Origin of the sequence: Candidatus Thiothrix phosphatis, assembly GCF_035668035.1 — a bacterium.
Classification (GTDB): Bacteria; Pseudomonadota; Gammaproteobacteria; order Thiotrichales; family Thiotrichaceae; genus Thiothrix; species Thiothrix phosphatis.
On the sequence record NZ_JAYMYJ010000115.1, the window covers coordinates 3,005 to 59,017 of the forward strand.

General features: G+C 55.2%; 51 protein-coding genes. 25 read left to right on the forward strand and 26 right to left on the reverse strand.

Features of this window, described 5'->3' with window-relative positions:
* Positions 1-93: 93 nt before the first annotated feature.
* A complete protein-coding gene (locus VSS37_RS12995; RefSeq protein WP_324695877.1) occupies positions 94-546 on the reverse strand; it encodes a type II toxin-antitoxin system VapC family toxin in 453 nt (150 codons plus the stop codon).
* A gap of 515 nt (positions 547-1,061) precedes the next feature.
* Between VSS37_RS12995 and VSS37_RS13000 the strand changes: the two genes are divergently transcribed.
* The 3 genes from VSS37_RS13000 to VSS37_RS13010 all read left to right on the forward strand — a co-directional run bounded on the left by VSS37_RS13000 (position 1,062) and on the right by VSS37_RS13010 (position 4,809).
* Positions 1,062-2,294: a DUF3322 domain-containing protein gene (locus VSS37_RS13000; protein ID WP_324695879.1), complete on the forward strand. Its 1,233-nt coding sequence runs from the start codon at positions 1,062-1,064 to the stop codon at positions 2,292-2,294.
* 34 nt (positions 2,295-2,328) lie between these two features.
* Positions 2,329-3,552 (forward strand): flavodoxin-dependent (E)-4-hydroxy-3-methylbut-2-enyl-diphosphate synthase, encoded by a 1,224-nt coding sequence (gene ispG, locus VSS37_RS13005; protein ID WP_324695953.1) that lies wholly within the window; start codon positions 2,329-2,331, stop codon positions 3,550-3,552.
* A gap of 477 nt (positions 3,553-4,029) precedes the next feature.
* Complete coding sequence (locus tag VSS37_RS13010; protein ID WP_324695881.1) at positions 4,030-4,809, forward strand: dienelactone hydrolase family protein; 780 nt, start codon at positions 4,030-4,032, stop codon at positions 4,807-4,809.
* A 33-nt stretch (positions 4,810-4,842) separates the two neighbouring features.
* Here the strand turns inward: VSS37_RS13010 and pbpC are convergent, their stop codons facing one another.
* Both pbpC and VSS37_RS13020 read right to left on the reverse strand, forming a co-directional pair.
* Positions 4,843-7,170: a penicillin-binding protein 1C gene (gene pbpC, locus VSS37_RS13015; RefSeq protein ID WP_324695883.1), complete on the reverse strand. Its 2,328-nt coding sequence runs from the start codon at positions 7,168-7,170 to the stop codon at positions 4,843-4,845.
* 8 nt (positions 7,171-7,178) lie between these two features.
* Positions 7,179-13,001 carry an alpha-2-macroglobulin family protein gene (locus VSS37_RS13020; RefSeq protein WP_324695884.1) on the reverse strand — a complete coding sequence of 1,941 codons (5,823 nt, stop codon included), beginning with the start codon at positions 12,999-13,001 and terminating at the stop codon, positions 7,179-7,181.
* A 109-nt stretch (positions 13,002-13,110) separates the two neighbouring features.
* On the opposite strand from VSS37_RS13020, the gene VSS37_RS13025 reads away from it, so the two are divergent.
* Positions 13,111-13,788 (forward strand): phosphoribosylanthranilate isomerase, encoded by a 678-nt coding sequence (locus tag VSS37_RS13025; protein WP_375339146.1) that lies wholly within the window; start codon positions 13,111-13,113, stop codon positions 13,786-13,788.
* 3 nt (positions 13,789-13,791) lie between these two features.
* Here the strand turns inward: VSS37_RS13025 and VSS37_RS13030 are convergent, their stop codons facing one another.
* Positions 13,792-14,793 carry an SH3 domain-containing protein gene (locus VSS37_RS13030; RefSeq protein WP_324695885.1) on the reverse strand — a complete coding sequence of 334 codons (1,002 nt, stop codon included), beginning with the start codon at positions 14,791-14,793 and terminating at the stop codon, positions 13,792-13,794.
* Positions 14,794-15,023: 230 nt separating this feature from the next.
* Here VSS37_RS13030 and VSS37_RS13035 point away from each other — a divergent pair, with 230 nt between their 5' ends.
* Positions 15,024-15,263, forward strand: coding sequence for an antitoxin (locus VSS37_RS13035; protein ID WP_324695887.1), 240 nt, complete (start codon positions 15,024-15,026; stop codon positions 15,261-15,263).
* A 2-nt stretch (positions 15,264-15,265) separates the two neighbouring features.
* Positions 15,266-15,670, forward strand: a complete 405-nt coding sequence (locus tag VSS37_RS13040; RefSeq protein ID WP_324695889.1) for a type II toxin-antitoxin system VapC family toxin — start codon at positions 15,266-15,268, stop codon at positions 15,668-15,670.
* Between the two features lie 73 nt (positions 15,671-15,743).
* Here the strand turns inward: VSS37_RS13040 and VSS37_RS13045 are convergent, their stop codons facing one another.
* The gene (locus VSS37_RS13045) at positions 15,744-15,998 is read right to left on the reverse strand and encodes a hypothetical protein (protein ID WP_324695891.1); all 255 of its coding nucleotides are present in this window, start codon (positions 15,996-15,998) and stop codon (positions 15,744-15,746) included.
* A gap of 121 nt (positions 15,999-16,119) precedes the next feature.
* The gene (locus VSS37_RS13050; RefSeq protein ID WP_324695892.1) at positions 16,120-16,389 is read right to left on the reverse strand and encodes a hypothetical protein; all 270 of its coding nucleotides are present in this window, start codon (positions 16,387-16,389) and stop codon (positions 16,120-16,122) included.
* A gap of 85 nt (positions 16,390-16,474) precedes the next feature.
* Between VSS37_RS13050 and trpB the strand changes: the two genes are divergently transcribed.
* The 9 genes from trpB (at position 16,475) to VSS37_RS13095 (ending at position 25,806) form a co-directional block, all read left to right on the forward strand.
* On the forward strand, positions 16,475-17,707 hold the full coding sequence (gene trpB / locus VSS37_RS13055; protein ID WP_324695957.1) for a tryptophan synthase subunit beta: 1,233 nt from the start codon (positions 16,475-16,477) through the stop codon (positions 17,705-17,707).
* Positions 17,704-18,507, forward strand: coding sequence for a tryptophan synthase subunit alpha (trpA, locus tag VSS37_RS13060; RefSeq protein ID WP_324695894.1), 804 nt, complete (start codon positions 17,704-17,706; stop codon positions 18,505-18,507). The genes trpB and trpA overlap by 4 nt, the downstream gene beginning before the upstream one ends.
* Before the next feature lie 19 nt (positions 18,508-18,526).
* The gene (gene accD / locus VSS37_RS13065) at positions 18,527-19,420 is read left to right on the forward strand and encodes an acetyl-CoA carboxylase, carboxyltransferase subunit beta (protein ID WP_324695896.1); all 894 of its coding nucleotides are present in this window, start codon (positions 18,527-18,529) and stop codon (positions 19,418-19,420) included.
* Positions 19,417-20,655 (forward strand): bifunctional tetrahydrofolate synthase/dihydrofolate synthase, encoded by a 1,239-nt coding sequence (folC, locus tag VSS37_RS13070; protein ID WP_324695897.1) that lies wholly within the window; start codon positions 19,417-19,419, stop codon positions 20,653-20,655. The genes accD and folC overlap by 4 nt, the downstream gene beginning before the upstream one ends.
* A 59-nt stretch (positions 20,656-20,714) precedes the next feature.
* On the forward strand, positions 20,715-21,818 hold the full coding sequence (locus VSS37_RS13075) for an SPOR domain-containing protein (RefSeq protein ID WP_324695899.1): 1,104 nt from the start codon (positions 20,715-20,717) through the stop codon (positions 21,816-21,818).
* A 3-nt stretch (positions 21,819-21,821) separates the two neighbouring features.
* The gene (locus VSS37_RS13080) at positions 21,822-22,337 is read left to right on the forward strand and encodes a CvpA family protein (RefSeq protein WP_324695900.1); all 516 of its coding nucleotides are present in this window, start codon (positions 21,822-21,824) and stop codon (positions 22,335-22,337) included.
* A 115-nt stretch (positions 22,338-22,452) separates the two neighbouring features.
* Positions 22,453-23,958, forward strand: coding sequence for an amidophosphoribosyltransferase (gene purF / locus VSS37_RS13085; protein ID WP_324695902.1), 1,506 nt, complete (start codon positions 22,453-22,455; stop codon positions 23,956-23,958).
* A 43-nt stretch (positions 23,959-24,001) separates the two neighbouring features.
* Positions 24,002-24,613, forward strand: coding sequence for a L,D-transpeptidase family protein (locus VSS37_RS13090; protein ID WP_324695904.1), 612 nt, complete (start codon positions 24,002-24,004; stop codon positions 24,611-24,613).
* Positions 24,614-24,624: 11 nt separating this feature from the next.
* A complete protein-coding gene (locus VSS37_RS13095; RefSeq protein WP_324695906.1) occupies positions 24,625-25,806 on the forward strand; it encodes an O-succinylhomoserine sulfhydrylase in 1,182 nt (393 codons plus the stop codon).
* Here the strand turns inward: VSS37_RS13095 and VSS37_RS13100 are convergent.
* From VSS37_RS13100 to VSS37_RS13135, 8 genes are all read right to left on the reverse strand, one after another.
* On the reverse strand, positions 25,770-26,054 hold the full coding sequence (locus VSS37_RS13100) for a hypothetical protein (protein ID WP_324695907.1): 285 nt from the start codon (positions 26,052-26,054) through the stop codon (positions 25,770-25,772). The two genes, VSS37_RS13095 and VSS37_RS13100, sit on opposite strands and share 37 nt — an antisense overlap.
* 179 nt (positions 26,055-26,233) lie before the next feature.
* The gene (locus tag VSS37_RS13105) at positions 26,234-26,644 is read right to left on the reverse strand and encodes a DsrE family protein (RefSeq protein WP_324695909.1); all 411 of its coding nucleotides are present in this window, start codon (positions 26,642-26,644) and stop codon (positions 26,234-26,236) included.
* A 106-nt stretch (positions 26,645-26,750) separates the two neighbouring features.
* Entirely contained in the window at positions 26,751-28,070 is a 1,320-nt protein-coding gene (locus tag VSS37_RS13110) for a phage exclusion protein Lit family protein (protein WP_324695910.1), read from the reverse strand.
* 38 nt (positions 28,071-28,108) lie between these two features.
* Positions 28,109-28,738: a hypothetical protein gene (locus tag VSS37_RS13115; RefSeq protein WP_324695911.1), complete on the reverse strand. Its 630-nt coding sequence runs from the start codon at positions 28,736-28,738 to the stop codon at positions 28,109-28,111.
* 54 nt (positions 28,739-28,792) lie between these two features.
* Positions 28,793-28,993 (reverse strand): hypothetical protein, encoded by a 201-nt coding sequence (locus tag VSS37_RS13120; protein WP_324695912.1) that lies wholly within the window; start codon positions 28,991-28,993, stop codon positions 28,793-28,795.
* A gap of 183 nt (positions 28,994-29,176) precedes the next feature.
* Positions 29,177-29,872, reverse strand: coding sequence for a hypothetical protein (locus VSS37_RS13125; RefSeq protein WP_324695914.1), 696 nt, complete (start codon positions 29,870-29,872; stop codon positions 29,177-29,179).
* 202 nt (positions 29,873-30,074) lie between these two features.
* Complete coding sequence (locus VSS37_RS13130) at positions 30,075-30,815, reverse strand: hypothetical protein (RefSeq protein ID WP_324695915.1); 741 nt, start codon at positions 30,813-30,815, stop codon at positions 30,075-30,077.
* A 162-nt stretch (positions 30,816-30,977) separates the two neighbouring features.
* Positions 30,978-31,598 (reverse strand): hypothetical protein, encoded by a 621-nt coding sequence (locus tag VSS37_RS13135; RefSeq protein ID WP_324695917.1) that lies wholly within the window; start codon positions 31,596-31,598, stop codon positions 30,978-30,980.
* Positions 31,599-31,617: 19 nt separating this feature from the next.
* Here VSS37_RS13135 and VSS37_RS13140 point away from each other — a divergent pair, with 19 nt between their 5' ends.
* From VSS37_RS13140 to VSS37_RS13160, 5 genes are all read left to right on the forward strand, one after another.
* Entirely contained in the window at positions 31,618-33,369 is a 1,752-nt protein-coding gene (locus VSS37_RS13140; protein ID WP_324695919.1) for an ATP-binding response regulator, read from the forward strand.
* Between the two features lie 130 nt (positions 33,370-33,499).
* On the forward strand, positions 33,500-34,183 hold the full coding sequence (locus tag VSS37_RS13145) for a response regulator (protein ID WP_324695921.1): 684 nt from the start codon (positions 33,500-33,502) through the stop codon (positions 34,181-34,183).
* A 1,028-nt stretch (positions 34,184-35,211) separates the two neighbouring features.
* Positions 35,212-36,363, forward strand: a complete 1,152-nt coding sequence (locus tag VSS37_RS13150) for a sensor histidine kinase (RefSeq protein ID WP_324695922.1) — start codon at positions 35,212-35,214, stop codon at positions 36,361-36,363.
* On the forward strand, positions 36,360-38,435 hold the full coding sequence (locus tag VSS37_RS13155; protein ID WP_324695924.1) for a sensor histidine kinase: 2,076 nt from the start codon (positions 36,360-36,362) through the stop codon (positions 38,433-38,435). Before VSS37_RS13150 ends, VSS37_RS13155 begins: the two co-directional genes overlap by 4 nt.
* A 95-nt stretch (positions 38,436-38,530) precedes the next feature.
* Complete coding sequence (locus tag VSS37_RS13160) at positions 38,531-39,166, forward strand: response regulator (protein ID WP_324695926.1); 636 nt, start codon at positions 38,531-38,533, stop codon at positions 39,164-39,166.
* 1 nt (position 39,167) lies between these two features.
* On the opposite strand, the gene hemE is transcribed toward VSS37_RS13160, so the two are convergent.
* The 4 genes from hemE to fur form a co-directional block, all read right to left on the reverse strand.
* Entirely contained in the window at positions 39,168-40,238 is a 1,071-nt protein-coding gene (gene hemE / locus VSS37_RS13165; protein ID WP_324695927.1) for a uroporphyrinogen decarboxylase, read from the reverse strand.
* A 34-nt stretch (positions 40,239-40,272) separates the two neighbouring features.
* Positions 40,273-40,719 carry a GatB/YqeY domain-containing protein gene (locus VSS37_RS13170; protein ID WP_324695928.1) on the reverse strand — a complete coding sequence of 149 codons (447 nt, stop codon included), beginning with the start codon at positions 40,717-40,719 and terminating at the stop codon, positions 40,273-40,275.
* A gap of 27 nt (positions 40,720-40,746) precedes the next feature.
* Positions 40,747-40,962 (reverse strand): 30S ribosomal protein S21, encoded by a 216-nt coding sequence (rpsU, locus tag VSS37_RS13175; RefSeq protein WP_324695930.1) that lies wholly within the window; start codon positions 40,960-40,962, stop codon positions 40,747-40,749.
* A gap of 75 nt (positions 40,963-41,037) precedes the next feature.
* Positions 41,038-41,457 (reverse strand): ferric iron uptake transcriptional regulator, encoded by a 420-nt coding sequence (gene fur, locus VSS37_RS13180; protein ID WP_324695932.1) that lies wholly within the window; start codon positions 41,455-41,457, stop codon positions 41,038-41,040.
* A gap of 67 nt (positions 41,458-41,524) precedes the next feature.
* Here fur and VSS37_RS13185 point away from each other — a divergent pair, with 67 nt between their 5' ends.
* Complete coding sequence (locus tag VSS37_RS13185) at positions 41,525-41,848, forward strand: outer membrane protein assembly factor BamE (RefSeq protein WP_324695933.1); 324 nt, start codon at positions 41,525-41,527, stop codon at positions 41,846-41,848.
* A gap of 7 nt (positions 41,849-41,855) precedes the next feature.
* Here the strand turns inward: VSS37_RS13185 and VSS37_RS13190 are convergent, their stop codons facing one another.
* The 5 genes from VSS37_RS13190 to VSS37_RS13210 form a co-directional block, all read right to left on the reverse strand.
* Positions 41,856-42,104, reverse strand: a complete 249-nt coding sequence (locus tag VSS37_RS13190; protein ID WP_324695934.1) for a hypothetical protein — start codon at positions 42,102-42,104, stop codon at positions 41,856-41,858.
* The gene (locus tag VSS37_RS13195; RefSeq protein WP_324695935.1) at positions 42,104-42,439 is read right to left on the reverse strand and encodes an RnfH family protein; all 336 of its coding nucleotides are present in this window, start codon (positions 42,437-42,439) and stop codon (positions 42,104-42,106) included. Before VSS37_RS13195 ends, VSS37_RS13190 begins: the two co-directional genes overlap by 1 nt.
* Positions 42,426-42,863, reverse strand: coding sequence for a type II toxin-antitoxin system RatA family toxin (locus tag VSS37_RS13200; protein ID WP_324695936.1), 438 nt, complete (start codon positions 42,861-42,863; stop codon positions 42,426-42,428). Before VSS37_RS13200 ends, VSS37_RS13195 begins: the two co-directional genes overlap by 14 nt.
* Before the next feature lie 7 nt (positions 42,864-42,870).
* Complete coding sequence (locus tag VSS37_RS13205) at positions 42,871-43,776, reverse strand: hypothetical protein (protein WP_324695937.1); 906 nt, start codon at positions 43,774-43,776, stop codon at positions 42,871-42,873.
* 110 nt (positions 43,777-43,886) lie between these two features.
* Positions 43,887-45,425 carry a bifunctional aminoglycoside phosphotransferase/ATP-binding protein gene (locus VSS37_RS13210; RefSeq protein WP_324695938.1) on the reverse strand — a complete coding sequence of 513 codons (1,539 nt, stop codon included), beginning with the start codon at positions 45,423-45,425 and terminating at the stop codon, positions 43,887-43,889.
* Positions 45,426-45,511: 86 nt separating this feature from the next.
* Here VSS37_RS13210 and mrcB point away from each other — a divergent pair, with 86 nt between their 5' ends.
* The 4 genes from mrcB to tsaB are packed head-to-tail and all read left to right on the forward strand — an operon-like array spanning position 45,512 to position 51,119.
* Complete coding sequence (gene mrcB / locus VSS37_RS13215; RefSeq protein ID WP_324695940.1) at positions 45,512-47,947, forward strand: penicillin-binding protein 1B; 2,436 nt, start codon at positions 45,512-45,514, stop codon at positions 47,945-47,947.
* Between the two features lie 8 nt (positions 47,948-47,955).
* Complete coding sequence (locus VSS37_RS13220; protein WP_324695942.1) at positions 47,956-48,489, forward strand: tetratricopeptide repeat protein; 534 nt, start codon at positions 47,956-47,958, stop codon at positions 48,487-48,489.
* The gene (gene yoaA, locus VSS37_RS13225) at positions 48,431-50,440 is read left to right on the forward strand and encodes a DNA repair helicase YoaA (protein ID WP_324695943.1); all 2,010 of its coding nucleotides are present in this window, start codon (positions 48,431-48,433) and stop codon (positions 50,438-50,440) included. Before VSS37_RS13220 ends, yoaA begins: the two co-directional genes overlap by 59 nt.
* A complete protein-coding gene (gene tsaB, locus VSS37_RS13230; protein WP_324695944.1) occupies positions 50,421-51,119 on the forward strand; it encodes a tRNA (adenosine(37)-N6)-threonylcarbamoyltransferase complex dimerization subunit type 1 TsaB in 699 nt (232 codons plus the stop codon). Before yoaA ends, tsaB begins: the two co-directional genes overlap by 20 nt.
* 78 nt (positions 51,120-51,197) lie before the next feature.
* Here tsaB and VSS37_RS13235 read toward each other — a convergent pair whose 3' ends face one another.
* From VSS37_RS13235 to VSS37_RS13245, 3 genes are all read right to left on the reverse strand, one after another.
* A complete protein-coding gene (locus VSS37_RS13235; RefSeq protein WP_324695947.1) occupies positions 51,198-52,973 on the reverse strand; it encodes an N-acetylglutaminylglutamine amidotransferase in 1,776 nt (591 codons plus the stop codon).
* Between the two features lie 50 nt (positions 52,974-53,023).
* Entirely contained in the window at positions 53,024-55,417 is a 2,394-nt protein-coding gene (locus VSS37_RS13240; RefSeq protein WP_324695949.1) for a hypothetical protein, read from the reverse strand.
* Positions 55,418-55,638: 221 nt separating this feature from the next.
* Positions 55,639-55,959 carry a hypothetical protein gene (locus VSS37_RS13245; protein WP_324695951.1) on the reverse strand — a complete coding sequence of 107 codons (321 nt, stop codon included), beginning with the start codon at positions 55,957-55,959 and terminating at the stop codon, positions 55,639-55,641.
* Between the last annotated feature and the right edge of the window lie 54 nt (positions 55,960-56,013).

The following is a 56,013-nucleotide window of genomic DNA, read 5'->3' on the forward strand; positions in this document are numbered from 1 at the left end:
CAACTTCTCGGCCAGTGAACGCTGGCGGGAAGGCGATGAGGAACGCGAATTCTACTCGTCGATTTTGCTCTTGGGAAATTCTGGTTCGGTGAATCAGGTGTTTGGCAATAACAGGTTTTCAAACGGCTCGCGGTTCTTCCAGCGGTAGCTGTTGAAGTCACGTTCGTCAGTGGACAGGATGCGTCCATGTCCCAGCTCTTCTGCCAGAATGACCAGCGAGGCATCCGCCAGATCCATCGGCAGGTCGCGGTATTTGAGCATCAGCTCCCTGACCCGGCTCAGATGGTGTGCTTCGTCAAGGTGAAAAATGTCTGCGCCGCCTTGTTCGATATTGTGCCAAAACAGCAGTTGCGCCTGAAAATCGACACGGTTGTACAGCAGGTGACTGGCTTCGGCAATGACTGGCCAGGTAACAACGAATGCCGAGTTTTCAAAGGTATCCAGCGCGGTAATCGCGGCTTCATGGTAACGGTCTTTTTTATTGCCGAGCGCCACCCAAAAGCCGCCGTCAGCGATCAGGCTATTTCTGGGGAGGGTATTTTTCATCAAGACGTTGCGCCAGATACTGTTTGTAATGGGTGGATAAATCTTCAGGGCCGGAGGAGCTGCCGATAAAACCGCTTTCCCGCCAGATTTGTTTCTGCCGTTTGGTTTTTGCCCGGTCACGCAGTTCTTGCGCAGCCCGTTGCAGGGCCTATTTCAGGGCGTCAGTTACGGACGTGTCACCCAGTTCCTGACGCAGGAATTGCAGGTCGTAAGCTGTCTGCTCATCCAGTCGGGCATTAATTCGCATATCGCTCATGGTGTATTACCTTTTGCAAGACTCTTGTCATACAAACATACCATAGCACACATTTCCTGTTATCCTTCACTCAATCCTTCAGTATTGCAAAGGTTGGGCTGATGACGGTGGAAGATGACTTCAAGGGCGAACAGCAGGCTGACTTTTCCAGCCGATACAAACGGCCATGTTCCCGGTTGGTATCAAATTCAACTGGACGTTTGACCATGGCAGCGGTCTACATGCACGCCACATTGTCACCGACTATACGTATTGACGAATGATCACCCCCGCCGACATCCGTCAGAAAGCCCAGAAATTGTGGGACAGCGGCAAACTCCTGCAAGCTTCCCTGTGCGGCGAAAACCTGTTCCCCTGGATGATTAGCTTCCGCCCGCCCAATGCGCGCGAGCAACTGGAAGATTTCGCCGCCATCCGCGTCTGGGTGGAAAAGCTGAAGGCGCAGAGCAAGGAAGTTACCGCTGAAGGCTATACCGTCGAATACAAAACCGTCACTCATCGCCAGTTAGGGGAACAGCGCCTGCCGGAGCGTATTGTGTTCCAGACGCAGGATGATCTGCTGCGTTTCCTGCACAAATTGCGTGAATTCGGGCAACTCCACACGCTGGCGACGGAAAGCCTCGTCCAATATCCCGCCTTGCAGGGTTGGGTCAGCAGCAAGTCGCGCCAGTTCATGCAATCTGCTGGAATCTGGCGGCAATTACTGGCCGTATGTGCTTATTTCCTCGCTCATCCGCGCCCGGATTGTTATCTGCGCGAGCTGGATATTGCCGGTGTGGACAGTAAGTTCATCGAGCAGCACAAAGGGATTCTGGCGGAACTGCTGGATATTTTGCTGCCTGCTGACGCGATTGATGGCAGTGCGTCAGGCACTAGGCAGTACGGTTTTGAACGGCGTTATGGCCTGAAATGCCCCGAGCCGCTGATTCGCCTGCGCCTGCTGGATAGCGGGCTGTATCCGTTGCCCGGCGTCAGCGACCTGAGCTTGCCGGTGTCGCAACTGGCACAATGGAAAATTCCCTGCCAACAGGTGTTCATCACCGAGAACAAGATCAACGGCCTGAGTTTTCCCGACCTGCATGGCAGTCTGGTGATTTTCGGCCTGGGTTACGGCGTTGATAGCTTGGCGGAAATCGGCTGGCTACGGGGTAAGAAGCTGTATTACTGGGGCGATATTGATACGCATGGCTTTTCGATCCTGTCGCGTTTGCGCAGTTATTTTCCAGCGGCGCAAAGCCTGCTGATGGATACGGCGACGCTGGAGCAGTTTGCAGATTTGTGTGTGACCGAACCGGAAACGTCCCGTTGCAGTGATAGGCTGGCGCATTTGCAAGCGGATGAAGCGCAGCTTTACCAGCAGTTGCAGCACACCCACCAGCGGCTGGAGCAGGAACGTTTGCCGATGGGGCATGTGTTGCAGGCTATCGCGCAGTTCGGCCTTGCGGATTCGGGATTCGCCCCGACTCCCTTGAGGGGAAATGTTCGGGCATAATATCCGTTATTTGCAGCAACAGTCTGAAAACTACATGTCAAACAGCCACCCTATCCAGCGTCACCGCACCGTCCCTGTCAAAGTGGGCAACATCACCGTTGGCGGCGATGCCCCCGTTGTCGTCCAGTCCATGACCAACACCGATACGGCGGACGCCATCCGCACCGCCGCGCAGTGCTTTGAGCTGGCTCGCGCCGGTTCAGAACTGGTGCGGATTACGGTCAATACGCGGGAGGCTGCGCAAGCCGTACCTGACATCCGCGCCCGCCTCGACAAAATGGGCTGTGATGTCCCCCTGATCGGCGACTTCCATTTCAACGGCCACAAGCTGCTGACAGCGGTGCCGGAATGCGCGCAGGCGCTTGCCAAGTACCGCATCAACCCCGGCAACGTAGGCCGTGGCAAAAAGCGTGATGAGCAATTCGCGCAAATGATCGAGTTCGCCTGCCGCTACGGCAAGCCGGTGCGCATCGGCGTCAACTGGGGTTCGTTGGATCAGGAGTTGCTGGCGAGAAAACTTGATGAAAACCACCAGCTTGCCCAGCCGCTGGAACTGTATGACGTGATGCACGAAGCGCTGATCGAATCTGCCCTGACCAGCGCCGCCAAGGCCGAAGAATACGGCCTGCCGCACGACCATATCATCCTTTCCTGCAAACTCAGCGAAGTGCAGGGTCTGGTGCGCGCTTACCGTGACATGGCCAGCCGCTGTGATTACCCGTTGCACCTCGGCTTGACCGAAGCCGGTATGGGCAGCAAGGGCATTGTCTATTCCACCGCCGCGCTTTCGATCCTGTTGCAGGAAGGCATCGGCGACACCATCCGCATTTCCCTCACGCCCGAGCCGCACGCCAAGCGGGAAAAGGAAGTCATCGTCGGGCAGGAAATCTTGCAGGCGCTGGGCTTGCGTTCCTTCACCCCACAAGTGGTGGCCTGCCCTGGCTGCGGGCGCACCTCCAGCGACTACTTCCAACGTCTGGCCGAACAGATACAAGGCTGGCTGCGTGAACAGATGCCGGTGTGGAAAGGCCAGTATCCGGGTGTGGAAAGCATGTCGGTTGCGGTGATGGGCTGTGTGGTCAATGGCCCTGGCGAAAGCAAGCATGCCAATATCGGCATCAGCTTGCCCGGTAGCGGGGAAACCCCAGTCGCGCCCGTTTACGAAGACGGGCAGAAAACCGTCACCCTCAAAGGCGATTCGATTGCGCAGGAATTCCAGGCGCTGGTCGAAACTTATGTGCAGCGCACTTACGGTTAAACTCCGGAAATTGCCTCGATCTCTGCATCATCTTGAATGCATCCGGGGCTAATGTTACTGTGGCGGAAACACTTGGCAAAGGTTTGTGCTTATGTTCCACCATCAGCCAGAAGACGCTAACTGTACACCGGAAGGGAGTCATGGGACATGGATACGAAGGGTTGCTGAGTGGTTTTCTCTTGTTGCATCCAGCCAACAGGGGACGGACGCCCCGCCAGCAGCCCCTCCTTCTGAAGCATCTGATTCCAACTCCCCCGATCCCGCACCCGTTGAGCCAATCCGCAAATATTTGTCTATTGGTTTCGCGTTTGTCGTGATGGCGGTGGTGGTTTGGCTGCTTCTTTGGTTATGGATAAATGCCTTCACCAATGAATGTGAGCAATTCTCGACATTATACATCGCTCCCCATTGCTCACCTCCCCGTTAAGGCACAGACCCCGCAAGACCCTTTTGATCAGAACCAAGGAGGACAACATCATGAGAAAAACGACCCTGTTGGCAATCGCCGGTTTATCCCTGCTGGCCAGCAACGTCATGGCCGCCGTCAAAAGCGAGCCGGTGCATTACGAATATGACGGGACAAAACTGACCGGCTACCTGTATTACGATGACGCCGTCACGGAAAAACGCCCCGGCGTAATGGTGGTGCATGAATGGTGGGGGCTGAACGATTACGCCAAACACCGCGCTGAAATGCTGGCCGGATTGGGTTACGTGGCGTTCGCCGCCGACATGTATGGCGACGGTAAGGTGACCGACAAGCCGGAGCAGGCCAAGGAGTGGATGACGGAAATCACCTCCGATGTGGATGCATGGCGCGGCACGGCGCTCGCCGGTCTGGAACAGCTGAAGAAAAGTGACAAGGTAGACCCGGGCAAACTGGCGGCGATCGGCTACTGCTTTGGCGGTGGCACCATCCTGCAAATGGCTTACAGCGGTACGTCTGATCTGAAAGGGATTGTCAGCTTCCATGGCTCGCTGCCTTCCGCACCGGATGGGACGGAAATCAACACCAAGGTGCTGGCTTTCCATGGCAATGCCGACGCGATGGTGCCGCCTGCGACCGTCAGCAAATTCATGGGGCAGATGGAAAAGACCGGCGCGGACTGGCAGTTTGTGGCGTTCGGCGGTGCCCGTCACGCCTTCACCAACCCGGATGCGGGCAAGTACGGCATCGAAAACCTGAAATACGACGAAAAGGCCGACAAGCGTTCCTGGGCTGGGATGCAGGCGTTTTTCAACGAAATTTTCCAATAGTCCCCATCACCGGGGGAAGCGCCCGCCTTCCCCCTACCTTGCCAGCACTTCAAACTCGCGTTCGGCGCGGTTGCCCATTTCATCCACCACCGCCAGATGATGCTTGCCTGCGGCAGGCTGTGCCGCCTGTTCGTGGAAGGTTTGCGTGGTGCCGATGAACTGGTTGTCCAGATGCCAGTACAGCAAGGTGTCGGCGCGTTGCGGCGTGGCGCGGAACACAGTTTGCCCCAGCTTGCCGTCCAGTTCGCGCGGCAGGTAAATCTGCGTATTGTCCTGCGGGTAAACAATGCTCACGGCTTCCTGCTGGCCGCTGTCGCCGCCTTGACAGTCAGCGCGCCATGGCGGCAACGGTTGGTAATCGGCGTGGCTTTGCTGGTAATACTCGGCTTGGTCTGGCGGCAGCACGAACCAGTCGCGGCCCTGCATATTGGCCACGCTTTCACAGTCGCTGTTGACGCGGAACTGCCCGCCAGCGTCCAGGTGGATGAGCTGGTGGTAAGGCGTAATGCGGGCGAAATGGCTGTTGAGCGGCAGGCGGATGCTGTGGGTGGCGCAAGCGCCATTGCTGAGGTAGCCGTCGTCCTTGCATGTCTCAACCTTGGTCATCTGCCAGTCAGGTCGCTGGAACCAGCCACGGTTCGGTGGCAACAGGCTGAAGGCGCTGAACAGGATGGGCGCGGCGCTTTGCGTCCCGGTCAGCCCGGCGCGCCCGACGCCATCCGCATTGCCGACCCACACGCCGACGGTGTGATCCGGGGTGACGCCGATCGCCCAGGCATCGCGCTGGCCGTAACTGGTGCCGGTTTTCCAGGCGACCTTGCGGCTGCTGCTGAATTTTTCCCAGTAACCTTCATCGCCGGGGCGGGCGACATCCAGCAGCGCATCCAGTGTCATCCAGGCGGAGGCGGTGGACAAGGTGGCGATGCGGTTGGTTGCGGCGGTGTCCGTCAGCAGCATCCTGCCTTGCCGCCAGGACGTTTGCTGGTGTTGCGCGTCCTGCTGGGCGCGGTTGGCGAGGTTGGCGTAGGCCGTGCCCAAATCCCACAGGGAAGCTTCCGCGCCGCCCAGGATCAGGCTCAGGCCGTAATCCCGCGCCGAACGGTTCAGGTGCGTGAAACCCAGTTGGCGCAATTGCATCAGAAACGGCTCCACCCCTCGCAGACTCAACAGGTTTACCATCGGAATGTTCAGCGAACGCGCCAGGGCTTCGCGCGCGCTGACGGCACCGTGGTAGCGGCGGTTGTAGTTTTGTGGCGTAAAGCCGCTGTAGTTGACGGGCGTGTCCGCCACCAGCGAGCCGGGCGTAATTAACCCCTGTTCCAGCATATCGGCGAACAGCAAGGGTTTGAGGGTGCTGCCGGTGCTGCGCGGGCGCTGGATCATGTCGATCGCGTGCCCTTGGTCGCCGCTGAAATCCTCTGCCGGGCGGTTGCCGACATAGGCCATGACGTCGGATGTGTGGTTGTCCAGCACCACAATGGCAAGGTTTTGTATGCCTTCCAGCGCCAGTTGTTCGCCCGTGCGTTGCGCCAGGGTGTTGAGCTGCTGTTGCAGGCTGGCGTCCAGCGTGGTGCGGAAGCGTTGGACGCCGGGGTGCTGCGCCGTCAGCGTATCCAGCAGGTGCGGTGCCAGCCGGGGCAGGGGATGCGGCGCAGCGGGCAAGGGTTCCGCCACCGCCAGCTCGTAGTCCAGCTTGCCCAGGATATGCTGCGTGTAAAGCTGTTGCAGCAGGCGGTTGCGTTTGGCGAGCAGGCGTTCGCGGTTGCGCCCTGGGTGCACCAGCGCCGGGTTGTTGGGCAACACCGCCAGCATGGCGCTTTCCGCCCAGGACAGTTGCGCCGGGCTGCGGGCGAAATAACGCCAAGCGGCGGCCTCCAGCCCAACCACATTGCCGCCGAATGGGGCATGGCTGGCGTAGAGCTTGAGGATGTCGTCCTTGCTGTAACGGGTTTCCAGCCGCCAAGCGCGCAGCAACTCCAACAGCTTTTCGTGGAACGTGCGTGGCGGGTTGCCACGGGAGAGGCGGATCACCTGCATGCTCAGGGTGCTGGCACCGCTGACCACGCGCTGTTGGCGCAGGTTGTCGTAGCTTGCCCGCGCCAGCGCCAGCAAGTCCACGCCGTGATGCCGCCGGAAACGCTTGTCCTCAACTTGGATCAGGGCAGCGGCGAATTTGTCCGGCACGCTTTCCAGTTCAGGAAAACGCCATTGCCCATCTGTTGCGATGTGGGCGCTGAGTAGCCGTCCGTCACGATCCAGCAGCAGTGGTGAATGGGCGGCGCTGAACAGCGTGGCGGGCAGGCTGAACCAGCCCCACCACGCTGCGCCGATGATGGACAGGAGGAGTGAGCCCCCCCACATCAGCCGTTTCAGTTAGCAGGCTCCGGTGGGTTCGGCGCTGCGCCTGCCTCCCCTTCCTCCTCGCTGGGTTCCGGTGCCGTGCTACGGTTGGCGCCTGTGGGGACTGTTTTCATGATCCTCACCGGCAAACCGGCGGTGCGCGCCCGGATGCCCGGCTGGTACATGGCTTCGCTGCTGATGGCGGGGAAATAGAACTCGCCGAGGAACGCGGCGTTGAGCCTGACTTTGATGGCCTTGCTTTCACCCGCGGCCAGATCGAAGTAGCTCAACACGCGGTCATCGCGCACATCCTGGTAACTGACACCATTGCCAGCGGCGGGGGCAGGCGGCGCGGCGCTGTTGTTCCCGCCATCGTCTGCGCCTTCACCATCGCCATTGCCGTCTTCCGAATGGTTGGTATTGGCGTTGGCGGCAGGGTTGGCTGCGGTTTCCGTCGCGCCGATTTCCATGCCGGAAGGCACCAGCGTGGACAGGGCAATATGCTTGAGGGCGGCCCCGCCGGTGTTGGCGATGCTGACGTTGAGGGTGTAATCCTGGCCTTGCTGCAACTGCAAGGGCGGCTGCGCCAGCGGTGCGCCACTGTCCCAGACCTTGCCGCCCTGCGGGCCGAGCAGTTCGGCTTGCAGGCCCAAGCCTTCCGCCACCGGCTGTTCATCGCCCGCCGGGGCGACGCCGCGCTGGGTGACAGTGGCGTACAGCTTGCGGTCGCCGTCGTTATGCAGGGCAAGCTGGAAAGCTTTGTCCTGCGCCCCCAGCAGTTGGCTGATCAGCGGTTGGGTGCTGTTCAGCGGGGTGGCCGTGCCTTGGTCCAGCGTGTAGTGCACCGCCAGCGGCTGTTGGCTGCTGCTGAGGTAATGCGCCACCGACAGCAACGCCCAACTGATGTCATGCGTATTGAAGTGGTCGCTGCTGCCGAGCTCTTCCGCAATCTGCTGCACCACCAGGGCGGCGTCCTGATCCTTGTGCAGCGTCAGCAAGGTTTCCAGTTGCAGGCCGAGTTGCCCCAGTTTCTGGCTGAAGGTGTCCTCGGAAGTCGGCGTGTTCAGCTCGGTGGCGACCAGCCCTTGCGTGGTTTGCTGCGCGGCTTCGGCTTGCCCGGCCAGCAGGTAGGCTGCGGCCAGCAGCCAGCGCGCCTGCGGGTTGGCCTTGCCGGATTCGCGCAGGCGGTTCATCGCGCCCAGTTGTGGCTTGCCCGCCGCCGCCAGCACATACAGCCGGTAAGCTTGGGTGGAGGAGGTGTCTTCCTTGTCACTGGCTACCCAGTCCTGCGCCTGTTTCGCCTGATATGCCTGCCATGCCGTCAGCAGGCCTAGTGGCGCGTTGTAGCCCTGTTTCTGCGCCTCGATCAGGAAATGTCCGGCGTAAATGCTCGCCCAGTCGTTGGCTTCGGTGGAGCCGGGCCAGTACATCAGGTTGCCGTTGCTGCCCTGGAACCCGGCCAGCTTGCTGATCGCCCGCTTGATGTGGTGCTCGACCTGCTGTTGCCGTTCCGGGTCAAGCTTGAGCAATTTGGGCAAATATAGCTGCGGGAACACGGACGACGTGGTCTGTTCCAGACAGCCGTGCGGGTAGTGGATCAGGTAATCCAGGTGCTGTTCCAGGTTCAGGTTGGGCAGGCTGGAAAGCTCCAGTGTGCCCTGGTTGGTTCCGGCCATACCGTGCGGGGTGATCGTCGTTTGCCAGTCGGCTTTTGGTTCCAGCGTGGTGCTGACGGTGCGCAGGCTGGGCAGGTTAGGTGCCTGGACTTCCAGGTTTTCTTCCTGGCTGCTGCTGTATTGGCCGCTGGTGGCGGTAAATTTCAGTTTGCCCATCATCGGCTTGTCGCCTGCCTTGAGGAACAGCGTCACGACTTTTTCGCCCGGTTGCGCAAACGGCACGGTCAAGGCAGGGCCGGTGCTGGAGAATGCCCCATCCATCTCCAGCTTGACCTGCACGGATTTGACCGTTGGGTCGGAAACAAACAGGGTGATGGGGACTTCCACTTTTTCATTCACTTTCAGGGTGCGCGGCAACGAGGGCAGCAGCATCAGCGGCTGGCGCACGAACACCGGCTGTTCCGCCTTGCCATACGCCGTGCCGTCGGAAGCCACCGCCATAATGCGCACCGCGCCGAGGTAGGACGGCAGCTCGACCTGATGTTCGTGGGTTTGCCCGGCGTCCAGGTGGAATGCGCCGAGGAAACGCACCACCGGCGGGAAGCGTTTCGGCTTGTTGGCGGCGTCGTCAATTTGCGCCTCATCGCCGCCGCCGATGGCCAGGATGCGCTCCAGGTTGCCGCTGTAGGCTCCGATCACGCTGTCGAACAAATCCCAGGTTTTGATCCCCAGCGCTTCCTTGCGGTAGAAGGCTTTGTGCAGATCGGGCGCTTCGAAGCGGGTCAGGCCCAGCAAGCCTTCATCGACCACAGCGAGGGTGTAGTCCATCGCCCGCCCGGATTGCTCGCTGATGCTGATGGTCTGGGTGGTTTGCGGCTGCCATTCATCGGCGGCTTTCAACACCGGCTGCAAGGTGGTGGCGGGGTCGTCCACCAGCAGCGGAATGATCCCGTACAGGCGGATCGGGCGGTCATTCTGCTTGTTCTGGTGGCCTTGCAACAAGCTGACGCTGACGTAGGCGTTCGGTGCCATGGCCGCTGTGATCGGCAATGGGATTTGGGTGCGCTTGCCATCCAATTCGATCCAGCGCTGCTCCAGAATCTGGCTGCTGGTTTCAACGGTGAACAGGGCGCGCCCGGCTTGCGCTTCCGGCAACTGGATTTGCGCGGTTTCGCCGACTTGGTAATGGGTCTTGTCGCTGCTGAAACGCAACATGGCGGCGGCGCCGCTGCCGTCTTCCTGCGCGCGGCCTGCCCAACCCGGCCAGTCGACGTACAGCGTCTTGCCGGTGCAATGCTTGCCCTGCAAGTCGCAGGCGCGGATCAGGTAACGCCCCCAGTCGGGGTATTTGATCTGGAATTTCCATTCGCCCTTGCCGTTGGTGGTGCTGACGATGGATTGCTGCAATTTGCTGCTGTGGCTGGCGTCGGCGTATTCGGCCAGCGAATCGGGGGTTTTGTCCCACCACCATTTCCAGTCGATCTTGTACAGGGTGACTTCGACCTGCGGCAGGGAAACTTCCTGCCCATCGGCGTTGACGCTGGCGATGTCGACGGTGTGTTCCTGGTCGGTCAGCAGCATATTGCGTTCGGCGTCGCCCTTGGGCAGCTTGATGCCGACGTAGTTTTCAAATGGGTAGTAGTCGATGTCCTGCTTGCTGATGCTGAAGCCGCCGCCTTCCTCGAACACGCGGCTGGTGAACCACGCGCTCAACATTCCCGGCGCGGGTTTGTCGGGCTGGAAGTTTTTCGTAAAGCGCAGATAGCCTTGCTCATCCAGATAGCCTTCCAGCAATTGCTGTTCCTCGCTGTCCAGTGTGCGGGCAGGGTCGTCGAAGGCGTAATCGTTGAAGCGGGTAAAGGTGGTGGTTTTCTCGCGCAGCTTGACGCTGACATCGGCTTTCAGCTTGCTGGCGGTGCCGCCGTGCAGCCATTGCGCAAACAGGGTGGCTTCCGGCAAGTCCTTGTAGCCGTGCAAGGCCTTGGCGTCGGCGTAATTCAGTTCCACTTTCAGGCGGTTGGGGCGCACGGTTTCGATTTTCAGGGTCTTGTCGAAGGTGCTGCTGCCCAGCACGGCTTTCACCAGCCAGTCGCCGGTCGGGTCGCTGTCCGCCGTTTTCAGCTTGAAGGTGTAAAACGGCCCGGTGGGTTGCTTGTTGGTGACGGTTTGCTTGAGCTTGCCGGTCGGGTCAAACAGTTGCAGCGTGACCGGATGGTTCGGCGGCAAGGTTTTGGCGCGGTCTTGCAAGACGAAGGTGAGGAAAATGTCGTCGCCAGGCCGCCATACCCCGCGTTCGCCGTAGATGACGCCTTTCAAGCCCTGTTTGACGGTTTCGCCGCCGACATCGAACTGGCTGGTTTCCAGCGCGGTGTTGGCGTTGAGTTTGAGGTAGGCGCGGTCAGAGCCTTTATCCGCCACCAGCAGGAACGGCGTGTTGGGGCTTGCCAGTTCGGCGAAGCCGTCGCTGCCGGTCGTCGCGCTGGCCAGCGTTTGCCCCTGGAAGTTGCGCAGGCTCAGGCTGACGCCCGCTTCGGCGGCGGCGGTGCGCAAATCGGTGGCGATGACGTGCACTTTACCGGCACCATCCTGTTTGGCGATCAGGCCGAGGTTGCTGGCGATGAAATTGTGGTTGGCTTCCACCTCTTCGCTGTTGTGGAAATAGCTGTCGTCACACGGGTTGTCGCGCTTGTCCCAGTCGTAATTCACGTTGTCGCTGTCGGCGACGTATTCCTCGATGCCGTCCCAGCCGCTGGTTTCCGTCCCGTCGTCATCTTCCGAACTGGCCAGCGGTTTGTCGCTGATTTGCGGCGCTGGCGTCCCCGCCGGGCAAGGGTAGGTGGAAAAACGCCGGTCAACCGACAGTTTCAGGCGGTACATGGCTCCAGGCTTGGTTTTCAGCAGGCCGGTGGCGTCAATGTCGTAGCGGTTCCACTGGTTGGGGTTGGCGGCGGTCAGCGGAATGGTTTTGCGCCAGATATAGCGCCCGACCCGTTCCGTTTCGCGGTCGCCGTCCAACCCGTTCACTTGCAGGAACTGGGTGATGTTTTCCGGGTAAATTTCCATTGCGGTGACTTGCACGGCGTTGACGCCGCGCGCTTCCAGCGGAATGGTCATGGTTTGGCCTTCCGGCAGGATGCTGCCTTTGCCGACGAAGCGCACGGCAGGTTTGGGGTAGCCCAGGCTGATGGCTTGTTCGGCGCGTTCCGCCAGTTTGCCCAAGGCGGCGGATGCCGCCCGGATGCCGGGTTGCAGGATCAGTTTGTGTTCACCGGGTTCGGCCTCGCCTTTGGGGTACACCAGCAGGCGGTTGCCGACGATTTGCGTGGTGACTTCACCGTTGCCGAACTGCACCAGCCCTGTCAAATCCTGCTGGGCGTCGAGCGCGTCGGAAAAGCTGACGGTAATGTGCGGTTTGCCGTCAGCGTCTTCGCTCAGGCTGTCGATGCGGGTGACGCTGAAGGTCTGTTGGCTGGGGATGGCGATGTCTTTCGCGCCGCTGCTGTTTGCGCCTTGCGCATTCAGGGATTTGCCGTCCCAGCTCAGGTGCAGTTCTGTGCCGAAGGTTTCGCGCGGGATGGCGGTGATGGTGAAACGGTGTTCTGTCCCGGCGGTGTTATGCTCCCAAGCGATTGCCAGCGGCTTTTTCTGCGCACTGGCCTGAAGGGCTTTTTCCACCGCATCCGGCTGCGCGAAATCGGAGGTGAACAGTGTGCCCGTCAGCTGCATCTGGGTGGATTGTTCCGCGACCGGGTCCAGCCCTGCGGTTTGCACTTCCAGCTCCAGTGGCGCGGTTTTGAAGGTGAAGTCGATCGGCTTGACGTCAGCGGGGATATTGAGCAAACCGGCAGGCGTCACTGTCAGCGTATAGCTTTTCCCTGACGGCAGCGGCGCGGAGGGGGCGAAGATAATGCTGCTGGCGGTGTCGAACTGCGCCTTGCCTGCTGTTTCCGGCGTCATTTTCAGGTAGGCGTCGGCGCTGTCGCCCACCTTGTCGTCGCTGACCACCGGCTGGCGGAAGGCGACCACGATTGGCTGGTTGCGCGGCTGCACGCTGGGGGGGCGCAGGCTGAACAGTTCGGTGAGCAGGCGGCTGCGGTCTTGTGTGGCGGCGTCCGGTTTGGCGTCGGCGGCGGGCGCTGTGGTGGGCGCTTCCTTGCCGCAACCGGGTAAAACCAGGCTGCCGGATAATAGCAGCAGCAAAAGCAGAAGACGGAAGGAGGGCGTGAGTGTTGCCATATTATGTTCCCCAAGGTGTTGCCGGTCTTGTCGATCCGTTTTAGAAGCCATTCTACTGCGTAAGTTTAACGGCAAGCACCGCCATTATTAAAATTTTATGCATTTGTTTATGGGGTTGGGTTTTGGCATGATGGCCGCTTTCTGTTGGGAGCGGGATGCCATGCGTTGCCGGGTCAAAATTTGCGGGATCACTTCGGTCGCCGATGCGCAGATGGCGGCTGCCGCCGGTGTGGACGCCATCGGGCTGGTGTTTTATCCCCCCAGCAAGCGTAACGTGGAAATCGCGCAGGCCGCCGCCATTTGCCGCAGCGTGCCACCGTTTGTCACGACTGTGGGGCTGTTTCTGGATGCGGAGGCGGATTTCGTGCGCGCCGTGCTGGCCGCCGCGCCGCTGGATGTGTTGCAGTTCCACGGCTCGGAAAGCCCGGAATATTGCCGCCAGTTTCCCCGCCCCTACCTGAAGGCGGTCGGGATGAAAGGGCTGGTGGAGTACGGCGGTTTCCATGCCTATGCCGACCGTTATGCGGACGCGCAAGGGTTTCTGGTCGACAGCCATGCGCCGGGGGCTGCGGGCGGGACTGGCGAAACCTTTGACTGGACGCAGGTTCCGCAGGATTACGCCAAGCCCATTATTTTGGCGGGCGGTTTGACGCCGGAAAATGTGGCGGATGCGATCCGCGCCAGCCGCGTGTATGCGGTGGATGTCAGCAGTGGGGTGGAATCCGCGCCCGGCGTCAAGGACGCCGCCAAAGTGACGGCGTTCATGCGGGCGGCGGCCAGCAGTTAGCCGTTATTGGCGTAATGCTTGCAATGCCTTCAGGTGCTGGCGGGCGGTGCGGGCGGCTTTGGAGTCAGGCAGCGGGGCGAGGATGGCCTGCCATGCCTTTAGGCCGACATCCTTTTGTTCATCCGGCTGGTTCTTCCACTCTTTGCGGATGTATTCCAGATTGCCGTTGACGTCCTGCAAGGCTTCCTCAACGTGCTTGCCTTTGGGGTAACGCTTGAGGTATTCGCCTTCCATCATCTGGCTGCGCGCGGACATGCAGCTGATGAAGCCTTCGCATTCGCCGCCGACAAAGGCGTTGGCCGCCTGCCAAGCGATGGCGTCGCCAATCGCGTCCTGTTTGTGGCGGTCAGCCAGTTTCCAGTAATTGCGCGGGTCGACGAGGTATTCGGCGCTGGGTTCGGTGTAGAACACGTTTTTGCCCTGTTGCTTGATCCAGGCCGCATAGGGCGGTTTGGCCGTGCTTTCCATCGGGATGCTGAACAGCGCAATCTGCATGGCGCGCCAGTGGGCCAGCTCCAGTTCACCCTGGGCTACAGGGTTCTTGCTGCTGGCGGCGGCGCGGCTGGCGAAATCGCTGACTTCCACCGCATCGGCGAAACTCAGCGGCGATTTGTGCTCGTAACTGTCGTACAGTTTGTCGGCGGGGCCCAGCTTGTCCCGCGCCAGCGCCACCCTTGCCTCATCCGCCTTGGCAGGGTCGAAGTTGCGCAGTAGGCCACCAAACACCCAGCCCTTGAGCGGCGTGTCCAATTGGCGCCAGTAGTCTGTTTGGCCGCCGATCTTGGCTTTGGCGGCGGTGCGTTGCGTGGAAGTGAAATCGGTTCCCAGCGGCAGCTTGCCCACTTCGCGGGCACCTGCGGAAGGGGCGGCGCGCACCCTGACGCCCGTGCCGATGGTGATTTTCGTTGCTTTCTCCGCCACATAGGCGTCAGCGGCGTGCGTTGCGCCCGCCCATGACAGCAGGGAGGCGGCGAGGAATAGTGGGGCGGCCAATCGGTGTAACATGCTGTGCTCTCCCGCGAATGAATAAGGTCGAGAATAACATAATAAGCTGGGGCTATTATGTGCGCGTCAGTCCAAACATCACATGGGACACCGGGCGTTGTTGCGGGTTTCCCCTGTAAAGCGTGAGTGGCGGCGCGGATGGCCGTGAGTGTTGCTTGTGAAAAACTGTGTACTTTAATGCCGTGGATGCTTTAGCATAGGTTTGTGCATATGCCAAAAAGGGAGCTGCCATGCAAGCAGAACGCCACGTTCGCCTGTTTCGTAATGGGCGCAATCAAGCCATCCGTATTCCCCGCGAATTTGAATTGCCAGGAAATGAAGCCATCATTCGCCGTGAAGGCGACCGGCTGATTATTGAACCCTTGCAACGTGCTTCACTGCTGGCGTTTTTGGCCAATTGCAGGCCAGACACAGATGTTGGGTTCCCCGAGATTGATGACTTGCCGCCGTTGGATGACGTGGTTTTTTGAGCATGGCGAATTACCGCTATTTGCTGGACACCAATATCATTTCCAGCTTGTTTAGGGAGCCGCAGGGCAAGGTGTACAAACACTTGCAGCGTGTGGGGGAGGATGCGGTCTGCACCAGTATTGTTGTGGCGGCGGAATTGCGTTTTGGGGCGCAAAAACGCGCGGCTCCTGTGCTGGTCGCTTGGGTGGAACAAATCCTCAGCAGTATTGACATACTTCCATTGGATGCTCCAGCAGACCAAACCTATGCTGAAATTCGCGCATATCTTGAGCGCACAGGCCAAGTCATTGGGCCGAATGACTTACTGATCGCCGCTCACGCGTTGCAACTCGGGTTGGTTGTTGTGACGGACAATACCGGCGAGTTTGCCCGTGTTCCGGGTTTGATGGTGGAAAACTGGTTATAGCCCCAGTAGTCCTTTTGGCGCACCCTGACAGGGTGGCCGCCACGGTAGAAATCTTGGGGCGATTTTTTTGGATTCACGTCAGTTCAAAATCCACGCCGTCGTAAATGTCTTGCAGCGGGCAGTGGAAATGGATGCTGGCAAATTCGACTTCGGCGTCTGCGCTCTCAAAATTGATGAGTTCCCAGCGGTTTTGTGGGGTGCGGCGGAATACATCGACGCGGTAGGTGCGCGGGTCAACCAGCACGTATTCGCTGCGGGTCGGCGCGTCCATTTCAGCGGCAAGGTATTGTTCAGGGGTGATTTTTAGTGTTGCTGCGAGTGGTGGCATGCTGCTGCTCCTCGTGTGCCTTTGGGGATGGTAGACCGTTTCGCAGGGCTTGGCAAAATCGGGAGTGGCTTGCTACGCTGAACTCGTGTTACACGAGTTCACGGGCATCGTTTTATGAGCGCTAAGGCATTTTTCGATACGAATGTGTTGGTGCATGCCTTCGATAAAGATGAGCCAGAAAAACAAGCGATAGATTGGGCAGCTTATGATTCAGAATCCGTTTAAGTGATCTAGCCTGGCGCAAACTTTTCAGCAAGGCGGCGATTTCCCCCTGCAAAATGGAGTGGTGGACTTGCGCAGGCGACATGACGATTTGCCCGTATTCGTTAAGCTCAAGTTTGAACGGCAAATTTTGCAGGTTAGGATGCCCGCAGACTTCTTGCCAGTTCATGGGGATGCCTCCGCTGACAGATAGCCTGATTGTAACATGGATAGGTTTTGCCGCTTATGGTAACTTAGCGCGTTTTTACGGCCAGATGCAGGAGAGCAGGTCTGTGAAATTCAACGAATTCAACTGGGGGGCCATGCCGGACAGCGCCGGGCATTTTGGCGTTTACGGCGGGCGTTTTGTGGCGGAAACGCTGATGGAGCCGATCAGCGAACTGGAGCAGGCGTATGCGAAGCTCAAGGATGACCCAGCGTTCCAGGCCGAATTTGACCGTGACCTGCAACATTATGTTGGCCGCCCCAGCCCGCTGTATCTGGCGGAGCGCTGGACCCGTGAACTGGGCGGGGCGAAAGTCTACCTCAAGCGCGAAGACCTGAACCATACCGGCGCGCACAAGATCAACAACACCATTGGCCAGGCGCTGCTCGCCAAACACATGGGCAAGCAACGCATCATCGCCGAAACTGGCGCTGGCCAGCATGGGGTCGCTTCCGCCACCATCGCCGCCCGTCTCGGCCTCGAATGCGTGGTCTACATGGGCGCGGAGGACGTGCAGCGGCAAGCCCCCAACGTATTCCGCATGAAGCTGTTGGGCGCGAAGGTCGTGCCGGTGACTTCCGGCTCCAAAACGCTGAAAGATGCGATGAATGAAGCCATGCGTGACTGGGTGACCAATGTCGACGACACCTTTTACGTGATCGGCACGGTGGCGGGGCCACACCCGTATCCGGCGATGGTGCGTGATTTCCAGTGCGTGATCGGGCGTGAAGCGCGCAGCCAAATCCAGGAACTGGAAGGCCGCCTGCCAGATGCGCTGGTCGCCTGTGTCGGCGGCGGCTCCAACGCGATTGGCTTGTTCCACCCGTTTTTGCAGGATGAATCCGTCGCCATTTACGGGGTGGAAGCTGCTGGCGATGGCATCGGTACCGGTAGGCATGCGGCGCCGTTGTGCGCAGGCAAGCCGGGTGTGCTGCACGGCAACCGCACCTACTTGATGGAAGACGTCAACGGCCAGATCATTGAAACCCATTCCATTTCTGCCGGTCTGGACTATCCGGGCGTAGGGCCGGAGCATGCTTGGCTGAAAGACGTTGGCCGCGCCAATTACGTCGCCATTACGGACAGCGAAGCGATGCAGGGCTTTCATGCACTGACCCGCAAGGAAGGCATTATTCCGGCATTGGAAAGCAGCCATGCGCTGGCCTACGCGATGAAACTCGCACCGACCATGGATAAAGACCAAATCATCATCGTCAACTTGTCCGGGCGTGGCGACAAGGACATCAACACCATCGCGCGTCTGGAGGGCATCACCCTATGAGCCGCATTGCAGCTTGTTTCGCCGCCCTCAAAGCGCAGGGCAAAACCGCGCTGGTGCCGTACATCACGGCAGGCGACCCGCATCCGTCCATCACCGTGCCGTTGATGCACCGCATGGTCGAGGCCGGAGCCGACATTATCGAGCTGGGCGTGCCATTTTCCGACCCGATGGCGGATGGCCCCACCATCCAGTTGGCGCATGAGCGCGCGCTGGCGCATGGCGTCAGTTTGCGTGACATCCTCGGCATGGTGACGGAATTCCGCCAGACCAACCAGACTACCCCGGTGGTGCTGATGGGTTACCTCAACCCGATCGAAATCATGGGCTACGGGGCGTTCGCCAAGGCTGCGGAAGCCGCTGGCGTGGATGGCGCATTGACCGTGGACTTGCCGCCGGAAGAGGGCGCAGAGGCGTTGCCACTGTTCCGTCAGCACGGCATTGACCCGATTTTCCTGCTGTCGCCCACCACGCCTGCGGCGCGCATGAAAAGCGTGGCGGAAGCGGGCGGCGGTTTCGTCTATTACGTGTCGCTGAAGGGCGTGACCGGAGCCAGCACGCTGGATGTCGGCGTGGTCGCCGGACGCATCACGCAAATCCGTGAGCATACCAACCTGCCGTTGGGCGTCGGTTTTGGCATCAAGGATGCAGCAACCGCCGCCGCTGTCGCCAAAGTCGCTGACGCGGTGGTGGTTGGCAGCGCAGTGGTCAGGCTGGCGGAGGCGACGCCGGATGACCATGCCGCCATCATGAACGCCATCAGTCATTTGCTGGAATCCATGCGCGCCGCAATGGACGCCTGAAACAAGGGGTTAACGCCACATGAGCTGGTTTGAAAAACTGTTGCCATCGCGCATCCGCACCGACGCCACCACCACCGAGAAGAAATCCATTCCGGAAGGGTTATGGCACCAGTGTCCGTCCTGCCAGGCAGTCCTGTACCGGGCGGAGCTGGAACGCAATGGCGATGTCTGCCCCAAATGCAATCATCACATGCGCATCAATGCCCGCCGTCGCCTGGATATTTTCCTTGATCCCGAAGGGCGTGAGGAAATTGGCGCGAATGTCGCCCCGGCTGACATCCTCAAGTTCAAGGACACCAAGCGTTACAAGGATCGCCTGTTGGCGGCGCAGAAGGAAACCGGCGAAAAAGACGCCCTGATCGTGATGAAAGGCGCGGTGTTGGGGACGCCGATGGTGGTCGCCGCCTTTGATTTCCGCTTTATGGGCGGCTCCATGGGTTCGGTGGTCGGCGAACGCTTTGTGCGGGGTGCGGAAGCCGCCATGGCGCAGAAAATCCCGTATGTTTGCTTTGCCGCCAGCGGCGGGGCGCGGATGCAGGAGGCGCTGTTCTCGCTGATGCAGATGGCCAAGACCAGCGCGGTGTTGACGCGCATGAGCGACCGGGGTGTGCCGTTCATTTCCGTGCTGACCGACCCGACCATGGGCGGCGTTTCCGCCAGTTTCGCCATGTTGGGCGACATCCATATCGGTGAGCCGAAAGCCCTGATCGGCTTTGCCGGGCCACGGGTGATTGAACAGACCGTGCGGGAAAAACTGCCGGAAGGTTTCCAGCGCAGCGAGTTCCTGCAAGAAAAAGGCGCGATCGACATGATCGTGCACCGTAACCAGATGCGTGAAACCATTGCTGATTTGGCTTCCATCCTGTTGCACAAACCGAACCCTTCCCAACGTGACGAGCCGGTAGCTGCTTGAAAACACTTGATGACTGGTTGCGCTGGCAGGAGAACCTGTTCCTGTCAGCCATCAAACTGGGGTTGGGGCGCATTCGTCGCGTCGCCGGGAAAATGGGTTTGCTGCAATTGCCAGTTCCCGTGATCACAGTGGCTGGCACCAATGGCAAAGGTTCCACCTGCGCCATGCTGACCCAGATTTTGCGGGAGCAGGGCTATAAGGTCGGCGCTTACACCTCCCCCCACCTTCTGCGTTACAACGAACGCATCGCCGTCAATGGCAAACCCGCCAGCGATGCGGACATTTGCGCCGCCTTCAGCGCCATTGACAAGGCGCGCGGCAATACTGACCTGACCTATTTTGAATTCGGTACGCTGGCGGCGGCCTGGTGCTTCCTGCGGGCTGGCGTTGATGTGATGGTGCTGGAGGTTGGCCTTGGTGGGCGGTTGGACGCGGTGAACCTGTGGGACGCCGACGCGGCCATTATCACTGGCATCGGCATCGACCATGTGGAATGGCTGGGGAGCACCCGTGAAGCCATCGGGCGGGAAAAGGCAGGCATTATGCGTGCGGGCAAGCCGGTCATTTGTGGCGACCCGCAGCCGCCTGCCATTATTGCGGCGGAAGCCCGGCGAATCGGCGCAAGATTGTTGCAATACGGCGTGGATTTCACCGCAGAAGGCTTGCCCCAGCCTGCCTTGGCAGGGGATGTGCAATGGCGCAATGCCGCCTGTGTCGTGACCGCTTTGCAACAGGTGGCGGACAAGCTGCCAGTGACGCCCGCCGCCATCAGGGATGGCCTTGCGCATGTCAGCCTTACCGGACGATTGCAGCGTGTGCGCGTACAGCCGGAGGTCGTGCTGGATGTCGCCCATAATCCACAGGCGGCGGCGGAACTGGCGTGCTGGCTGAAAAAAAATCCGGTCGATGGCAAAACCTTTGCGATTTTTTCTATACTTGCGGATAAGGACATCGCCGGAGTCGTAACTATTATGGCGGACTGCATCGACGCATGGCATCTGGTCCCCCTGTCGGGAAGCAGGGCGATCGGGGGCAAAGCCCTTGAACACAAGATGCGGTCAGCCGGTTTGCAAGCGCCCATCCATGTTTATCCCGATTTTCAGTCTGTGTGGAAAGCCCTGCGCTTAAATGCAGGAAAAGGGGACAGGGTGGTTGTTTTTGGTTCTTTTCTGGTAGTATCCGGTATGCTGGAAATACTGGTTCCACCAGACGCCGGAGAGGCGTCCTTCCCCTGAATGCTAAAAGTTTTGAGTGTCATAATCACAGTCACGTATTAAAGGAGCAGTGAATCAAGATGGACAATAAGGCTACAACCAAACGCATGATCGGCGCAGTTGTTCTGGTGCTGGTCGCCGCGTTGTTACTGGCATGGTTGCTGAAAGGCAAAAACCGTGATGGTCAGCAGGATCTGGCGATGAACCAGACAGCCGAAACCAAACCCATCCTGGGGTTCCCTGGGGTTGGCGGCGATGAGAAGCCCAGCGTGGTGGGCGAAGACCAGACGGCGGCTGCCCCAAGCCAACAACCTGGTGCTGATGGGGCTGTCGCGCCGCAGCAGGATACAGGGGCCGCGCCGTCGACTACGGCTCAGGGCGGTGCCGTTATTCCTGGCGTTGAAGTGAAAATGCCAGAAACTGTCCCCAACACGACAGGCTTAAGTGTCCGTCCGGGTGGTGGTGAAGTGCGTGACTTGGTTGACACCGATGGCAAAGTCAAAGAAGGCAAGGGCAGTATGGGCGCAGGCGATGCCAAGCCGGTTGATGTGGGTGCAGGTCAGGAAACCACTGACAGTACGGGCAAAAAACCAACAGATGAAGGCCATCAACAGGCTGCGGCCAGCCAGCCTCCGGCAAGTGGAAGTTCCGCTTCCCAACAAGACAAGCCAGTGAGCAGCGCGCCAGCTGAGAAAAAATCGTCTGGCACCAGTTCTAAGGTCGTGTTGGTGAACGAGAAGCCGGTGCCTAAGTCACAGTCTGAAGAAAGCGCCAAAGCTAAAGCCGCTGCTGAAAAGGCTGCCGCCGAAAAGGCCGCTGCCGCTAAAGAAGCCGCCGCTAAGGCCGCCGCTGAAAAGGCTGCTGCCGAAAAATCCAAAGCATTGGCTGCTGCGGGTGCAACTGCAACGGGTGCGGCTGCGGGTGCGGCTGCCAGTGGTGATTTCGCAATCCAGGTTATCGCCAGTTCCGACAAGGCCAAGGCCGATGCAATTGCTGGGCCACTCAAGGCGGATGGTTATAATGTGACCGTTGCGTCGGCCAGTGTCAGCGGCAAGACCGTATACCGCGTCAGTGTCGGCGGGTTTGCTGACAAGGCCGCTGCCGAAGCTGCGCAAGTCAAGATGAAATCTCGCTACAAGCAAAACCAAAATGTGCAAAGCAGTTTTGTGGTCAGCAATAAATAACCAATGACAGCAGAGATGTTGGATCTGGGCATTATTGTCTTGATCGTGTTATCAGCCATTATTGGCTTGATCAGGGGGTTCGTCAGGGAAGCGCTTTCCCTGGTGACGTGGGTGGCGGCCTTCGGCTTTGCGATGTTGTACGTAAAGCCGTTGTCCAGCCAACTGCCGTTCGCTGTGCAAAGCGAGGTCGTGCGCATGGGGATTGCGTTTGCGATCATTTTTTTCGGTGTATTGGTGATTGGTGCCATTATCAACCATTTATTGAGCACGGCAGTGGCTTCGATTGGTTTGGGGGGTGTTGATCATTTGCTGGGCGGCGCGTTTGGCGTCTTGCGTGGCGGTTTGATCATTACTTTATTGGTGTTGTTAATGGGGTTGACCGCTTACCCGAAACAGGCTTGGTGGAAAGATTCGGCGCTGATGCCCTGGTTTGAGCACACTGCGGGTCTTGTCAAGGAGATGATTCCACAGGATTTCTCCAGTTATCTTGACCGTCCTGGCGATGCTCCGGCCCAGTAAGCGGTGACAGGGGCAGGTTCCGTGGGACAGTTTGCAGCCATGCATATATCGTGCATGGCTGTTTTGTTTTTACGGGGTTAGAATATGACGTTTTCGTTTCGCGTGAAGGCTTGTTATGTGCGGAATTATTGGGATTATTGCTCACGAGCCGGTTAATCAGGCGCTTTATGATGGATTGACCGTGTTACAGCATCGTGGACAGGACGCGGCAGGGATTGTCACCAGCGATGGGAGGAAACTCTACCTGCGGCGTGAAAATGGGCTGGTCAAGGATGTTTTCCAGGAGCGGCACATGGGCATGCTACAGGGGAACATGGGGGTGGGGCATGTGCGCTATCCAACAGCGGGTTCCTCTTCCTCCGCCGAGGCCCAGCCTTTTTATGTCAACAGCCCTTATGGCATTTCCATGGCGCATAACGGCAATCTGACCAACGCCCGCATCCTGAAAAAGGAGTTGTACCAGCAGGATCGCCGACAGATCAACACCGAATCCGACTCCGAAATCCTGCTGAATGTGTTTGCACAGGAGTTGTTGCGCCAGAATGCCCTGCGTGTGACGCCGGATGACATTTTCGCCGCCGTTGCGGGCGTGCATAAGCGTTGCAAGGGCGCGTATGCGGTGGTCGCCATGCTGACGCGGGATGGGCTGGTCGGGTTCCGTGACCCGCATGGCATCCGTCCGCTGGTGTATGGTGTGCGTGAAGGCGCGCAGGGCAAGGAGTTCATGTTGGCCTCCGAAAGCGTGGCGTTGGATGCGCAGGGCTACCGGCTGGTGCGTGACATTGAGCCTGGTGAGGCGATTTTCATCCGTCCGGATGGCCAAGTGTTTACCCGTCAATGCGCGGAAAACCCCCGCTATACCACCTGCATCTTTGAGTACGTCTATTTTGCCCGCCCCGACTCCATTATCGACAATGTGTTCGTCCACAAGGCACGGATGCGCATGGGGCGCAAGCTGGCGGAATATGTTGAGCATTCCTGGCCGGATCATGACATCGACGTGGTGATCCCGATTCCTGACACCAGCCGCACGTCGGCGCTGGAAATGGCCTACACGCTTGGCGTTCCCTACCGTGAAGGTTTCATCAAAAACCGCTATATCGGCCGCACCTTCATCATGCCGGGGCAGGCCAAGCGCAAGAAATCGGTGCGCCAGAAGCTGAATCCGCTGGCGCTGGAGTTCAAGGGCAAGAATGTCATGTTGGTGGATGATTCCATTGTGCGGGGAACAACGTCGGGTGAAATTGTGCAGATGGCGCGCGACGCAGGGGCGAGAAAGGTGTATTTTGCTTCAGCATCGCCGCCGATCAAGTTTCCGAACATCTATGGCATCGATATGCCTGCGGCCAAGGAACTTATCGCCCACGGGCGCACCGAAGAGGAGGTGGCGGAGGCCATCGGCGTTGACCGTTTGGTATATTTGCCGTTGGATGATCTGGTTGAAGCGGTCAGCAAAGGCAATGCCCGCTTGAGGGCGTTCGATTGTTCCGTGTTTACGGGCAGTTATGCAACTGGGGAAAACGGTGATTATTTCACTGAATTAGAGGCTTTACGCAATGATGAAGAAAAAACAAAACGTGAACAGGATATGGCTGCCATCGATATTTGCGATAGCGCTTAGTGGCGGATGCAATGCTGCGGACCCGTTGAATGCAGGCAGTGGGATGGAGCCTTTGCCATTGCCGCCGCAGGCCGCCCCGCCCGCAATGGCCGGTGCCAATCAGGGGGCAAATGTGGATTTCATCGCCAAGGATCTGGCGCAACGTTTTCCAGGCTACCATACCGACAGGTTTTTGCTGGTTGATGCGACCGCCCAAAAAATGCAGTTGATTGAGAATGGCCGGGTTAGTGGTGAGTGGGTCATCTCAACCGCACTGAAAGGCTTGGGGAGCCGCAAGGGCAGCGACCAGACGCCGACCGGCGTCCACCGTATCGCCCAAAAAATCGGTGAAGGGGCCCCACTGGGCGCTATTTTCAAGGCGCGCCAGAATACTGGGCGTATTGCGACCATCCTGACCGGCCCCGATCAGGACAGCACAGAAGATAATGTCACAACCCGCATCCTGTGGCTGGATGGCATGGAGCCGGGTGTCAATCAGGGGGGGAGTGTTGACTCCCACGAACGCTATATTTACATCCATGGCACAGACGAGGAAGGCAAATTGGGGCGGCCTGCGTCGCACGGCTGCATCCGCATGCGCAACCGGGATGTCATGGAATTGTTTGACCGGGTCGATGAAAATACTTTAGTGGTGGTCGTCGCCCAAAAACGATAAGGAAATTGGTTTTGGACAACAGCATCTGGGAATTTGAAACACTGGCGATCCGTGCAGGCCATGTCCGCACCCTTGAAGGCGAACATTCGGAAGCCATTTTTCCGACTTCAAGTTTTGTGTTCAGCAGTGCGGCGGAGGCGGCGGCGCGTTTCAATGGCAGTGCGCCGGGCAATGTGTACGCCCGTTTCACCAACCCGACCGTGCGCTACTTCCAGGAGCGGCTGGCGGCGTTGGAGGGCGGGGAAAGTTGTGTGGCGACGGCCTCCGGCATGTCGGCGATCCTGGCGGTTATGCTGGGGTTGCTGAAGGCGGGCGATCATGTGGTGTGTTCGCGTTCCGTGTTTGGTACGACCACCTTGTTGCTGCAAAACTGTATTGGCAAGTTCGGGGTGGAGACTTCCTTTGTTGAGCTGTCGGATCTGGCTGCTTGGGAGGCTGCGTTACAGCCGAACACCCGCTTGTTGTTTGCTGAAACGCCCGCCAATCCGTTGACTGAGTTGGTGGACATCCGCGCGTTGGCGGAAATCGCCCATCGGCATGGCAGCCTGCTGGTGATCGACAATTGTTTATGTACGCCCGCTTTGCAGCGTCCGTTGGAGCTGGGTGCTGATATTGTGGTGCATTCCGCCACCAAGTATCTGGATGGGCAGGGCAGGGCTTTGGGCGGTGCTGTTGTGGGCGATCAGGAACGGGTCGGCAAGGATGTCTACACCGTCTTGCGTAATGGTGGCGTCAGCATGAGCCCGTTTAACGCCTGGGTGTTCCTCAAGGGGCTGGAAACGCTTTCCCTGCGCATGAAGGTTCATTGCGACAATGCCATGCAGCTCGCACATTGGTTAGAAGTTCATCCGGCGGTGGAGCGGGTTTTTTATCCGGGGCTGGCGTCCCACCCTCAGCATGAGCTGGCCAAGCAGCAACAAAGCGGGTTTGGCGGGATTGTTTCTTTCATCGTCCGGGGGGGGCAAGAGGCCGCCTGGAATGTAGTGGACTCCACCCGTATGCTGTCGATCACCGCCAATCTGGGCGATGCCAAAAGCACTATCACCCATCCGGCGACCACAACGCATGGCCGCTTGTCGGCGGAGCAAAAAGAGCAGGCGGGAATTGCGGAGGGTCTACTGCGGGTGTCGGTCGGGCTGGAAAATATCCAGGATATTCAACGTGACCTGATGCGGGGTCTGGGTGACGCCTGATCAGCAGGCAAGCGGAACTCGGTCAGGTTGAATTCGCGCCTGACTTCATTCAATTCCAGAAAGGTCTCCAGTTCAGCAGGAACCAGGGAAAAGCGGTATCCGCCGTCCTCTGGATAAGGGGCGGTATGGTCACATCGGCCTTCCATGATTTCACCCGGAATTTCGGTGAAGGCAAGGCATTCCCGGTCTGGATCGTCTTCCAGAAGATGCTGGCAGAAAGCGCATACGGGGGGGAGCAGGCAACTCATAATAGGCGACCTCTTGCACAATAAATTAAGCTGGTTAATTGTATAGCAATCCGTATCATCAAGAAAAATCCAATTACCTGAGTAATATCTTTAATAATTTGCTGTGGCTCTGTTCGGGGATATTCAGCAGGCAATAGCGGAATGCGCATACGGGGAAGCAGGCACTTCGGGAAACCTCCTTAAAATGTGATGGAGCCACCACTGACGGTATATTGCAACACGCTTGCGAGGCCTCGTGGCTCTATGCCGACCCGTTTGGCGGGGAGCGGGAAGCTGTTGTCAGGGGCAACACTGCACACTTGGTCACAGGCGGAGCAAACGTATAGGTTGCCGCCAAGATCCAGGTAATTTTCCACCAGATCCTCCAGCGGCGGGAATCCGGCAGCATGAATGCCGTGGGTATGGCCTTCATAAGCCCAGTAGCTGCCGTCGCCGATAAGAAAGACATGCGGGTTCATATCCATTGCGGCAGCGGAGCAGGCGGCAGCAAATGCCAGGGTGGCGCGTTTGCCGCCGTCTTCCTTGCCGGAGGTCAGAACTACAACGTAGTGGCGGTTGTTGCCCGCTTCTAGTGAATATTGCGTGCCCATTTGGTGTCCCATCCATGTTTCAATACAATACATAGGAATAATGTTAGAGGATGGGCGGCGATTGGCAATGCTACTTTCGTATTGATGCCTAATCCTTGGTTGGCGTTTAGTGTTGGGTCAATCGCCATGTGCCGCCGCCTGTGCTTGCCTTGGTATAGCCCCATGTGCCTGTGAGGGTTTTGCCTTGGTGTTGGCTGGTAAGCTTGCCTTGCCCAAAGTAATCTTCCCCCCAACGCCAAGTGTATTCGAGATCATCACCATGCACTTTACCTTCCAAGGTGGCAGAACCAAGCCCTACGGTATAGGTGCCGGTGACGGTATCGCCATTTCGGGTCAAGACCATTTTGGTGTCCAGCCCCACCGCTTTGGCGTCTATCCACTGGCCTGTAAATATGCCGCTGAAGATGGCCGCAGCAGCCGAAGTTTCACCGGGTAATGTTGCCAATTCGCCTAGCCGCCGGGGTTGTAACATATCCACATGGGTCGAAAGCCCGATTTTTCGCAAGGAAGCCTGCACGCCTTGATCACCAAGCAATTGGCTGACTGTTGTCAGTTCAGAGCTGGCCGTCTCCAATGCCGATAGGGCTTGCTTGGGCTGGGCTGAACCGGCGGCGAAACGTCCGGCATTTTGTTTGATGCTTTCGGCGATGGCTTTGATGCGCTCTGGGTTAAGGGGGTGTGTGCGGTTGGCTTGCATTTTGTTGAAGTCCTGGTCTCCGACGAACGGTTCAAAATGTGCCGTCACCAGAAAATAGACGCTTGCCCCGGTTGGCACCGCCCCCATTTGCCGCATGATTTCCAGGGCAAAGGCATCCGCGTCCTGCTCCTGCCGTTTGGACTCGGCGGTGGAGCTGGCATCATACCCGGCATGTTGATGGTAAATATGCCCCAGTTCGTGACCCAAAATGAAGACGATCATTGAATTGAATAGCCGTTGGAAACTTGCTTTCACAACAGGGTCATCCAAAGCATTGGCGGGGATGCCGAGCGCCTCAAGTGGTGTATGGGAAACGTCCCTTAATTGATCAGGCCACTGGTATTTGACCATACACAGGTAATCGGTGATGGTTTGCAGGCCATAGCCTTTGGTGTTTAACCAAGCATAAGCAATGGCAATATCCCGTAGGAACCTGATGCTGAAAACCGGCAGAATCACCCGTTTTTCTTTAGAGAGGGAATAAGCGTTGACAGGCGTTGTGTTGACAGATGTTTTTTTGCCAAGTAAGGGGAGCTGGGGGAACTCTATACGGACACCAGACAAAAGGTTGCGTTGTTGGGTGGTGAGGATGCTGGGGATGTCTTCCATCAGGATCGTTTGGATATCCGGTGTGGAACGCCTGCTTGTCTGTTCCAGGGCTGTTTTGTCATAAAAGCCTTCCCAAGAATTTTTGGGGGCATCGTCGGACATGATTGCTGTGGTTGCCATTGCCGAGGCCGTGATAAGCGTGGCCCAATTCACCCGTGTCATTGTGTTGCCTCGCTGCCATTATGATAAATGTCTGCTGCTTCCTTCAGCTTATCGTTGGGTGGCGGGGTTGAGGCACCGCTTTTGACCCAGGTTTCAAAGGCTGAGAATTCTCCCCATGAAGTTTGCCAAACTGTCTGTAATATCTTGCGTTTGCTGTAATCAATTGCAACTTCCAGGTCTTTACGGTCATTTTCATGTAAATCAGGTTTCAGGGCGTCTGCCAAGTTACTGTTCAGGGTATAAATTTGTGTCCGTGCTTCGGCCATCAGCCGCTCTTGTTCTGAAGCGGTGCTTGGTGTCCCGAGCGCCATCCCGCGTATTTCTTGCGTTTTGTTTACCGTGGTGATGTTGCCTGCGGAGTCCTGGGTCACTTTGGATTCGTGTGATAACTTTTCGACTTTGCTGAAGAGGGATGCCCCTACAATCATCGCCCCAAATAACGCAAAGAATACACCTGGCCCGATACGGCTCAGGTAGATGCTCACATCGCCAGGCAGGATCACTTTCCCTGAGCTGTTTGTTTGTATAGGCAGTTCAAGAAACAGGTGATAACCAAGGTAAATGGAAAATCCACCAATGATTACGCCCAGTATCCGTTCCACTAACCGTAAAATAAACTCTTCCATAACGCCTCGAATATCAAATGTTCATTAAGAAATTCGCCCAGAAAAATGGCTTTACTATTGGACTGTTGAGGGAATAGAAATCCCTTTTTCTGCCATTCTGTCTTCAAAATAACGGCTATTGCTCCTAGGTTCATTAATGGGGTCAGTGTTGGCTGTTTCAGTGGCGGGTCTTTTTTCCTTTGAGTCGCTAAAAATCAATATGATCAGTAATAATACGCCTGTTGCTATCCAATAAGGTTTTGGTATGTTGTTCATGGTATGAAATCCTTTCTTGGTTTAGAAATGACCTCTGTATACGAAAAAACTTATTTTGGCTCTTTAACGAATTGCATTTTATAATGAAATTGTCAGTTTTTAATTATTCGAAATAAATGAATTGCCAGGGAGCGAATTTTTTACCGTGTACAGAGGTCGTGTACAAAAAAACAAAAGCAGTGCTTATGCCTTAACGACAGAAATTTCCAACTCATCACTTAATGGTGTTGCGCCTGCTTTATGTTTTGCGTTTGCATTATAGCCGTTATGTATGGCTTCTATGAAAATAGCTGCAATTGTCGCAAATGCAGCAATTGATATAATCGCTAAAACAATGGCAATTGTTATCGTTATAGGTTCAACCATTGGCTCAATTGGTGCTGCGGGGGAGCTTTCTGCTCCTGGCATATCATCCGCTTCAACTGTGGAGGCATCTGCCAATGGGATAAAACGGTCATTTGCGAGTCGTTTAATGGTGCTGAATAAATTCCGTGCATCATGTCCCCCAAGGATCAACTTAAAGTTATCACCTTGCTTGATTGCATCTAATGCTTGGCCTATCCAGTTATTGCTGCCAACTTCAATAGGTATAATTTCGACATTTCCTGTATATACTCGCAAAGTATATTTAATATTGCCAAATGGGAGGAACCACCATTTGACATTTACGTTTTGGTCACCTGTCGCACCTCGTTTTGGACTGGATTTAACTTCGTATCCCCCTAAGTTTTCAGACGCAGAGATGGCATAACGCACATATTTCGTGTCAGCAGGTATTGTGAATTTGTGTTTGTCTGTCCCTTGAGCTGAATCTGGTATCCAGTCATCATCACCATCAGAATGTGATTTGGTTTTTTTGTATATTAATTGCTGTGCCATTTTAATGTTCCTTGTGGAATTTTTAGAACTTGCAAAGTTTTAGTCGTTGGATATTTATGCTAAAACCTATTTGCAGTGTTCATGGTTGAAAATCATAAATATTCGTCTCTTTCCTTTTGTGAAGACATTTAAACTGTTTGGTATGTGAAAACGGAAGTGCTTTTAATTTGGCATCATCCCATTATGTCAGGATGCCAAAGTATCAGTTTGGAAGCATGTAGGCGTGGCAATCCACGCCAAAATATTTGCCTTTTGTCCACGCCCATATGGAACAATTCTTTGGTATGCCAACAGCATCCCCTCCATTTCTTCCTTTGACATCGCCATTAGGTTGCACAATCCATGTGGAACGGTTGGCAGGGTCGCCAAATTTTTCAATATTTCCATTAAATTCAGTTGTTTGATTGTCGGATGAAGTTACGCTTCCCGTGACTTCAGCATTTACGATGTCCGCGTTGATAACGGAATAGTTGGCGGCAATGCCTTTATTGCCTTCAAGCAAATAAATGCCAGCCACGCCTGTTGCGGAGGGCGCAGTAAATGTTGTTTGTGAACCGTCAGGCATTTCAAGCGTGCCGCTGATGTTGTTATCGTTTACCGTTGCATGTACGGTTTTGCCAGTGGCGGACATTGCATGTAACTCATTGCCTGTCAGGTAGCCATAATACCAAGCAGATTGTGCAACGCCATCACAAATATAAACTAGGGCGTCAATATTGCCGATGTCATTTGTTTGTAGGCCGGTATTGATGGCAATTGCTGTTTCATCCGTATCAGTCATGCCGACAAATGTGTTATATAAGGCTTGTGTGCCCGGATTGTTGCATTGTGTTTCTTCCGCACCGATTACTGGCGGTAGCGCCAATAGTGTCGCCATAATGAGTGGTGAAGCAGTGCGAAGCAATGATGGCTTGTTGAAAAATAACTTTGAAAATGAACTCATAATCCTATACTCCTTGTAGTTAAAGATTTCCTGGCTTAATGATGGTGTTAAGTGGAAAGGTTTTTAAATCTTTGGTGACTGCGCTTAAGTGCTAAGAATAATGCAATCGGCAATGCCGTCAATTCGACTTTAGTATTGCTTGGCGTTATTCTTGATGTTTTATTATGTCCCGCAATTTGGGTCTATTGCAGCTGCCGCTGCTATATTGGCAGTTCTTTGATTGGTTGGGGGATTACATTCATTACCATTGTCTTCTCCACCCCCACTGTCGCCTGTAGTGGAGTTTGTAATGGATTCCAATGATATGAACGTTGTTCCGGCTTCCACAATTGCGCCATTTTCGGCAATGACTTCGTAGCCAATCGTGTCGGGAAGGAAGTTCTTGGTGAAATAAATTAACTCGTCATAATGGGAAGTTGTAAACCTGCCGATAATCCCATTGGTGGGCGGTGTTGTAATCCTGAAGGAAAATGTGCCTCCGCCCGGAAGTTTTGAGCAGGCGACCCCATACGTGTCCTGATGCGGCGAAAATTCAGGGAAAGAGGAACGGCACTCGGCTGCTATTGCAAAGGTGGGTGAAAAGCCAATAAAAATGACCATCGCTGCCTGTAAATGATGGGCATAATGATTTTGATGGGCGTGCATAGTAAAACTCCTTTTAAAATCATCGGGTGACTTCAAGTATGAAAATAATGTATATGGCGGCGGCGTCAATTCGACTTTCGTATTATTGGATGCGATCTGCCATGATTTAAGATGCAGGTATCCGCCCGCCTCAGGCATCGTGTAAGGAACCCTGATTATGGCCACTCCCGTCGCCCATTCCCTGCCCATTCACCTCGAGCAGGTCAAGCTTCTCTACCGCAACCTGAATGTCGCCATCCCCGGCAACCTGTTTGTGCTGGCAGGCATCATCTGGGTGGCGTGGCCAGAGGCAGGCAAATTGCAAGGGTGGCTATGGGGATTGGCGGCATTGGTGCTGTTGCTGCGGTCTGTGGACAAATACCGTTTCGGGTTGGCATTGGGCAGACCAGACATCAATATTGTTTGTTGGGAACGGCGTTTTATTCTCGGCACGGGTCTGACCGGAACGCTGTGGGGGTTGATTTTTCAGGACTTGTTTACTTCCGGCAGGCCGGATGTCGCCCTGTTCGTGCTGTATTTTTACGGTGGTCTGGTCGCCTCCGCCAGCGCCACCAGTGCGGTGAGGTTCCCGGCATTTGCCGCTTTTACCGTGCCCATGACCCTGTTGCTGATGTTTCGCGCCCTGCAAGTGGGCGAAACCCTCTATACCGTGATGGGGTTGGCGTTTACGGTGTTCATCCTGGCCAGCAGTATGGTGGCGTTGACCTACAGCCGCATCATCCACGAATCCATCCGCTTGCGTTTCGAGAATTTGGATCTGATTGCCCGCCTGGGGCAGGAGAAGGCGACGGCGGAAAAAAACCAGCATATCGCGGAACAGGCGGTGCTGGCCAAGGACAAGTTTCTTGCCGCCGCCAGCCATGACCTGCGCCAGCCTTTGCATGCCCAGGGGTTGTATCTGGACGCCATCGAAACCTACCTCCAGCCGCGCGGGGTGGAGCATTTGCAGGCATTGCGCCGCACCAATGAGGCGTTGTCCAACCTGTTCAACAGCCTGTTGGATGTGTCGCGCCTGAATGCGGGGATTGTGGAAACACAGTTTGGCCATATCCGGTTGCATGACATTGTGTTGCCGCTACACGAGGAATTTAAGACCCGTGTGGCTGAAAAACAGCTCAACCTGAAGCTGGAGTGCTCCAATCCGGTGGTGTTTACTGATCCGTTGCTATTGGCACGAATCCTGCGCAACTTGTTGTCCAATGCCGTCCGCTATACCGAGCAGGGAGGCGTCGCGCTGACCTGTCAGCTTACTGGCAAGGATGCGGTCAAGGTGGCGGTCACTGATACCGGAATTGGCATCCCGACAAGTGAACAAGCGAATATTTTTGATGAGTATTACCAGCTTGCCAATCCGGAGCGTGACCGCAGCAAAGGTTTGGGCCTGGGGTTGGCGATTGTCAGGAAACTGGCGGATCTACTGGGCTTGCCTGTCACCTGTATTTCCCATCCTGGGGGAGGTTCCACGTTTGCGCTGGAAGTGCCGCTAGGTGACGCCAGTTTGCTGCAACCGGAGCTGCCAACCCATGTTGCGGCCAGCATTGCCGGGGTGAATGTGCTGGTGATTGACGATGAACAGGAAATTTTGCGCAGTATGGCCTGCTTGCTGGGCAGTTGGGGATGCGTGACCATGACGGCTGAATCTGCCCTTGAGGCGGTGGGGAAAATCACTCAGGTTGGTTTGCAGCCTGACTTGATGGTGGCGGATTACCGCCTGCGTGAAGGCCAGACCGGGGCGCAGGCGATTGAACTGGTGCGGCGGCATTGCCAGCGCGACATTCCGGCTGTGATCGTCACCGGGGACACCAGTGAAGAACGGTTGCGCGAAGCCAATTCCAGCGGCCTGTATTTGCTGCATAAGCCGGTCGCGCCTGGTAGGTTGAGGACGGTGCTGAACCAATTACTGAAGTAATTCTCAGCGGATGATTGAGGCTTTGATATTTTGTTTTCATCTCATACGATATGAATTAATGTGTACTAATATTCACAGCAGAGTCCGCCTGCAATGGCGCAGAGCAAGACCAGAAAGAAAAAGGGTATGTATGCAGACAGCCGTGGTGGTGGAGGATATTGCCGAAACAGGCACATGGCTCCGGCAGTTGCTGGAGGAGGCGTTTCCGGGCATCAGCGTCACGGTATGCCGGGAGTATCAGTCTGCGTTTGTCTGTCTGGCAGAGGGGGGCACAGAGTTGGCGCTGGTGGACATCAGCTTGCCGGATGGCAATGGCCTGGATTTGATCCCCGTCATTTTACAGGCTTCCCCGCAGGCGGTGGTGGTGGTGACGACGATCATGGATGATCAGGAGCATATCCTGACGGCGTTGCAGGCCGGGGCCAGCGGCTATCTGCTCAAGGATTTGCCGGAAGAACAGTTTGTCCGCAAATTGCGCGGCATTCTGCTGGGCGATCCGCCGTTGTCGCCCAAGGTGGCCCGCAAGGTGCTGCAATATTTCAATGGGGTTGGGCGTGAGGCCGCCGTCTCTAAACCTGTTGCTGAGTCAACGCCTGCGCCGCCTGATGCGGAAGGTTTGTCATCCCGCGAAACCGAAGTGCTGGTGTTGATCGGCAAGGGGTTGAGCCGACGGGAAGTGGGGGCTTTGCTGCATCTCTCCGACAATACCATCGCCACCCATGTGCGCAATGTCTACCGCAAGCTCAACATCTCCAGCCGGGCAGAGGCGGCTCTGGAAGCCTGCCGTTTGGGGCTGATCAGCACGGAGTTGTAGCGATGGGCGGCTGGCGGGAGAAACTTGCCTTACCGCCCGCTGGTGTTTTGTTGCTGACCTTGTTGTTCATCGCGTTGACCCAAGGCGCAGCGGTGTATGCCTTACTGCAACAACCGTGGACGGGGATCAGGGTAGAGCCTGATGCCGAGGCAGGCTTTTTGCGGGTTGTGTCGGTTAGCGCCAATTCGCCTGCCGAAGGCAAGATTCAGCTGGGTACCGTCCTCACCCAAATACAGGGTGGGGGTGAAGTTGTACCTCTGACCTCCAAGCATTTCCTCTTTTCTTTTTTGCACAAAAACAGGGCTGAATTTGAGGTGTATCTGCACTGGCAAGCAAAAGCCCATGCATTTCTGAGCGCGGGTACACCTGTGACTTTCATTGCGCTAGATGGCAAGAAATATGATTTGTTTCCACAGCTAAAAACGCCTGTGAGAGTAATACCTGCCTACTTTTGGCTATTTTTGTCGGTATTCTCTATTGTTTTATTGATAGGCACGTTTGTGTGGAGTTACAAGCCTAATCTAAGGGTGGCAACATTTTTCTTTATTGCCTGCCATTCATGTTACCTGTTTCTATTGATTGGAGTGACCAATGCGGCTAGGGAATTTTTTTTCCCCCTGCAAGTGGCTGAATGGCTTTTTGCATTAGAGTTGCTTTTTTTGAATATTTATGTCCCGTTCTTATTTATTATTATATCATCTTATCCGCACAAACTGATTGGTTTATTGGGGCAGTCTGTTTTCTTTTTTGCTTTCTCGTTTCATTCATTAAATTTTTATTTTTCTTGGTTTGATTATTCGCCGCATTATTTGTTTTTGCAGTCTGTCTTGTTATTTCCACTTACCGCGTGGGTCAACCAAACCCAAATAACAAGAAGCATCCATGACCCGGTCAACAAAATGGCGGCGCGGCTGATGCAGTTTTCAATATTGGTTCCTTTTTTCCTCGTTATTTTTGTTCACGTAATTCCCGTCATTTTAGGTAGTGATGCGATAATCAGTGGGCATCTTGCGCAAATATTTTTAATAGTGTCTTTTGTTGGGTTTGCTGTCGGCATTTTGCGCTTCCGCCTGTTTGAAGTGGAATATTGGTGGTTCAAGTCGTGGTTGTGGTTGTTGGGTGGTTGTCTGGTGGTGGTGATGGACATGCTGCTGATTGGTTTGCTGAATACGCCGCAATTGTATGCGCTGGGCTTGTCGGTGATGGTGACCGGCTTTCTGTACTTTCCGCTGCGGCAATGGCTGCTGGGCAAACTGATCCCAATGGAATCGCAAGCCTTGCAGGATTTTCTGCCGCAGTTCAGCGGCTCACTGGCGCGGGCTGATTCCCCACAGGCGTTCGAGCAAAGTTGGCAGGCCGTGTTGCAGGCGCGTTTTTCACCACAGCATCTTGCCCGGCAAGCTATCCCCATTACCCAGCCGGAATTGATGGAGAACGGCTTGCGCCTGCGTGTCCCAGCGTTGGCCGGTGGGGAGGCTTTCCAACTGACCGGCAAACACATGGCTTCGCGCCTGTTCAACAAGGCTGATATTAAGGCGGTGTCGGCTTTGCTGGATATTGCCCGCATGGCTTGCCGGGCGAGCGATGCCCGTGAGCAGGCGGTGCGGGAGGAACGCGAACGCTTGTTGCATGAGTTGCAGGCGACGGTGGGCGACAAGCTAGGCAAGCTGGCGGATAATTTGGCTAACCCATTGCACCGTAAGGCAACGGAAGACGCCTTGCAAACCTTGGAGAGCACCGTTCGGCTGACCTTGAGCGCCGAGCCGTTGGGATTGCAGGCTTGTTTGGCTCTTTGGCAGGCAGAGATCAGCCAGCGGGCGGCGCTGGCGGGCGCGCAACTGGATTGGCGGGCGGCGTTGTTTGAGGAGTACGCATTTCAACCTCAACAAGTGTTTGAACTGAGCCAGTTTTTGCATGAGGCGGTCAGCAATGCCCTCAAACATGCCCATCCGCCCCTGTTGAGCGTTTATTTTTCCCTTCAGGCAGGCTGTTTACAGGTCAGTGTCGGCAATGATGGCGAAATTTCTCCCCCAGGCAACTGGCGGGCGGGGACTGGCATGATGGGGATGGCAAGACGTCTCCAGCGCTTGAATGGCAGCCTGCAAACCCGTTATCAGGAGCAGCAGGGCAGGGTATGGCTGGATGCCTCCGTGCCGTTGATGGCTGGTGACGTGCCATGACGTTTGCAACCATGCATAGGCCAGAATGGGGGGTATCCCCTGCCCATGCCATCGTGGTGGTGTTGCTGTTCTGTGCTGGCGTGGCGGGATGGTCAACTTATTTGCTGACCCAGCAGCCTTGGATAGGTGTGCGGTTGGAGCCGGATGTGTTGTCAGGGGCTATGCGTGTCGCTGCCGTAGATGCGGCGTCGCCAGCGGTAGGGAGGGTGGAGGTTGGGCAAGTCATGGCGGCGTTGCAGGTGGATGACGCCCAGCCGCCTATCCCTTTGACGCCTGCTTTGTTTTTGTCGCCCTTTTTCAGCCCTACCCATGCGGATTATCAGGCTTACCTGCAACATCAAGGGGAAATGTTTGCTGCCTTAAGCGCCGGGCGTTCGGTGCGGCTGATCGATGCGGGAGGCAAGGCTTATTCACTGGCCGCCCAATCGCAGACGCCTTGGCGAGCCATTCCCGCCAGCTTTTGGGCTTTCTCCTTATTGTTTATGGTGATACCTGTCATCAGTGTGCTGGTTTGGAGTTATCAACCAAGAAAATTGGCGGCGGTGGCTTTGTTATTCGCCGGTATTGGACAGTATCTGTTTTATACCATTGGAATGCTTAACATTGGCAAGGAGTTGGCATATCGCGCAGAGCTTGCTGAGTGGCTGGCAATCAGCGAGCTTTTTTGCATGAATGTGTATACCCATGCGTTTACTTGGTTGTTTGCCTTTTATCCCCATGCCCTGTTGAGAAAAAGCTGGTTATATGGGTTTGCATTGTGGCAGTTGTTTTTTTTGCTGAACTTTCATTTCGGCTGGCTGGATTTTTATGGGCATAATTTTTTGTGGCCGTCTTTTTCCGCGTTTGTGTTCGCGGTGGTGTTAAGCCAAATGCAGATTGCCAGAAGCAGGCAATCCCCTGTGTTGAAGGTGACTGCGCGGATTATGCAGGCATCCATCCTGTTTCCATTTTTCCCCGTTATGCTGTTCTATGTGTTGCCATTGGTGTTGTATCGAGAGCCGCTCATTGGGGTTCAGGTGGTCAATGGTTTAGGGGTGGTGGTGTTTATTGGGCTGGCAATTGGCATTTTGCGTTACCGCTTGTTTGATGCGGAATATTGGTGGTTCAAGTCGTGGTTGTGGTTATTGGGCGGGGCGTTGGTTGTCCTGATTGATCTGGTGTTGGTGGGCGTGTTGCGTATGACCGGATGGTATTCATTGGGATTGTCCGTGCTGGTGGCGGGTTTCCTGTATTTTCCGTTGCGGCAATGGCTGTTGGGCAAGCTGATGCCGCTGGAAGGCCAATCGGTGCAGGATTTCCTGCCTGCGTTCAGCGCCCTGATGGGCGGCGCTGTGTCCCGGGATGGGTTTGAGCAATGCTGGCGGGAGGCTTTGCGCACCCGTTTCCAGCCACTGCATTTGACGGCGCAACCAACTGTCCTGCACAGCGCTGTGCTGGTGGACAATGGTTTGCATCTGGATGTGCCTGCTTTGTACGGGCATGGCAGCGTCCGCCTGACCGGCAGGCAAATGGGCAGCCGCTTGTTTGGCAAGGACAGCCTCAAAATGGTGGCGTCCCTGCTGGATATTGCCCACATTGCCAGCCATGCCAGTGAAATCCGCCAGCAACTCGTGCTGAAAGAGCGCACCCGCATTATGCACGACCTGCATGATACGGTTGGTGCCAAGCTGCTCACGCTGATCCACACCTTGCCTGAACGCAAGCACCAACAGGCGGCGCAGGAATCCCTGCAAATTTTGCGTGACATCATCAGCCTGACCTTGCAAAAAACGCCTGTCCTGTTGGGGGACTACTTGGCGGATTGGCGGGCGGAGGTTATGGAACGCGCCGAAGCCGCTAATGTACAAGTGGTCTGGCAGGCTGATCCCATGCTGGAAGGGCTGGAATTGAGGCCTGCGCAACTTGTTGAGCTATTGCTGTTTTTCCGTGAAGCCTTGGCGGCGTTGTTTGCCGATGCGGCGCTGGCTCGGCTGGAAATTCATTTCATACGCCAGGATGGGCAATTGACTGCACATATTTCCAACCCTGCCAGCCTACCGATGACCAGGGCGTGCTCGCTGTGCTTCACCTGAACGGGTGAGGTTGATCTTGTTGGCCGGTACTATAATGGGCTGAAAAAATAATACGGGTTAAAAAGAGGGACAGTTGAGGCATAGGAGTATACAGCATGAATATTTTGATCCTGGATGATCACCCTTTGTTTGCTGATGCCATGCGACAGGTCTTATTGCGCCTTGAAAATCATGTGGTTGTCCAGGCGGCTGGCAATGTGGAGGGAGCCTTGGCTTTTATTGATGCCGGTAAAACATTCGACCTGATTTTGCTGGATTTGAAATTGCCGGGGCTGGATGGATTCGCTTTTATGCGAGTTTTGCAGGAGCGGTTGGTGACTTCGCCACTGATCGTGGTTTCAGCGTCTGAGGATGGTGCCGAGGTGAGGAAGGCATTGGCGGCGGGGGCAATGGGCTACATCCATAAATCTTCGGATATCAAGGCCATTCTCCATACAATTCATCAGGTGATGGCAGGCAATATTTGTTGTTCAGCGGCCAATTTGGCGGATTCAATCCGTTTCCCCGCACGGCCTGGCTCACAGGCATCCCCTGCCAGTGTTGGCATCAGCAATCGGCAGTTCGATATTTTACAACTGATGGAGAAGGGATTGTCCAACAAGGCAATTGCGGACAAATTGAATATTGCTGAGTCTACCGTCAAGGCGCATGTGTCGCGCTTGATCGAAGCATTGGTGGTTCATAACCGTCTTGCCTGTGTGATGGAAGCCCAGCGATTGGGGATACTGTAGGTCAGGCAGCAGAATGGTATTGTCTTCCCAGTTCATGCACCGCATCCACCAGGACGCCCACATTTTCCGGGTTGATATGCTGGTGGATGCCATGCCCCAGATTGAACACATGCCCGGAACCCTGGCCGAAACTTGCTAAAATATCAGCCACTTGCTGGCGGATCACCTCTGGTGACGCGTACAGGACACAAGGGTCCATATTGCCTTGTAACGTCACTTTGTCGCCAACGCGGCGGCGGGCTTCCGCAATGTTGACCGTCCAGTCCAGTCCCAGTGCATCACAGCCGGTATCCGCCATGGATTCCAGCCATTGCGAGCCGCCTTTGGTGAATAAAATGACAGGAACGCGGCGGCCTTCGCTTTCACGCTGCACGCCATCCACAATTTTCTGCATGTAGTGCAGGGAAAATTCGCGGTAGGTGGAAGGGGTAAGTGTTCCACCCCAGGTGTCAAACACCATCACAGCCTGTGCGCCCGCCGCAATTTGTGCATTCAGGTAGAGGACGATGCTGTCGGCCAGTTTGTCCAGCAGCAAATGCAAGGCGGCAGGATTGTCATACAGCATCCCCTTGATTTTGGCGAATTCCTTGCTGGAGCCGCCTTCCACCATGTAGGTGGCGAGCGTCCAGGGGCTGCCAGTGAAGCCGATCAGGGGAACCCGCCCATCCAGTTCGCGGCGAATGACGCGCACTGCATCCATGACATAACGCAATTCGTCTTCAGGGTCAGGGATGCAAATCTTTTCAATGTCTGCCGGTGTTTTGACAGGCTTGCTGAAGCGCGGGCCTTCGCCTTCTGAGAAATACAGGCCCAATCCCATGGCATCAGGTACGGTCAGGATGTCTGAAAACAGGATGGCGGCGTCCAGCGCATAACGTTCAAGCGGTTGCAGGGTGACTTCACAAGCAAGTTCAGGGTTCTTGCACAAATCCATGAAGCTGCCTGCTTGCTGGCGGGTGGCGCGGTATTCGGGCAGGTAACGGCCTGCCTGACGCATAATCCAGATGGGGGTGGTGTCAACCGGCTGCCTCAGGAGTGCGCGCAGGAAACGGTCGTTTTTGAGTTCGGTCATGTTGACACTCCTGAGAGCGTGGGGATTGGCTGTTTTATCCGTTGATGCGGGATTTGATCAAATTGCTTAACTGACCCATGTCGGTGCGTCCTTGCACTTTGGGCTTAAGCCAGTTCATGACCTTACCCATGTCGCGCATGGATGCTGCGCCGGTTTCGTTAATGGCCTGCCCGATCAAATCCGCCAGTTCGTTGTCGTTGAGCGGTTGGGGCAAATAAGCCTGAATGACGCCCAGTTCAAACTCTTCCTGGCTGACAAGGTCATCGCGGCCTGCATCGGAATATTGGCGGATGGATTCACGGCGTTGCTTGGTCATCTTGTCCAGCACGACCAGAATGGCCGCCTCATCCAGCTCGCTACGGGTGTCCACTTCCTGCTGCTTGATGGCGGCCAGAATCAGGCGGATAACACCAAGCCGCGCCTTGTCCTGCGCGCGCATGGCGATTTTCATGTCTTCGGTGATCTGTGCCTTGAGGCTCATGTCAGGTCTGGAGGGTTTTGCAGGTGATCAGTACAGGCGAACGCGGCGGTTCAGGTCGCGGGAAATGCGCTTGAGGTTGCGTTTGACAGCGGCGGCGCGCATACGCTTACGTACAGAAGTCGGTTTTTCGTAGAACTCACGGCTGCGCACTTCAGCAACCACGCCAGCTTTTTCACAAGTGCGCTTGAAACGGCGCAGGGCGACTTCGAAAGGTTCGGTATCACGTACTTTTACACTTGGCATAAAAACTCTGTCTCAAATCCACAAATTGAGTAAAACGCGGGATTATACCTGCCTGTCCGCCAAATGCAAAAACATTCATGCCGTTTCTTCATTTTCCCCGATGAATTCACCATAAAGGATCAGGGAGTGGTCTTTGATCCGGAAATTGTGCTTGCGGGCGAGCTCGCGTTGACGCTGCTCAATGACCTCATCGTAGAACTCGACCACTCTGCCGGTTCTCATGCATACCATATGGTCGTGGTGTTCTTCGCTGGCGAGTTCGAACACCGCTTGCCCGCCTTCGAAGTGGTGGCGGTTGACCAGCCCGGCGGCTTCAAACTGGGTCAGCACCCGGTAAACAGTGGCAAGACCGATTTCCTCTCCATTGGTCAGCAAAGATTTGTAGATGTCCTCTGCGCTTAGGTGATGTTCAGAAGAATGACTCAACAAATCGAGGATTTTGACCCGTGGCTGAGTAATCTTTAATCCGGCGCGTTTAATATCCTGCTCTTCCACCCTGCACTCTCCATCCTGAATAGTCTATTATGTTGCCCATGTTTACTTTGGACAAATAAAGATTAACATGATAAAGCCTATCATTTCACTTACCCTCGCCGCTGCTATGCTGTTGGGTGGCTGCAATACTTACAAAATGGAAATCCAGCAGGGCAACTACATTACCCGTGAAGAATTGGCGATGGTGCGTCCTGGCATGAGTGAAGCGCAAGTGAAAGACATTTTGGGCACGCCGCTAATGGTGGACGATTTCCACAAGAACCGTTGGGATTATGTGTTTTATCTGCATGCGCCGGGTGAGCCGGTAAAACGCAACAGTGCGACGGTGTTTTTCCAGAATGGAATTGTGCGCGACATCCGTACAGATGTCGCGGCGGCGGCCAGCAAATAACCGAGCTTTACAGCCATTTCAACAGGTAATAAATGTACTGGCCTTCCGATGATTTGGATGGGCCGTGCAGGATGGCGGGAAAACGTTTGTCATCCGCCAGGGCGGCTCCGACAGCTTCTGTTTCCGTCGGATAAGGGGTGATGCAGCTGGCGGGGAAACGGTGGCGGCCAGCCTTGAATTTCGGCATGTAAACGGTGGCGTAGACGGGTTGGGAAACACCTTCACCAGAAGGGTCGGGCGGCACCATGCCGTGCATCAGGCGCTTTCCCCTTCATTGGCTTCGCCGCCACCTTTTTTCATGCGCTTGCCTTCGGCGGCGCGTTGTTTGCGCACCGCTTTGGGGTCAGCAATCAGTGGCCGGTAAATTTCGATGCGGTCACGCTCGCGCAGCGGGGTGTCCAACTTGGCCAGCTTGCCGAAAACGCCTGCTTCCAGTGTGTCGATATTCAGCTCCGGATAGCGTTCCAGGATGCCGGAAGTGTGAATGCCATCACGGATGCTGGCACCCATGGGAACCTGTGTGTCCAGCAGCAATTGCTCGTGCGGCAAGGCGTAAATCACCTCAATCCGGATGGTGTCAGGGTTTGCCATACACTTTCCTTGCCCGCTCAACAAAAGAATCCACCAGCGTATTGGCGACTTGGTTGAAGACTGGGCCCACCACCATGCTGAGGATTTTGTTGGAAAACTCGAAATCAAGATCCAGCGACACCTTGCAGGCGTCCGCTTTCAACTCGTCAAAACGCCAGAAGCCATGCAAATGCCGGAATGGCCCATCCACCAGACGCATTTCGATGGTCTTGTTCTTTTGCAAACGGTTGAGTGTGGTGAATTGCTTGTTCACCGCGCCCTTGGCGATTTCAATGCTGGCCTTGACTTCATCGGCGTCACGCGCATGTTCCACCGCGCTCCTGCACCAAGGCAGGAACTGCGGGTAAAGCGGGATGCCATCAACCAATTGGTACATTTGCTCCGAGCTGTAAGGGACTAGCGCGCTGCGGTTGATGTGCGTCATGAATTGATCAGTGCGCGGGGGCTGCTGGGGCAGCTGGTGTGCTACCAGATGGTGCTGGAGCAGGGGCTGATGGCGCAGGCACAGGAGAAGAACCTGCTGCCGGTTTTCCACCCGGAGGGGCTGCTGTGGTGGGTTCAAAAACAGCAAAGCCTTCAGGGATGGCAAAGTCAGCATCATTCAGCGCATCTTTCGACAGGTTGCTCAATTCACTGCGGGGGCCTTCTGGCAATGCCTGGATGCGCAAGGCCAAACCGTCCTTGTGCAGGCTGGCGGAGCCTTCCGCCGGAGGGGTCACGCCCTGCGCCTTGGTGGACTCAGCGGCGACGCTGTCCATGAATTCAAACATGGTGACCAGCATTTTGTGGTCGGTGGCGTCCATGGCATCACTGCCCGCAATGCAGACATCACGCACAGGTTGGTCGTCGGCCTTGATGGTGGAAATTGCGCACTCCATGCCCTGAATGGTTTCCTTGCGGTCGGTTTTGTCGATCTTGATGGCAGGTGGTGGCGCTTTGAGCGCTTCATCCGTTTGTTTCATGCGCTCTTCAAACATTTTGCGCTGGTCTTCCGGCATGGAAGCCATTTGCTTTTTCAGCCCTTCCTTGTACTGATTGTGCATCTCCGTCACTTTGGTCATGCGCTCGCGCACTTTGTCCGGGGTGGTTTCAATGTACTGTTTGGTCTTGGTGTTGATGGTGTACAGGGTTTTCTTGCTGTCATCGTACAGGGAGTAAATGTCACTGCCGACTTCACCCATGCGCACTTTCCCGCCATGAATTTGGATCACGGTTTGCCGATCCTGCGGGGCGAAGCCTGTGTCGGTGTAGGTCAGCTTGGTGTCTGCGTTGGCGACGCCAACGAGGCTGGTGGAAAGGGCGGTGATCAGGCAGAGTGATAAAGAATTAATGTGCATTGCGAGCTCCTCATGTGGGCGTCATTCTTTCTGCGTTTTGGGCATCCTGCTAACGTGGGCGTCAGATGACATGCATGAATTTGACTGTAGGACAAAGTGTTGCGATTTTCTTATGAGTGGCCAAGCTGCGCCTGAACCCTCTCTAACGGTAAACGTTCGTTGATGCGAACTGTTACATAAGGTTCGTCATCCTGCAATGCTTTATAGCAGCTTAATTGCTTGTGCAGCACAGCAATATCAGCGTCTGAGGCATCATTGTCCATGCGCTGGCGGCGGGCAATATTGGCTTCCATTTGGGCCGGGGTGGCCTCGAAATGCAGGATCAGGAATGCGGCCTGATGTTGCCGGGCCAATTGCTGGAAACGCTGGCGTTGTTCCGCTTGCAGGAAGGTGGCGTCCACCACCGCGCAATGGCCGCTTTGCAGCGCCAAACTGCTGAGTCCGGCCAGCCTGTCATACGTGCGCAGGGTCATGTCAGCGGTGTAAATGCCTTGATCCAGACCGTCCGGCTGGCGGTCATCCGCCTGCATGCCTGCCAGCCGTTTGCGTTCCACATCCGAACGGATCTGGATGAAGCCCAGTTGTTCGGCCAGCGTGGCGCAACCCCAGGATTTGCCAGAGCCGCTCAAGCCGTGGGTGATGATCAGGGCCGGTGGCGGGCGTTGTGTGTAGCCTGCCGCCAATTCCAGGTATTCGGCGCAACGGTGCAGGATGCTGCTGCGTCCCTCCCCGTCTGCAACTTGGGCAAGCCTTAACGCCTGCACTTTGGCGCGCACCAACGCACGGTAGGCTTTGTAGAAAGTGATGACGGGCAATGCCGGGTAGTCGCCGGTTTCCTGTAGCCACAGATTCAGCAGTCGGCGCGCCCAGACGGGTTTGCCCCGGTCTTCCAAGTCCATCAGCAGAAAGGCGCAGTCGCTGGCGGTGTCGATCCAGCGTAATTCATCATTGAATTCGATGCCGTCGAAAAAGGTGATTTCACCCTCGATCAGGGCGATATTCCCGAGGTGCATGTCACCGTGGCAGGCGCGGATATGCCCACCCTGTTTACGTTGTTGCAGTTGCGCATACAGGCGGGAATATTCCTGCTGCGTCCAGTTTTCCAACGTATGCAGGCGCTCAATAGGTGCTGAGGCACCGAGCTTCTGGTAAAGCAGGGCAAAATTTTGCTGCATAGGGGCCACGACGCTGGGAGGGTCGCCGAAATGGCTGTCAGCCGGGGCTGGCTCCGCCTGCTGATGGAAGCGCGCCAGCCGCCGGGCCAGCGTATCCATTTGTTCCAGCGGCAATTGCCCTGCCGCCAACAGGCAGTCCAGTTGTTGCGTCGGGTCGAATTGCCGCATTTTGACGGCGTATTCCACAATGTCGGCGGGGTTGCCGGTACTGTCATTGCCTAAGCAATAAGCCCCATTGGTTTGCAGGATAGGCATGACACCAAGGTACAGGTTGGGGGCAAACCGGCTGTTGAGGCGCACCTCTTTTTCACAGAATCGCTTCCGGTCTGCCAGCCGGGTAAAATCCAGAAAGCCGAAATTGACAGGTTTTTTTATCTTGTAAGCGAACTCGCCGGTCAGGAAAATGGTCGATATGTGCGTGTGAATTACTTGTATATTGTGTGTCGTATGCGGGTAGAATGCGGGGTTACGCATTGCCTCCCACAGGGTGTCAGGTGTATGTGAGAACATGCCAGTCGCTGAAATATGACCCGAAAGCATAAGCATAGCAGGAAAATATCTTGAGTCAGGAAGTAAAACAGGAGGCGCTGTGGCGGCGCTTCTTCAAGGGGTTATGGTTTACCGTCACATTGTTCGGGCGCGTATTCCGTATCTTGCTGTTGGTCGTGCTGGTGTTGGGTTTGTTGGCGGGCATCGCCTATACGATGCAACTGGATGAAAAAGTACGCGAACAGTTTAATGGTCGGCGCTGGGAGTTGCCTGCACGGGTGTTCGCCCGGCCATTGGATATGTATGAAGGCCAGCAGTTGTTCGCCGACCACCTCGAACAGGAGCTGAAGCTCCTCAGCTACCGCGAAGTGGATGAGCCGACGGAAACAGGCCAGTATTTCCGCAAGGGCGACAAGTTTGTCGTTAACACGCGTGGTTTCCAGTTCGCCGATGACAAAGAACCAGCCCGCAGCATCAAGGTGGCTGTCAGTGGCGGCAAAATTGCTTCGTTAGCTTATGCTGACGGTAAAAGCCCGCTGGATTTGATGCGCCTGGAACCGGTATTGATCGGGAACTTTTACCCGCGCCACAATGAAGACCGGGTGTTGGTGCGGCAGAAGGATGTGCCGGATTTGCTGGTCAAAGGCTTGATCGCCATCGAAGACAAAAAGTTTTACGAGCACCAGGGTGTCAACCCCATGGCGATTATCCGTGCGTTGGTGGCCAACCTGAAAGCGGGGCATACCGTGCAGGGCGGCAGCACCCTGACCCAACAGTTGGTGAAAAATTTCTACCTTACCAACGAACGCAGCTGGCACCGCAAGATCAAGGAAGCCTTGATGGCCTTCCTGCTGGAAATACATTACTCAAAGCAGGAAATTCTCGAAGCCTACCTGAATGAAATCCATCTGGGGCAGGATGGTGACCGCGCCATCCATGGGTTTGGTTTGGCCGCGCAATTTTATTTCAACCGTCCGGTATGGGAGCTTAAGGCTGACCAGATCGCATTGCTGATCGGCTTGGCGAAAGGGGCGGGGTATTATGACCCGCGCCTGCACCCAGACCGTGCGCTGGAGCGGCGAAACCTGGTGTTGCAGGTGATGCGTTCAGGCAATGTGCTGACCGAGCAGGCCTATCAGGAGGCGCTTGCCAAGCCTTTGGGCGTTGTCGAAAAGAAACCGTCCGGCAACAGCCCGTTTCCGGCTTATCTGGACTTGGTGCGCCAGCAATTGCAGCGCGATTACAAGGAAGAGGATCTGCGCAGCCAAGGCCTGATGATCTTTACCGCCATGGACCCAATTGTCCAACTGACGGCGGAAACCATCCTGCAAAACCGGGTGGCGCGTTTGGAGAAAGCCAATGGCATCAAGAAAGGCAAGCTTAATGGTGCCATGATCATCAGCAGTGTGCAGGGCGGTGAAGTCATGGCGCTGGTTGGCAGCCGCGATGTCCGTTACGCCGGATACAACCGTGCCCTGACTGCCCAACGGCAGATCGGCTCGCTGGTGAAACCCGCCATCTACTTGGCGGCGTTGGAAAATTCCCGCAAATATACATTGGCGACCCGCATCAATGATGGGCCGGTGACGGTAAAATTGGGTTCGCGGAAATATTGGCAGCCGCAAAACTACGACCGTCGCAATATGGGGGCTGTCACCGTCCTGAAAGCATTGACCCAGTCGCGCAATACGCCAGCGGTGCGCATCGGCGTTGACCTGGGTATCGACAAGGTGGTGCAGACCCTGCATGACCTGGGGGTGCAGGGCAATGTCCCTGCTTATCCCGCCATCCTGTTGGGGGCGATAGAATTGCCGCCCATTGATGTGCAGCAGATGTACCAATCATTGGCGGCCGGAGGCTCCTATTCACCTTTGAAAGCCATCCGCAGCGTGATGAACCTGCATGGCCAGTTGTTGACCCGCTATCCGCTGACGGTCAAACAAGTGGCGAGTCCGGAAGCGGCGGATCTGCTGGCTTATGCCCTGTACCGCAACACCATTGAAGGCACTGCCAAAGAGCTGTCCACGACCTTGCCAAATTGGAAAAAGGTCGCAGGCAAGACCGGCACCACCAATGACAAGAAGGATAGCTGGTTTGCAGGTTTTTCCGGCCAACATGTGGTCACCGTGTGGGTGGGCAGGGACGACAGCAAGCCCACCAATATGACGGGTGGCACCGGCGCGCTGAAAGTGTGGTCAGATTTGTTCCGGGTTCTGCCGACCAAGCCTTTGCAGGTGGCAAATTCTTCGCGATTGGTCTGGGTTGATATTGATCAGTCTTCTGGCCTGCGGTTTAATCCGGCCTGCGGCAAAGCGGTGCGTATGCCTTTCATCAAGGGCAGCCAGCCGCAGAAAACCAGCTATTGCGCACCGTTGGAGCCAGTTGCGCCGGAGACTCCGGTGATCACGCCCACCGCCCCTGCTCCTGCTCCTGCTCCTGCTGGTGCTACGGTGGTGCCGCCCAAGAGTTCTGACCCTTCCAGCTGGATTGATAACCTGATGCAATGAGATTGACAATGACGCCAAGATTCCGGAATTCCTTCGCAGCCAGCCTAGTGGCGGCAAGCTTGCTGTCCGCCTGTTCACCCAACCCGTATGTTTTGCAGGATAGGGTATATGGCAGCACCCCTGCTCCTGTTACGCCTGTTGCCCCTCCTGGCCCATCGGTAAGCAAGCCCGCCATCCCTTCTTCCACCAGCACTAAAGCCAAGAATAAAAAATCGGTTCCTAGCAAACAGAAGGAAATTACCCGGCCTGAAATCGTCACCACGCCTCAGAAAGAGGTGGAGGCGGTGCCGGAAACGCCTGTAACCCCAAAAGCCTACCAATCCTCCCCGGCGGTGCAGTCACTGGTGAAACAGGCGGATTCAGCGCTGGCGATAGGCGACATGGATAAAGCCGCCTCCACCATCGAGCGCGCCTTGCGGATAGAATCCGACAATCCGGATTTATGGATGAAGCTCAGTGCCATCAATGAGAGCCAGGGGCATCATGAGCAGGCTGCCAGCATGGCGGACAAGGCGAAAGTTTATCAGGAGCAGCTCAATTAGCCCTTCCGGTGATTGCGAACCTGAGTCCGGCAAGTCTGACCTGCTGGGGGAGACAGGCCCGTTCGCCCAATTGATTGAAGGTTTCCAGGCGCGCCCCCAGCAGCAAGCGATGTTGGAAGCCGTGCAGGGCGTCATGCATGGGCAAGGCACCGCCGTCATTGAAGCGGGCACCGGCGTCGGCAAGACCTTCGCCTACCTTGCGCCCGCGCTGTTGTGTGATGAGCGTGTGATCGTTTCCACCGGCAGCAAAACCCTTCAAGACCAGCTTTACCACAAGGATTTGCCGTTGGTGCGCAAGGCGCTGAAAAGCGCCATCAAAACCGCGTTGCTGAAAGGCCGCGCCAATTACCTGTGCATCCATCGCCTCAAGGCCACCTTGGCGGAAGGCCGTTTGCCTGACCGCAAGAGCGTGGCCTGGTTGCGCCGCATCCGTGACTGGTCGGAATTGACCAGCAAGGGCGACGTTGCCGAATTGTCCGCCGTTCCCCACGATGCGGAAGTCTGGGCGCAGGTCACTTCCACCACGGAAAATTGCTTGGGGGCGGAGTGCGAACATTACCAGGACTGTTACGTCGTCAAGGCGCGGCGGGCGGCACAGGAAGCCGACCTGGTGGTGGTCAACCACCATCTGTTTTTCGCGGACATGGCGCTCAAGGAAGAGGGCTTTGGCGAATTGCTGCCGCAGGCGAGCGTGGTGGTGCTGGATGAAGCGCACCAGTTGCCGGAAATCGCCTCCAATTTTTTCAGCGACACCCTCAGTAGCCGCCAGTTGTTGGACTGGAAGCGCGACACCCTGATGGAGGCGTTGGAAAGCGCTGCCGACATGCCGCAGATCCGCGAGTTGCTGGGGGGCATGGAAAAAGCCGTGCTGGACTTGCGGCTGGCGATGGATACGCCGGGGCAGCGGGCACCGTGGGCGCGCATCCGCAACAAGCCCGCCATCGTCAATCACTTGCAGGCGCTCCAAGACAGCATGGACGAACTGGCAGCGCTGCTGGAAAACGCCGCCGAACGCAGCAAGGGGCTGGAATCCTGTTTCGCCCGCTTGCAGGAACAGCGCACGCGGCTGGAGCGTTTGCACAACCCAGCTGCGGACAGTGTGCAGTGGTTTGAAACCTTTACCCGTGGCTTCGCCATCACCACCACCCCGCTGGATGTGGCGGTCCCCTTCAAAAAGTGCATGGAGGAGTTGCCTTGTAGCTGGGTGATGACCTCCGCCACGCTGGCGGTAGGGCAGTCGTTCGAACATTTCAACCAGCGCATGGGGTTGACGGAAGCCGCAACCTTGCAGCTCGACAGCCCGTTTGATTACTGGCGCAATGCGCTGCTGTACCTGCCCGCCGGTTTGCCGGAACCGCAAGACCGGGATTTTGTCGAGGCGCTGGTGGAGGCGGCGATTCCGGTGATCAACGCTTGTGGCGGGCGCACCTTCATGCTGTTCACCAGTTACCGCGCCCTGAATGAGGCGGCGGAATTGTTGCAAGACCGTATCGGATTCCCGCTGTTGATCCAGGGCAGCTCGCCGCAGCGTGACATGATCGAAAAATTCCGTGAATTGGGCAATGCGGTGCTGCTGGGGACATCCAGTTTCTGGGAAGGGGTGGATGTGCGGGGCGAAGCCCTGAGCTGTGTTATTATCGACAAACTGCCGTTCGCCGCCCCCAACGACCCGGTGATGGAGGCGCGGCTGGAAGCGATCCGCCAGCGTGGTGGCAACCCGTTCGCCGAATATCAGATTCCACAGGCGGTGATTGCGCTCAAGCAGGGCGTTGGCCGCTTGATCCGTGACCAGCATGACCGGGGCGTGCTGATGATTTGCGATGTCCGTTTGCGCACCCGCAGTTATGGCAAGATTTTCCTCGACAGCCTGCCACGGATGCCGCGCACCCAGAAACTGGAAATTGTGGAACGGTTTTTTGCTGGAAACCTGAATGAAACTGTTAGCCCTTGATACCTCAACCGAAGCCTGTTCTGCTGCCGTCTACGCGGATGGCGCAACTTTCTGTGAATTTGAACTGACGCCACGGGCGCATACCCAGTTGATCCTGCCGATGGTGGGGAGGGTGTTGTCGGCGGCTGGCCTGCGCTTGCAGGAGGTGGATGCGATTGTGGTCGGGCGCGGGCCGGGCGCGTTCACCGGCATCCGGATTGGTGTTGGCGTGGCGCAGGGGCTGGCGATGGCGGCGGACAAGCCGGTCATTCCGGTTTCCACGCTGGCGGCGTTGGCGCAGCAGGCGCATGCCCAATATGGCGCAACCCAGGCGCTGGTGGCGCTGGATGCGCGCATGAACGAAGTCTACTGGGGGCAATACGTCTGGCAAGATGGCCTGATGCGCTTGCAGGGCGAGGAACAGGTATGTGCTCCGGCGGATGCGCCTGTCCCTGACGGCGACGGCTGGTTTGCGGTTGGGCATGGCTGGTCGGCGTATGCCGAAGTCCTGACGCCGCGTTTTGGTGGCAAGCTGGTTGGAACGGATACCGCTTTGCTGCCCGCCGCCGAATTCATGTTGCCGCTGGCGGTTGCGGAATGGCAGGCAGGCAACGCCTTGGCACCGGAAGACGCGCAGCCGGTTTACCTGCGCAACAAGATTGCCCTGACCACCCAAGAACGTATGGCTGGCCAACGCTAGGCCATGCCAGCACAATCCAACACCGCTCAAAGATGGGATGGCCTGGGCTGCGTGTTTCCAGTGTCTTTGCGATGGGGGTTACAGCGCGTTTGCCCGTAACCACATTTCCAGCAACGCCATATGCCACAGCTTGCTGCCTTTGATGCGCGTCAGATGCGTTTCCGGCGACGCCAGCACCTTGTCGATGTAGCTGCGCTGATACAGCCCGCGTTCGCGGCAGGCTTGCGAATTCAGCAGGTCGCGCATCATGTCGAGGAATTCGCCGCGCACGAATTTGAGCGCAGGCACGGGGAAATAGCCTTTTGGCCGGTCGATCACGCTGTCGGGAACCAAGCCGCGCGCAATCTTTTTCAGCACATATTTGCCGCCGTCGCGCAGCTTGAGTTCCGGTGGCATTTGCGCGGCCAGTTCCACCAGCTCGTGGTCGAGGAACGGCACCCGCGCTTCCAGCCCCCAGGCCATGGTCATATTGTCCACCCGCTTGACCGGGTCATCGACGATGAAGGTGGTCACATCAGCGCGCAATACCGCATCCAGGGTTTCTTCCGCATCCGGCGACTCCAGCAATTCGCGCACCAGTTCGCCGCTGTAATCATGGGTATGGAACGCCGGTTGCAGCATCTGCGCCATTTCGCTGTGGTCGCGGTCGAAATAATACGGCGCGAGGCGTTGCAGCATGTCCGGGTTGGTGTCGGCCTGCGCCTGCGGATACCAGAAATAACCGCCGAACACTTCATCCGCGCCCTGCCCGGACTGCACCACTTTCACATGCCGGGAAACCTGTTCGGAGAGCAGGTAGAAACCGATCGCATCCTGCCCGAACATCGGCTCCGCCATATTGGCGACCGCTTCCGGCAGGCGTGAAAGGGTCTGTTCGTTGGGGATGTGGAATTTGTGGTGGGTCGGCTGGAAACGCTCCACCACCGCGTCGGAGTATTCGTATTCGCTGCCTTTTTCCTCCGGCTGGTCGTCGAAGCCGATGGTGAAGGTGCGGATGTCGCGGATGCCGATTTCCGCCAGCAAACCCACCAGCAGGCTGGAATCCAACCCGCCGGACAACAGCACGCCCACCGGCACGTCGGCGATATTGTTGCGGCGGCGCACGGCGGTTTGCAGCGATCCGTGGATGGCCTCAATCCACTCCTGTTCGGAACGTGGCTCTGCCGGGCGACGCGCCACCAGTTTCCAGTAGCGTTTCAGCTCCTGACGGCCATCGGCGTGGATGGTCAACGAATGCGCCGGTTGCAGCTTGCGGATGCCATTCAGCACCGTGCGCGGCGCTGGCACCACCGCATGCAGCGAAAACAGGTTGTGGATCGCCAGTGGATCCAGGCGGGTGTCGATTCCCTGCGTGGTCAGCAGCGCCTGCGTGTTGGAGGCGAAACGGAAGCTGTTGCCGTCAGCGGCGTAGTACAGCGGCTTGATCCCCATGCGGTCGCGGGCAAGGAACAGCACTTTCCGGCGCATGTCCCACACGGCGAACGCAAACATGCCCAGCAGGTGTTTGGGGGCGTCTTCCCCCCATTCGGCATAGGCTTTGAGGATGGTTTCGGTGTCGCCTTCGGAGAAAAAATGGTGGCCTTTGGCTTTCAGTTCCGCACGCAGTTCCGGGTGGTTGTAGATGGTGCCGTTGAACACCAGCGCAAGGCCCGATTCCGCATCCACCATCGGCTGGCTGGATTTGTACGACAGGTCGATGATGGACAAACGACGGTGGCCAAACGCCAGCGCGCCATCAGAAAAGCTGCCCGCGTGGTCGGGGCCGCGCTTTTCCAGCTTCGCCATCATCGAGTTCAGGTAACGCAGTTCGGGGAGTTGGCCGTCAAGGCGTAGTTCACCGCAGATTCCGCACATGGGAGTTCCTTGTTATCCGTTAAACTTCTGCAAAGCAGTGTGCCACAAACTTATCGGTAAAGCGAAAAGATAGCGCCCATTGCTGTAATAACAGAAAGAATAGATATCACTAACAGAACCTTTTCAAGAGAGCTTAAGGATCTCGTTGAGTTTATAAAATCGTGTGCTATTTCGGGAGGCATATTAGTTTTACTATTTTGACCAGTTAATAGTCGCGTAATGTTATCTTGGTTGTCTTCAATATTAGTAATGCTTTTCCGATTTTCTGCGTGAGCGGATAGTGCTTCGATAGTCTTTTTTATTAAGGAGTGTTCGATTCTGTTTTGTCCTCGCTTTATCAAGTCAAATTCATCTTCATAATGAGAGATTTGGCTTAATATGTTTTGCTCCAGTAGCTGACATGTATCTGTGATTTTCTTTAGTTTACTTCTGAAGTCGCTCTCATTTTTTTGAAGGCTAAATTCTTTTGTGATTTTTTTGAGGCTATGAATGCTTTGTTGAATAAGTGCTGTTGTGGCTTCTCTATCTTTAATGTTGACATCTATTCTATGGATGTGGGTTAGCATGCGTTTTTCTGAAATTTTTAGGAACGTTAAAACTTCATTTCTCTCTAGATTTAGCTTCGAATATTGATCTGAAAACTCACTCAGCTGTCCGTAAATCTGTTGGTGAATATTTTCTAATTCGCTTTTTTCATGGTTTATTAATGTGTTGAGGCTTTTTTCCGAGTTGTCTATGTAAGTTATTGCTTCTCTAACAATATGGCTTATTTCTCCTAATACAGCGTTTAATGTTTCAGCCGGTTCCTCAATGATTGAGCGGAGTTCGTATTTGGTATTTTCATCTAATTGTGGTACATGTTTTTCTTGAATGCCATTGACTAACTCATCGATGGTATTTAATGTATTTTTAATTTCAATATTGTTTTTATTGGATAGTCCAATATCTAATTTGTTCTCTTCGGCTTTTTTGACTAAGGTTTGCCCTTGTATGTTTAGCGAAAATAAAGAATTAATTATATCTTTGCTAGTTTCTTCCTGTGTGTTTTTGTCTTCTTTTAATCGATTGATGTCATAAGAAATTTTATATAGCAGTTCTTTAAGGCTTTTATCTTCTTCGTATGCAAAAATATTCTGCGCTTTATCTTTTATTTTTATAATATCATTATTTGATAATGGACTGGTTGATTTATGAAGTATGGATATCATATGTGTTATTTGGTTTCTTTCTTCCTCATAAATGACTGGATTAATGGAGTTTTCTATTAGATACAGGGATAATTGATTGTAATATAATGCTGAATGGGTTTTCTGAGGTATTTTATGGTAGAAGGCAGCCAATTCTTGATACTTGAATATTGGCTTGACGGTTCTATCTTGATCGTAAATCTTATTTAGTTTGGTAGAAAATTCGTTGATTGAATTTTGAATGTTATCGTCATCTATTAAGTATGATAAATTTTCAATGGCTTCTTTTATTAGCTTTATTTTATTTGCATTGCTAGATTCCATTTCGATTAGTTGTTTGTATTTTTTGTATATTTCTATGGCATTTTTAGGGGTTATTTTATGGATATCTTGAATGTTTTTTTGTTTTTCATGTTCAGATTTTTCTAATAAAAATGCTGTTATGTGAGTGGGGTTTAAGTCTATGGCTCTTTTAAAAAAACGACTTGTTGCTAACTGCATTTTTTTATCACGTGCAAATAATGCCAAATGTGCATATTGATATGATAGCTCATTAATGGTTCTTTTTGCTGTTTTATATTGTTCATTTAAATCTCTAGCCTTTTCTCTGACATCATCAGGCTTTTTTATGTTTTCTCCATTTAATGTGGATTGTTTTCTAATAAATTCCCTAACGCTTTCAACCTCAATGAAGTCTGATAAATTGACGACTTCGTTATTTATTGAAAGTGGCTTGGTAATTGTGCTAATTTGTTCTAAATTAAGATTCTGTAGCTTCTCGTTTATTTTATCTAATACTTCATCTAACTTTATGCATTCAAATTTGTTTGTGGGGAGTGCTTTGAAAATTATTGATCTTAAGGCAACTTCTCCATTCTTTCCTAATAGAAAAATGCCTGAGCCGGACATTCCTTTTAGCTTTTCAATAAACTCATAATCATAGAAGTTCAAAGATCCATCTGTGTTTATGAATAATTCAGTGCTGTTTTTATGGTTGGAGATTGGCTTTAAATAATAGAAATTTAGTTTGTTTTCGGTTTGTATTTCTTCTAAATAGTATGGATATCCAGCTGTACAATAAGTATGATTATCTTGATTTTCATCGGTTGTATCATAAAATTTTAGTTCAGATATGTTTTCTATGGGGGGTTCTATAATCAATAATGCCAAGTCTAAAACTGTTGTATGATCATTTTGTTTGAAGCAGAAAGCTATCGTTTGATAGCGCTTCAATTTTCCAGCTTTTTTTATTTTCACCAAAAATTTGGATATTCAGGTTGGCTATGCTCAGAGTTTCTAGGATGCTGTTATTAAGCTCTTCACTCTGAGTTATATTATGTCTCGCAGTGAGAAGGTAACATTGTTCACTGTTGTTAGATCCTTTAAATATAATGCAACCGCCCCACTTTTTAGTTTTTAGTGAGGGGAAACTGATTTCCATCTTGAATATATATGGTTTTATACAATCGGTGATCATATTAATATTTCCAAATATCTGCTTGGTATATTATTTCAAAATTAAATTTTTCATGATCACTTTCATCGAAATTCAGATGCATGGGGCTTTTCTTGGTAATCAGTACTTGTTTAGTTTCGTTGTTTTTTGTCGTTTTTCCATAAAAGGCAATTTGAGCAATGGTTTCTTTGTTTGAGAGCTTTTTTGATACAGGTGAATGATTGCAAATAATATATTGATTACTTCTGATTAGATCAAAAAAATCTTTATTTATATTTCGTATGCTGCCGTGGTGGGAGAGTTTTACAAACTCAAGGTGCAAAGGCTCTTTTTTGAATCCCATGTTAATCTATTGGGAAATCCCCCGGCTTTGCCGGGGAGACGTGCATAGTTTGAC

Excerpts from the sequence above, each read along its gene's own strand:
- VSS37_RS12995 (WP_324695877.1), bottom strand. The coding sequence starts at position 546 with ATGAAAAATACCCTCCCCAGAAATAGCCTGATCGCTGACGGCGGCTTT.
- VSS37_RS13000 (WP_324695879.1), top strand. The coding sequence starts at position 1,062 with ATGATCACCCCCGCCGACATCCGTCAGAAAGCCCAGAAATTGTGGGAC.
- ispG (WP_324695953.1), top strand. The coding sequence starts at position 2,329 with ATGTCAAACAGCCACCCTATCCAGCGTCACCGCACCGTCCCTGTCAAA.
- VSS37_RS13010 (WP_324695881.1), top strand. The coding sequence starts at position 4,030 with ATGAGAAAAACGACCCTGTTGGCAATCGCCGGTTTATCCCTGCTGGCC.
- pbpC (WP_324695883.1), bottom strand. The coding sequence starts at position 7,170 with ATGTGGGGGGGCTCACTCCTCCTGTCCATCATCGGCGCAGCGTGGTGG.
- VSS37_RS13020 (WP_324695884.1), bottom strand. The coding sequence starts at position 13,001 with ATGGCAACACTCACGCCCTCCTTCCGTCTTCTGCTTTTGCTGCTGCTA.
- VSS37_RS13025 (WP_375339146.1), top strand. The coding sequence starts at position 13,111 with ATGGGGTTGGGTTTTGGCATGATGGCCGCTTTCTGTTGGGAGCGGGAT.
- VSS37_RS13030 (WP_324695885.1), bottom strand. The coding sequence starts at position 14,793 with ATGTTACACCGATTGGCCGCCCCACTATTCCTCGCCGCCTCCCTGCTG.
- VSS37_RS13035 (WP_324695887.1), top strand. The coding sequence starts at position 15,024 with ATGCAAGCAGAACGCCACGTTCGCCTGTTTCGTAATGGGCGCAATCAA.
- VSS37_RS13040 (WP_324695889.1), top strand. The coding sequence starts at position 15,266 with ATGGCGAATTACCGCTATTTGCTGGACACCAATATCATTTCCAGCTTG.
- VSS37_RS13045 (WP_324695891.1), bottom strand. The coding sequence starts at position 15,998 with ATGCCACCACTCGCAGCAACACTAAAAATCACCCCTGAACAATACCTT.
- VSS37_RS13050 (WP_324695892.1), bottom strand. The coding sequence starts at position 16,389 with ATGAACTGGCAAGAAGTCTGCGGGCATCCTAACCTGCAAAATTTGCCG.
- trpB (WP_324695957.1), top strand. The coding sequence starts at position 16,475 with ATGCAGGAGAGCAGGTCTGTGAAATTCAACGAATTCAACTGGGGGGCC.
- trpA (WP_324695894.1), top strand. The coding sequence starts at position 17,704 with ATGAGCCGCATTGCAGCTTGTTTCGCCGCCCTCAAAGCGCAGGGCAAA.
- accD (WP_324695896.1), top strand. The coding sequence starts at position 18,527 with ATGAGCTGGTTTGAAAAACTGTTGCCATCGCGCATCCGCACCGACGCC.
- VSS37_RS13075 (WP_324695899.1), top strand. The coding sequence starts at position 20,715 with ATGGACAATAAGGCTACAACCAAACGCATGATCGGCGCAGTTGTTCTG.
- VSS37_RS13080 (WP_324695900.1), top strand. The coding sequence starts at position 21,822 with ATGACAGCAGAGATGTTGGATCTGGGCATTATTGTCTTGATCGTGTTA.
- purF (WP_324695902.1), top strand. The coding sequence starts at position 22,453 with ATGTGCGGAATTATTGGGATTATTGCTCACGAGCCGGTTAATCAGGCG.
- VSS37_RS13090 (WP_324695904.1), top strand. The coding sequence starts at position 24,002 with ATGGAGCCTTTGCCATTGCCGCCGCAGGCCGCCCCGCCCGCAATGGCC.
- VSS37_RS13100 (WP_324695907.1), bottom strand. The coding sequence starts at position 26,054 with ATGAGTTGCCTGCTCCCCCCCGTATGCGCTTTCTGCCAGCATCTTCTG.
- VSS37_RS13105 (WP_324695909.1), bottom strand. The coding sequence starts at position 26,644 with ATGGGCACGCAATATTCACTAGAAGCGGGCAACAACCGCCACTACGTT.
- VSS37_RS13110 (WP_324695910.1), bottom strand. The coding sequence starts at position 28,070 with ATGGCAACCACAGCAATCATGTCCGACGATGCCCCCAAAAATTCTTGG.
- VSS37_RS13115 (WP_324695911.1), bottom strand. The coding sequence starts at position 28,738 with ATGGAAGAGTTTATTTTACGGTTAGTGGAACGGATACTGGGCGTAATC.
- VSS37_RS13120 (WP_324695912.1), bottom strand. The coding sequence starts at position 28,993 with ATGAACAACATACCAAAACCTTATTGGATAGCAACAGGCGTATTATTA.
- VSS37_RS13125 (WP_324695914.1), bottom strand. The coding sequence starts at position 29,872 with ATGGCACAGCAATTAATATACAAAAAAACCAAATCACATTCTGATGGT.
- VSS37_RS13130 (WP_324695915.1), bottom strand. The coding sequence starts at position 30,815 with ATGAGTTCATTTTCAAAGTTATTTTTCAACAAGCCATCATTGCTTCGC.
- VSS37_RS13135 (WP_324695917.1), bottom strand. The coding sequence starts at position 31,598 with ATGCCTGAGGCGGGCGGATACCTGCATCTTAAATCATGGCAGATCGCA.
- VSS37_RS13140 (WP_324695919.1), top strand. The coding sequence starts at position 31,618 with ATGGCCACTCCCGTCGCCCATTCCCTGCCCATTCACCTCGAGCAGGTC.
- VSS37_RS13145 (WP_324695921.1), top strand. The coding sequence starts at position 33,500 with ATGCAGACAGCCGTGGTGGTGGAGGATATTGCCGAAACAGGCACATGG.
- VSS37_RS13155 (WP_324695924.1), top strand. The coding sequence starts at position 36,360 with ATGACGTTTGCAACCATGCATAGGCCAGAATGGGGGGTATCCCCTGCC.
- VSS37_RS13160 (WP_324695926.1), top strand. The coding sequence starts at position 38,531 with ATGAATATTTTGATCCTGGATGATCACCCTTTGTTTGCTGATGCCATG.
- hemE (WP_324695927.1), bottom strand. The coding sequence starts at position 40,238 with ATGACCGAACTCAAAAACGACCGTTTCCTGCGCGCACTCCTGAGGCAG.
- VSS37_RS13170 (WP_324695928.1), bottom strand. The coding sequence starts at position 40,719 with ATGAGCCTCAAGGCACAGATCACCGAAGACATGAAAATCGCCATGCGC.
- rpsU (WP_324695930.1), bottom strand. The coding sequence starts at position 40,962 with ATGCCAAGTGTAAAAGTACGTGATACCGAACCTTTCGAAGTCGCCCTG.
- VSS37_RS13185 (WP_324695933.1), top strand. The coding sequence starts at position 41,525 with ATGATAAAGCCTATCATTTCACTTACCCTCGCCGCTGCTATGCTGTTG.
- VSS37_RS13190 (WP_324695934.1), bottom strand. The coding sequence starts at position 42,104 with ATGCACGGCATGGTGCCGCCCGACCCTTCTGGTGAAGGTGTTTCCCAA.
- VSS37_RS13195 (WP_324695935.1), bottom strand. The coding sequence starts at position 42,439 with ATGGCAAACCCTGACACCATCCGGATTGAGGTGATTTACGCCTTGCCG.
- VSS37_RS13200 (WP_324695936.1), bottom strand. The coding sequence starts at position 42,863 with ATGACGCACATCAACCGCAGCGCGCTAGTCCCTTACAGCTCGGAGCAA.
- VSS37_RS13205 (WP_324695937.1), bottom strand. The coding sequence starts at position 43,776 with ATGCACATTAATTCTTTATCACTCTGCCTGATCACCGCCCTTTCCACC.
- VSS37_RS13210 (WP_324695938.1), bottom strand. The coding sequence starts at position 45,425 with ATGCGTAACCCCGCATTCTACCCGCATACGACACACAATATACAAGTA.
- VSS37_RS13220 (WP_324695942.1), top strand. The coding sequence starts at position 47,956 with ATGACGCCAAGATTCCGGAATTCCTTCGCAGCCAGCCTAGTGGCGGCA.
- yoaA (WP_324695943.1), top strand. The coding sequence starts at position 48,431 with ATGAGCAGGCTGCCAGCATGGCGGACAAGGCGAAAGTTTATCAGGAGC.
- tsaB (WP_324695944.1), top strand. The coding sequence starts at position 50,421 with ATGAAACTGTTAGCCCTTGATACCTCAACCGAAGCCTGTTCTGCTGCC.
- VSS37_RS13235 (WP_324695947.1), bottom strand. The coding sequence starts at position 52,973 with ATGTGCGGAATCTGCGGTGAACTACGCCTTGACGGCCAACTCCCCGAA.
- VSS37_RS13245 (WP_324695951.1), bottom strand. The coding sequence starts at position 55,959 with ATGGGATTCAAAAAAGAGCCTTTGCACCTTGAGTTTGTAAAACTCTCC.